Genomic DNA, 57671 nt, shown 5'->3' on the forward strand with positions numbered 1-57671 from the left:
CGTCGAGCTCGAGACCAACCAGGGTCCGATCGGCATGACGCTCGATCGCGCAGCTTCCCCATGCACGGTCAACACCATCGAGTACCTGACCTCCGAGGGATACTTCAACGACACGGTCTGCCACCGTCTGACCACTGCCGACGGGCTGAAGGTGCTGCAGTGTGGCGACCCGGATGGCACAGGTGCGGGTGGCCCTGGCTTCCAGTTCGCCAACGAGCTTCCCACTGACGAGGCACTCGACGGCATCGACACCGAAGGTCTCGACCTACCAGCCGATATGGATGAGGCAACCAAGAACCAAACCCTGCAGATGATGCTGCAAAACGAGCCTAAGCGCTATGACCGTGGCACGATCGCCATGGCTAACGCTGGCGCGGACACCAACGGCTCCCAGTTCTTCCTTAACTACGGCGACTCGGTCCTGCCGCCGCTGTACACCTACTTCGGCACGATTGACGACGAGGGCCTTGCCACCCTGGACAAGATCGCCGAAAAGGGCGTTGAAGGCGGCGGGACTGACGGCGCACCGGCCGAGGAAGTGCGTATCACCGCAGCAAGCGTGAAGTAGCACTCACATACATATCGCTATTGCACGCAACCCTCGCAGGCGATAGCATCCTGCAGAGATTCCGTTTCAAACCTTTTCAGTGAGGACCCTCATGAAGACCCGCACCAGCCTTATCGCCGCCGCTACCGTCACCGCAGTCGCCTTCACCGGTGCAGGTGTTGCTCAGGCTGCGCCGACTGTCGTCGGCGATAACACCACGAACACCACCAACAATGGTGGATCGTCCTCCAACGAAGAGGGCTCCTCCTCCCGCGATATGAGCCCCTCTGAGATCCAGGATTGGCTCGCCGTTGTCACCGCGATCATTGGCATCCTGAGCCAGGTGGCTACGGTTGCCATGAAGTTCATGCGCTAAAACACGGCACTGCGAAAAGCGTCTCCGGTTTCTCGCCGGAGACGCTCTTCTGTTTCGTGGTCATTTCTCTCGCGCTGGGTCATGCAGGCCTATGAGTTCAAACGCAATCCATTCAATGTCTGCATACGAATCCGTCGTGACAAACGATGCACGCTGAGTGCTTAAGTCCAGCAGCAGCATCGAGGAGAATCCCCGCGTTGCACCGTTATGCCAGTACAGTTCGGTGCCTTTAATGTTCGCCCACGTAAATCGCGTACTGCGACGCTCAAGGATATGCATGGCGTACTTCGCCATGTCCGAGGTGGTCGAACGCAGGCCGCCGGATGGAGCTGTGCCGTCCATCTCCCAAGCTTGCACAGGTAGACCGAGTGCGGAGACTCCCCTGGGTCTATCCGGTCCGACTGTTCCAGGCAAAGCGACGTAAGTCTCCGTCATCCCCAACGGGTCGAGCACCCACATTTTGATCAACGTCGGGTAGGTCGTGGTGGAAACTCTGGCCAGTAGAAACCCGAGCAAGTCGTGGCCAAGATTAGAGTATTCCTCCACGCCACGCTCTCGCAGTGTCGCTGACAGTGCCTGCTCGATGACATCCTCGGATGTGACTCCTACATCAGGATTCAAGCCGAGAAGTGCTCGTGCAATGTTTCGCGGTCGTTGCTTGCCGGTTCGTGGCAAGCCCGAGGTGTGGTTCGCCAATTCAGCCAGCGTCACATCTGCTAATGCGTTACCTCGCACACGCTGCCCAAGCACATCTCCGACCGTTGTATCGGTGTCAACCAACCCCTTGGTAATGGCTTGCTCGAGCAGCTCGGCATTGAACGTCTTGGTTATCGAGGCAATTTCGAACTCGGTGTGCTCATCCGCCCCGAGCCCAGCAAAGTTGGCCTTTCCGTCTTCAACAACGCAAGCCGCAACATTACGAAGCGGATACGTATCCGCACTCGCTCGCATTGCCAATGAGGAAAGCAGTCGCACAAGAGACGCATCCCCTGTCAACTTTTGTGCAAGGGTGACCCGTTTGAACCGCATCGCAACCTTCCTATCAACGCAACGTTGAACAGGTCTCGAACGAGCTTAGGTTACGCAGTCACTCTGTAGACGTCGAACACACCTTCAATGTTGCGAATCTGGTTCATGATCGAGCCGAGTTGTTTGATGTCTGACACCTCAATGGTCAGTCGGATCGTCGCCACTCGGTCCTCCCCTGCTTGAGACGACATCGCGAGGATTGGGAGTTTCGCCTCGGAGAGCACCCCGGTGGTCTCGGTAAGCAGACCATTGCGGTCGAGTGCTTCCAGCTGAATCGTCGCGCGTGACGCACTCTTGGTGCCACCGGGGGCGGACCATGACACTTCGACGAGACGCTCTGGCTCGTCGTTAAGTTTGGTCGCGTTCGTGCAGTCAGTCCGGTGCACGGAAACTCCCCCACCACGGGTGACAAACCCGAAGATGGCATCGCCGGGGACGGGTTGGCAGCATTTCGCCAACTTCGCCATCACATCCGGGCTGCCCTCAACCAGGATCGCAGGGCCGTCGCCGGTTGTTTGCGGGCGAACAAGTGCAGAAACAGGGGTACGCGCTGTGAGGGCGTCTACGGCGTCATCGTCGCCGCCGAACATGTCCATGAGCAAGTGCGCGACGTGCGCTGCAGACACTGTTCCCGCGCCGATAGCCGTATACAGCGCATCAACGTCCTGGTAGTGCAAACGCGTTGCTACCTGGCGCATCGACTCGTTGGTGAACAGCCTGTGCAACGGCAGCCCGCCACGCTGCACCTCAGCAGCCAGGGCATCGCGACCCGCGTCGAGCTGCTCCTCGCGACGTTCCTTGGCAAACCACTGTCGAATCTTCGCCTTCGCGCGCGGGGAGACAACAAAGTCCTGCCAATCGCGCGTCGGCCCAGCGTTTTGGTCCTTGGAGGTAAAGATCTCTACCCTGTCGCCGGACTTCAGCTCGGTTTCTAGGGTGACCAACTTGCCGTTAACCTTCGCACCAATGCAGCGGTGGCCAACTTCAGTGTGCACGGCGTAGGCGAAATCGACCGGAGTAGAGCCTGCCGGCAAATCCACTACATCGCCCTTCGGAGTGAACGCGAAAATCTGCTGGCTTGTCAGGTCGTAACGCAACGAGTCCAAAAACTCATTCGGGTCCGCGGCTTCCTTCTGCCAGTCAAGCAACTGACGCATCCACGCCATCTGGTCGACCTCGGCCTGATCGCCCTTGTGGGAGCCCTTCGTCTCTTTGTAACGCCAGTGGGCAGCCACACCGTATTCGGCGTTGTAGTGCATCTCGTGTGTACGCACCTGCACTTCAAGGGGGCGACCGGTCGTCGTCATCACCGTCGTATGCAGCGACTGGTAGACACCGAAACGCGGGTTGGAAATGTAGTCCTTGAACCTGCCCGGCATCGGCGAATACAGCGAGTGGACCACACCAACAGCGGCGTAGCAGTCATACACCGTATCCACCAGAACACGGATACCGACCAGATCGAAGATCTCCGCGAAGTCGTGACCGCGCACAGCCATCTTCTGATAGATCGACCAGTAGTGCTTCGGACGGCCCATGACCTCAGCCTGGATGCCATTCGTGCTCAGCTCGCGCTGCAGATCGGTAGTGATCTCGCGCAGGGCACGGTCGCGTGACGGAGCGTGATCCGCCACAAGACGTACGATTTCCTCGTACTTCTTCGGCTGCAAAATAGCGAACGCGAGATCTTCTAGCTCCCACTTCACCGTTGCCATACCCAAGCGGTGCGCCAACGGTGCAATGACGTCGAGCGTCTCCTGCGCCTTCTTCGCCTGCTTCTCCGGCGGCAAGAAACGCATTGTGCGCATGTTGTGCAAGCGGTCCGCGACCTTAATCACCAGTACGCGAGGATCCTCGGACATAGCAACGATCATTTTGCGGATCGTTTCCGCTTCTGCGGCGGCGCCGAGCGCGACCTTGTCCAGTTTGGTCACGCCATTGACAAGTTTGGCCACTTCCGGGCCAAAATCGCGGGTGAGCTCATCAAGTGAGTAGTCGGTGTCCTCTACCGTGTCATGGAGCAGAGCCGCCACCAGCGTGGTGGTATCCATACCAATCTCGGCACAAATCGTTGCGACGGCGAGCGGGTGGGTGATGTAGGGATCACCTGACTTGCGGAATACACCCTCGTGCAACCGTTCTGCCGTTTCGTATGCAAATCCGAGCTGCTCTACGTCAGCCTTCGGGTGATACTTGTGGTGAATCGACAACAGCGGATCGAGCACCGGGTTCGTTCGCGGACGCCCACCTCCCGTAAGAGAGCGGGCCAACCTGGCGGAGACACTGCGCACGGTCGGGCCCGACCGCTTGACTGGTTTATCTGTCATGTCAGGACTCCTCCACTGTCAGCAGGTACTAAGTCTGTGATACTACCCGGCTAGTTTTCTTCTTTCCCCAAAACCACAAGCGGAGCGCCGTCGAGTCGCTCGCGCCCTCCAAGTCCCGGGACTTCCAAGACGACGACGTAGCCGGCAACTCGCCCGCCGGCGCGCTCAATCAAGTCGCGCGCCGCGATCAACGTCCCGCCGGTAGCCAGGACGTCGTCGACAAGCACAATGCTCTTGCCAGAGATATCCACCCCATTCGCGGGGATCTCCAGCGCAGCGGAGCTGTACTCCGTGGTGTACTCCTGGGTAATCACCGGTGGCGGCAACTTGCCCTTCTTGCGAATCGCAAGGATGCCGGTGCCCATCTCGTACGCCACAGCGGAGCCGAGCAAAAACCCTCGGGCATCAAGACCGCCGACGAGATCGGCGCCGAGCTCCTTGCTCGCCTCGGCCATCTCTGCAATGACCACGTTGAGCGCGGCTGGGTCGGCAAGCACCGGAGTCAGGTCCTCGAACAGCACTCCCGGCTCCGGAAAATCCGGAACGCGGCGAATCTTGTCCTGCAGTGCCTCAAGAGCGGAAGCGTAAGGCTGACCGCCATGCGGGCTGATCGACGGGGTGGGCGACATGATTTCGGATCGTCTCCTGGTCAGGTTTATCGGGTTTTTAGGGTCGGGAATTAAGTTTGGTCAGTTGGACCATCTGTCCATGTTCCAGCCAATGCCGGAAAGTCCTGTATACGGCACCACGTTGCGCACTGCATTATCGACGACAAAGGTTCGGGGTTGTGCGGCCAGCGGAATCGATGGCAGCGTCTTCCACAGATGCCCCTCCTGGGCACGCAACGCCCCCAGATCCTGGGAGCGATTGTTGGCCGCTGGGTACTCGCTCATCGGGTCAACGACTCGCAAGATAGCGTCGGCTTCGCCGTCATGCACGGATTCGTTGCGCCACTCGTCGTACTCCACGTGAGGCAGGTCAGCGAGCGTCTTCCCCTCGCCTGTGACGTCGATGATCGTAATTCCTGCTGGCTCGCAGGTGCGGCGCATCGATTCCACCATCGCGGCCCAACGGTCGTCCGGATACACGTAACCGATACGCAACGTGGAACCCCGAAGTGCGGAAGCTTCCTGGATATTCACGTCCAAAAGCGGAGCAGCGATATCTGCCATACGCTGAGCCAACGGGTCGGTGTGCTGAATGACATGCAACGGTGCAACTGGCACTTCAACCCCGGCCTTCTCACTTGAAGCGGCGGCAACAGCGCGAGGATCGATGCAACGTGCAAGTGCCTTCCGGTTCTCCGGATCCGCCCAAAAACCAACCTCCGGCAGGGTCAACATCTCGGTGAGCTCACCGATGGCCGTTTTCACATCCAATCGATTGCCTTCTGCGTCCTCGTCGTACCACTGTGGTTGCAACTGCCGCAGGTCGCCGATCTTCATCGCCTTGGATGCTGCTAGCTCCGCAGAATCTACGGAACCAGGCCACACCACCATTGCTGCTGTCTGCGGAGCGTCCCCGTAGTAATGCTCATTAGCGACGAGCCGAACCTGGCCCTTCTCTCCTACCTCCGCAACCTTGAACGGGCCAAACGAGACTTGGAGTTCAGGATCGAACTCTTTGAGGTCAAACCCGTGGCGCCACACCTGCGCGATTGGTTTGAGTCGCTCCAGATCATCCGAGAGTAGATCAGCGACGAGGTCCTCGACAGATCGATTGGTCTTTGCAGCAACAGCATGTGCGGGAAGGACCGTGCCTGGTTCAAAAAGACCACGCCAGCGTGCACCACGGCCTTCCTTGAAGGTCACAGTGAACTCTTTCGATCCGGGTGTGCATGACAGCGAATCCGTGTCGCCGAACAAAGGCATATTCGAACCGAACGTCGCCGGGTATTGTCCGGCAGCAAACGTCAAAAGATAGTCAGCGCAGGTGACGGGAGTGCCGTCCGAAAACACTGCCGCTTCCGACAAGGTGTAAATCACCTTGCGCTGATCCCCCGGCAGCACCTGGGTTTTTACAAGGTCAGTGTTGGGGATCAACTGTCCGCTTGGACCAGGAACATACACCCCGGGGTACAGGCGACCGGACAACGATTGCGCTAAGTCTGTCGATCCTTCGAGGGATCCAGCGTTTGTGGTGCGCAGATTGCTTGTTACCTGGTAACCGAAAAGTTTCGTGGACTCATCATCGTCGTTGTCTGAAGATGCGCACCCGGAAAGCACCAGCGCCGTTGCGGCCAACACAGCCGCAACCTTGCTGCCAATCACCATTTTCGGTCTCATGAGTCCACGCACCACTAGGTTTCAGCCGCTTTCTTACGCGTTCGGACGCCAGGTGCTTGTCGAAGATGCACCGGTGTCTTCCACAGGTCGAATCGGAGTAGCCACGTGGCGCTTCTTCTCTTCGACCGGTTCCTCTTCAACTTCTTCGACCTGGCCACGGCTACGGAATGCCTCAACCGCAGCATTGTGGTCCTTGTGCTCCTGACGGCGGTTTACCAGGCTGACCAACATCGGGGTGGCCAAGAACAACGAGGAGATCACGCCTTGAATGACGCCAATGAGCTGGATGAGCGCAAGGTCCTTCAAAGTACCCACACCCAGCATCCATACCGCGACAATCATCAGAGCGATGATCGGCAGCGCAGAAATAACCGAGGTGGAAATCGAACGCATTACGGTCTGGTTGACCGCGAGGTTGGCCTCTTCCGCATAGGTGGATCGTCGAGAATCAAGCACTCCCGACGTGTTCTCCTTGACCTTGTCAAACACAATCACCGTGTCGTAAAGCGAGAACGTCAACACAGTCAGGAAACCGATGATCATCGCTGGGGTGATCTCAAGGGCGAACAATGCGTAGATACCCATGATGAGGATGGCATCAACCAACAGCGCCCCCATGGCAGCCAGCGCCATCGCGCGCTGCAAACGCACCGCGACATACACGGACGCTGCCAAAAGGAACACGACCATAGCCAGGAGCATGCGGTTCGTAATCGTGGAACCCCACGACTCCGACACGGTGGAGTCACCGATAGCGTCAGCGCTCGGCTCACCGTTGTGATCCTGTGGGTGGTAAGTATCGAAAATAGCCTGACGCGCGGCATCGATCTGCTCCTGCGAAAGGTGGGCAGAGTTGATCTCCAGCGTGCGGGCGTCGCCAGCGCCAACGATCTGGGTGAGCTCAGGTGTCACACCGGTGGCCTCGACGAAGGTTTCCTCGACCTCGGTCGCGACCAAATCGCCGGCAGGCATCGTCAGCTTGGTGCCGCCCTCAAAGTCGATACCCATGTTGAAGCCACGAATGAACATCGCCAGGATCGCGACCACAATGAGTCCGAGGGTGATGCTGTACCAGGTCTTGCGGTGCCCAACGAAGTCGAGGCCGCCGGAGCCGTCATACAGCGATTCACGGTCGCGACGTGCAAAGCCGCGCTTCGTCGTGGGGGTTTCGGTCGTAGCTACAGTGCTCGACATGATTAGGCCTCCTCATTCGCGGCGGATGCTTCCACGGAAGCTTGTTGCTTGACGACGACGCCGTCGCCCTCCTCAAGATCACCTGCAGCGCGGCGCTCTTCTGCGGTGCGGAATGCGGCACCCATGCCGTTGACAGACGGCTTCGACCAGAAATTGCTGCGAGATGCGAGCACGAGAAGCGGCGCAGTGACCAGGAAGGTGACCAACAGGTCGAAGATGGTTGTCAGACCCATGGTGAAGGCGAAGCCCTTGACATCGCCAACTGCCAGGAAGTAGATGATGACCGCACCAATCAGGGTCACCATGTTGCCTGTGATGACCGTCTCCTTGGCCCGTTCCCAACCGGACGCGGTCGCCGAACGGAATGTCTTGCCGTGGCGTACCTGGTCCTTGATGCGCTCATAAATCACGATGAACGAGTCTGCGGTCGTACCGATACCGATGACCAGACCAGCGATGCCCGACAGGTCGAGCGAGTATCCAATCCAGCGACCGAGCAACACGAGCATGCCGTAGACAAGCAAACCTGCTGCTGCCAGGGTGACCAACGAGATGAAGCCGAAGAGGCGGTAGTAGGCGAAAACGAAGATCGCCACCATGGCAAGACCCACCAGCCCCGCATACAGGCCAGCCTTCAAGGAGGCCTGACCGAGTGAAGGGGGAACCGTCATCGCAGTTCCGCCTGGCTCACCGTTTTCACCGGCGAACGACAGCGGCAGCGCGCCGTATCGCAGGTTGTTCGCGAGACCCTCAGCTTCCTCCTGAGTGAACTGACCCGTGATCGAGGTTGCGGAACCGACTGGGGTTGCGCCCTGGATAACTGGCGCGGAGATCACCTGGGAGTCAAGTGTGATTGCAATCTGCTTCTGCAGCATCTCACTGGTGAGTTTCGCCCAGGTAGCGGAACCGTTGACATCACCAGCCTGGTTGAAGGCGAAGCTGATCTCCATCTGTCCCGACTGCGGGTTGTATCCGCCGGTAATCGCGCGGCTGGTATCAATCTGCTCGCCGGTCAGGCGGGGCCCTTCCGGATCTGTTACACCGCTCAGCAGGGGGACCTCGTCAAGCAACATCGCCTGACCGGTCGACGGGTCACAAGCGACTAGCGGAAGATCTTGCTTATCCGAGCCAGCGAGCGGGTCGGTTGCCTGGCCGAAGCAGCGTGCGGACATCAACGTCAACGCAGCGTACTGCTGAGTCGGGTCAGTCGACTGGCGGGTCTTCCGCAGCATTTCGGTTGTTTCCTGGCGGCGCTCAGCGGCCTCAACCGGACCGTTCGGTTCCGGCAGTGGTTCAGCGGAAATCTGTGGGACGTTCTTCGGCTCTGCTGGCGCTTCTTCCTCGCTTGGCGCGACGTCCTTGCCAACCTCTGGGTTGTTTGCATCGCCTGACTCAGCAGCTTTGGCCTGCTCCTCGGCTTGTTTCTCAGCCTGCTCCTTGCGAGCCGCGAACTGTTTCAGCAGTGACTGGCCCTCTTCGGGCGTGAAGATGCCGTACTTTACCCACTCGTTCGCCATATCCAAGATGGCTTTATCTGCTTCAGCTGGGTTTGCAGCCGGAGGGTCAAGCACAGGTCGGAAGAACAGCTGGGAGGTCTGTCCGATGTTACGGATCTCCGAGGTATCGTCACCGGCTGCTTCGATCACGATGGTGTTGCCATCGACGACGACCGATGCGCCCGAGACGCCCATGCCGTTGACACGGTTCTCCAGAATCCGACGAGCATCCTGGAGCTGTTCTGACGTAGGCTCTTCACCCTGCGGCACCAGTGTCACACGAGTACCGCCCTGCAAGTCAATACCTAGCTTCGGGGTAGCACTCTTCGTGCCGGTAAAAAATACAAGGGCGTAGACGCCGATGACGATGAGAGCGAATAGGGCAAGCGCCTTCGCGGGCCACTGCCGCTTCGACTTCGCCTCGCCGGATCGCCGAGTGCGTGTAGACACTGAGCAGACTCCTCTTTGTTCAGGCTCGGGTTTTCCGCCTTACACCGGCGCACACGCCGATCCAGCAGCATCTTTCAAGGTGCGGTGGACACAAACAATCGCGCGAGCCGGTGATGGCACAACGCAAATATGCTACGCCATCAGGCCAGAAAAACTTAGTTGGGTACCTCATTTGTGTCGACAGGTGCCACAGGCTCAATCTTGCGCATCACACCAGCCGTATCCATCGTCACGGCTACACCCGGGACAAGCTCCACAAGCATGGTCTCGCCATTGTGCTCCACGACCGTGGCGTGGAAGCCTGCAACGTTGACAATCTGATCGCCAGGCTGAATCGACTGACGCAGTTGTTCAATCTGAGCCTGACGCTTCTTCTGGCCACGCATCATGAGGATGGAAGGCAGCAAGAACAAGGCCAGAATGACAATGAGCAAAATTGGTTCCATGAGAAACCATCATTGCACAACACAATCGTGGGCTTAGTAGAGCGGCATCTGCCCAGGCGCTTCGGGAGGTGCCTGCAAACCCAAGTGCTCCCACGCGGCGGCAGTAGCAACCCTGCCCCGGCCTGTTCGCGACATCAGTCCCGCGCGCACCAGATAAGGCTCACAGACCTCTTCGATGGTGCCGGATTCCTCGCCAACCGCGATCGCAAGGGTCCCTACACCTACCGGTCCACCGCCATGTCCCCTAATCAGGGCGCCAAGCACAGCACGGTCGAGGCGATCTAGCCCTAGCTCGTCGACATCGAACACTTCGAGCGCACTTCGTGCGGCATCCAGGTTTACCCTGCCATCGCCATGCACCTCAGCCCAGTCGCGCACACGACGCAGGAGGCGATTCGCAATTCGCGGGGTTCCACGCGAACGCGAGGCGATCTCAACCGCAGCATCAGTATCAATCTGCACCCCAAGGATATTCGCTGCACGACTGACAACCTTGGTGAGGTCGTCGACATCGTAAAACTCCATTTGAGCTGTAAACCCAAAGCGGTCACGCAACGGGCCGGTGAGCATACCTGCCCTCGTGGTTGCCCCGACGAGGGTAAACGGAGGAATCTCTAGCGGAATCGATGTCGCGCCCGGGCCCTTGCCAACAATGACGTCGATACGGAAATCCTCCATGGCCATATAGAGCATTTCCTCAGCCGGCCGTGCGATGCGGTGAATCTCGTCGATGAAGAGCACATCGCCCTCCATCAAGTTAGACAACATCGCCGCCAAGTCGCCTGCCCGTTCAAGAGCAGGCCCTGAGGTCATGCGCAACGACGTGCCTAATTCCTGTGCGACGATCATTGCCATTGTGGTCTTGCCCAGTCCAGGCGGACCAGACAGCAAGATATGATCCGGCGTCACACCACGATTTCGGGCGCCCGTAAGCACAAGACTGAGTTGTTCTCGTACCTTGGGTTGGCCGATGAATTCCTGAATGGACTTCGGACGCAACGAACGCTCAATATCGTGTTCGTCGGCCTGCACGTTGGCGTCGACAGGCGACGGTGCTTTCGCTGAAAAACCTTCAGGGAGCTGGAACTCGGTCTTTTCCACATCAGACATTGCGCATTAGCCTACTTCTTGCCCAAATGCGTCAGCGCTTGACGCAACAACGCAGAAGCGTCGAGATCCGGCTGGTCTGTTGTCAGCTGATCTACGACCGACTGTGCCGTACGCTCTGGGAATCCGAGTCCGACCAGCGCTTCCACAACCTGTTCCGAGGCATAGGTGGTGGCTGGTTTTACTCCTGTACCAGCCGCCGCACCGCTTGGTGACTGCGCCGGCAACATCGCTTCGACTTTGTCCTTGAGCTCGAGGATCATGCGCTCGGCCATTTTCTTGCCCACGCCGGGGATCGTTTGAACCTTCTTCGCGTCACCGTTTGCAATATGCGTCGAAAGCTCGCCAGGCTCAAAAACAGACAACGCGGCAATAGCCAACTTCGGACCCAAGCCAGTCACGGTCTGCAACTTATGGAACATCTCGCGCGATTCATTGTCGCCAAAGCCATACAAGGTGACGCCGTCATCTTTGACCACCATCGAGGTCATCACTCGATGCGTTTCACCACGCACAAGACCGCCAAGCGTTTGCGGTGTAGCAAGAAACCTATAGCCCACCCCAGAACACTCAATGACCGCATGGTCGAGACCAATAGCGAGCACCTCACCGTTGAGAGAATCAATCATTGCACTGCCGCCTTCGTATTGGAGTATTGAAGTTGTTGGAGATGTTGCGTTCGAGCGATAAGTGGCGCGCGCCAGCAGTGACAGACTGCAATGGCCAGCGCATCAGCAGCATCTGCTGGTTTCGGCGCCTCACTCAAACCAAGAATGCGCGTGACCATAGTGGTCATTTGCTTCTTGTCCGCACGTCCATTGCCAGATATTGCTTTCTTTACCTCTGAAGGGGTGTACATGTGCACCGGGATGTCACGCTCCGCAGCGGCTAAGACCATGACACCGACAGCGTGCGCTGTGTGCATCACCGTGGAGACGTTGCCACGTTCAAAGATACGTTCCATAGCAACAACATCGGGCTGGTAATCATCCATCCACTCGCCCACCGCCCGAGAGATTCTGAGCAGGCGCTCCGCAAGCTCCGCTGTTGAGGGAGTTCGCACGACGCCAACTGCTACGGGAATGATCTGGCGGCCACGACCTGCCTGCACAACAGACAAGCCACAACGCGTCAGACCGGGATCAATTCCCATCACCCGTAGTCCTTCGAGGTTCACGCAACCACTCCTTCGCTCATGACACATATGTTCTACCACAACGTGCGAAAAAGGCGCGCCTCTCAAAGAGGGCGCGCCGGTTCACGACGAAGTGTTACGCGTCGAGCTGCGCTGCAACCTCGTCAGAGATCGTCATATTGGTGTAGACATTCTGGACGTCGTCGGAATCTTCCAACGCGTCGATCAGGCGCATCATCTTCTGTGCGCCCTCGAGATCCAGATCGACCTGAACGTCGGCACGGAATTCCTGGCCAGCATCTTCAATCTCGATGCTTTCACCGATCAGCGCCTCACGCACTGCAGGCAGGTCAGTCGGCTTGCAGGTAATTTCGAACTCCTCACCGAGGTCGTTGACTTCCTCAGCGCCAGCGTCGAGCACTGCCATCAGCACGTCATCTTCGGAGAGGTCACCCTTCTTGATCGTGACCACACCGGTGCGCTCAAACATGTAACCGACAGAGCCGGACTCGCCCAGGTTGCCACCGTTCTTGGTCATGGCGGTACGTACCTCGGTTGCGGCACGGTTGCGGTTGTCGGTCAAGCACTCAATCAACACAGCAACACCGTTGTTGCCGTAGCCCTCGTACATGACAGTTTCCCAGTCGGATCCGCCGGCTTCCTCGCCGGAGCCACGCTTGCGAGCGCGCTCGATATTGTCGTTGGGGACCGAGGCCTTCTTCGCCTTGCGGATCATGTCATCGAGGGTCGGGTTAGCAGCGGGGTCACCGCCGCCAGTGCGGGCGGCGACCTCGATATCCTTGATCATCTTCGCCCAGAGCTTGGAACGCTTTGCATCGTTCGCCGCTTTTTTGTGCTTGGTCGTTGCCCACTTTGAGTGGCCTGCCATCGAGCACCCCTTCATTCCTCTGTTGACGGTTAACAGAGCGCAAGTATACGCCAGCTGCACAAATACGCTGTTACTGGCCGTCGGTGGCAAACTGCGGCACTACCGCAGTACCGCCAAGACGGAAAAACCGCACCATAGGTCGCAACTGCAGCACCAACGTATCCGCAACCGCATCGTTATAGAACCGCCGGGCGAGTTCTACTCGGGTATGTGCATCACGGAGTTCAGCCGGTACGTCGCCACTGCTTTGCGACGACTCCCTGACCACCTGCATCAGATCCCCCTCAGCGCCAAGACGCAGCCGAAGATCCTTCGAGCTGAACCGAAGCGCCTCCGTTTCGTGAGCCTGCTTCGCGAGCTCCGGAAACAGCGCCGCAACTACAGCGCAGCGGCGGTCAAGAGCAGCCTGCAGCGCATCACGGGACCTATCCAAACGAATATGCAATCGGTGAAGTCGCTGCGCAGTGTGAAACGCCCAGGCAGCCACGATGACAACGCAGATCAGCGCGACGACGAGAAGCACGACACCAAATGTCACCGCTCAATCCTCACCTTCTCGTTGTAGGAAACAGCCTCATACACAGCGCAAACACGGTTCGCCACCACTGACCAGTCGAATTCCCTGGCCCGACGTGCGCCTCGGTTAATCAAGTCATTGCGGTAAGTGGCGTCGTCGATAAGCAGCTGCAACTGCTGCGCCAAAGCATCGGGATCCCCCGGCGGAAAGAAGGCCGCAGCGTCAGAGCCAACGGCGGCAAAAGCAGGGATATCGCTGGCTACCACGGCACACCCCGCCGCCATTGCTTCGACCAGAATGATGCCAAACGACTCGCCGCCGAGGTTCGGGGCAACAAAAATGTCGGCGCGGCCGAGAATCTCGACCTTTTCATCCTCCATAACCTTCCCAGCGAAACGCACCCCGTCCATTTCGCGTGCAGCACCTCCGCCCATCACCGTCACCTGAGGAAGGCGCGGAAGACGCTCCAGGGCAGCCAAGAACACATCGAGGCCTTTACGTGGCTCGTCGAGTCGCCCAAGGAACACAACCTCCACGTCTGAAGAGTCATTGCGCACACCACGAGCCCGCGCGAAGCGTCGCGTGTCAACTCCGTTCGGAATGATCACAGGGTCAGTGCCAATCTGCTCTGCCTGCCACTGCCATGCCAACTCGCTCACTGCGATTCCGGCACGAATCTTCTCCAAGTTCGCTCGCAACGCAGGCAGTGCTACTTTCAGCGCGTAGGAGCTCTCCGCAGAGGTGTGATAGGTAGCCACGATCGGACCCGCGGCTATTCGGTTCGCAACCATGGCGTAGCCCGGCGAATTTGGCTCGTGGATATGCAGCACGTCGAAATCGCCGAGTTCGATGAATCGCTTGGTCGTCCTCACTACTCGCGGGCCAAACGACAAGCGCGCAACAGAACCGTTGTAAGGAATCGGAACCGCTGGCCCGCCCCGAGTTACCCACTCAGGCAACGGCGTATCGGCAGATGCAGGGCCAAGGACTTCACTGTGATGTCCCATTTCCCGCAACCGCTCCGCCAAGTCAAGGACATGCGCTTGAACCCCACCAGGTTCATCAAAAGAATAGGAGCAGACTAGCCCAACCCGCATCGGCTAGGTCTCCCTTGAGATGTCTGAACGGTTGTCGAGCGCCCAGCGCCTCCCGCGAACCGGGACATCGACAGGCCACAACGGCTGCAGCATGTGCCAATCCTGCGGGTGGTGGGCAATCGCGACAGCGAACTCGTCTGCAATTGCCTGCACCGTTCGCTCAAGCGTGGTTACTTTCAGCGCAGGTGCAACGCTCATCCCCCAGCGAGGATCCGTCTGCGAACCTGCAAACCACGTATGCACTGTGTGAAGGCTCGCGCCTGTCTCCAATGCCAACTTTGCTGGCCCTACAGGAAAAGTCGTATCCTCGCCGAAAAATGTCACTGGCACGCCTCGACGCCCAAGGTCGCGCTCGCCCATCAAACACACGATGCCCCCGCCTTGGAGGACCTCTTTGAGCCTTGCATAGGGAGGAGTTTTCTCCCCGGTGAGGGCAAGTACTTCGAAACCCAGGCTTTCGCGATACTCCACGAACGCATCAAACAGCTTCTCAGGCCTGAGCCGCTCAGCAACCGTTGTAAACGTTCCATAGTGCTTTGCAAGCCACATTCCCGCCATATCCCAATTCCCGGAATGCGGCAGAGTCAGTACGACCCCGTTGCCAGCATCGATCGACTCCTGCAAATACTCCCTACCAACCAGACCTGCAGTGAGTCGCTCATCCAAGTTTGGATCATCCGCAATGCGAGGCAGTTGGAAAGCTTCGAGCCAATACCTTGCGTAGGAACGCACGCTGTCACGCACCAGCTCCTTGGTGACGTTTTCTGCACCGACGACGCGTGTGAGATTGCGGCGCAGCATGTCCATTCCGGCGCCGTCGTTTGATACCCAATCCGCACCAGCAGCAGCTAACGGACGCGTGAGGCACTCCGGAAGCGCCCCGACGATCTTCCACCCGGCGATGTAACCCGCCGAAGACACACGCTTTCCAATGCCGCTCATCTACGCCCCTGCTGGTGGCGCCATCTTCGCGTTCGCCTGATCGTCTCGCGCGGCGAAGACCAGCCGCTGCACCACGGTAAACAACGACCCTGCTAACAGAATCCAAATTGACACCACGACAGCGTTGGGCACCCCAAACCCCTCGAGCGCTAGCCCGCCCAAAGCAAGGATCAAACGCTCTGGCCGTTCAATGAGGCCGCCGACGACGCTGATGCCGCCGGCTTCAGCGCGCGCCTTGATGTAGCTGATCGCCTGCGAGAGGACCAACACAGCTAGGCAGGCTGCAACATGGGCCGCAGACAAGTCCGCAACGTAGACCATCCACATAGCGATCGACCCAAACAGGGCGCCGTCCGTGAGACGGTCACAACTGGCGTCTAGTGTTGCGCCGAAAGCCGTCCCACCACCACGTAATCGCGCCATGGTGCCGTCCACCATGTCACACGCTGCAAAAATCGTGCTCAACACCGCTGCCCACACGAGATGATCCGTCGGAATGAGAACCATCATCGCCAGCATCGTGGCAATCGTGCCGGCAAGGGTGATCATGTTCGGCGTGACGCCGGCTTTCAACAAGCCCTTCGCCACCGGTTCCACGACAACAGCTGCCGGTTTACGCCCATGCACACTAAGCATCGTGGCTTCTCCCCTCGCCCTGTTCAACCTCGCGCCACCCCTGCGCCAGCAGCTCGCGAGTCTCCCGCAGGAGCTGCGGCAGAACCTTGGTTCCGGAAAGCACAGTCATAAAATTCGAGTCACCGGACCAGCGCGGAACCACATGCAGATGCAGGTGATCTCCAACCGACCCCCCGGACGCCTTGCCCAGGTTCAAGCCGACGTTAATTGCCTCTGGGCTCGACACGTGCTTCAGCGTCTTTACCGCATGCTTGGCAAATGCCATCAGTTCGGTTGTTTCTTCGTCGTCAAGCGCTTCAAGCTCCGCGACCTTCCGATACGGCACAACCATGAGATGTCCCGCGTTGTACGGATACAGGTTCAACACCGCGTACACACGCGTGCCACGGGCAATAATCAATCCGTCTTCGTCGCTGAGTTTCGGTATCTCTAGAAACGGGTCATTGCTTTTCGACGATCTCGGCGCCGACGCAATGTAACTCGACCGGTAGGGCGCCCACAGACGTACAAGACGGTCAGGAGCCCCTACACCGGTATCGATGTAGGGGTCCTCGCCATGATTACTGCCGCTGGGCTGCAACGTTTGCCTCACTCGGCTGATCGTTACGTTTCGCCGCGATCCAGTCCGCGATAATCTCCACTGCCTCATCGACATTCACGCCGTTGATCTGCGTGCCATCAAGGAAGCGGAAGCTCACAGCGTTGGCATCAACGTCACGCTCACCCGCAAGCAGCATGAACGGAATCTTGTTCGTGGTGTGCGTACGGATCTTCTTCTGCATGCGGTCGTCCGAGTGGTCAACCTCTGCACGAATACCGCGCTCGCGCAGCTTTGCGACGACCCCATCAAGGTGGTCGGCAAACGCATCAGCAACCGGAATACCCACAACCTGGTGCGGCGCCAGCCATGCCGGGAACGCACCCGCGTAGTGCTCGAGCAGCACGCCGAAGAAACGCTCGATCGAGCCAAAGAGTGCACGGTGGATCATCACCGGACGCTTCTTCGAACCGTCAGAGGCGGTGTAGGTCAGGTCAAAGCGCTCAGGAAGGTTGAAGTCCAACTGGACGGTCGACATCTGCCAGGTGCGACCGATGGCGTCGCGTGCCTGCACCGAAATCTTCGGGCCATAGAAAGCGGCGCCGGCAGGGTCCGGAACCAGCTCAAGGCCAGACTTCTTCGCCACCGACTCGAGAATGCTCGTGGAACGCTCCCAGATGTCGTCGTCGCCAATGTATTTCTTCGGGTCCTTCGTGGACAGTTCGAGGTAGAAGTCATCCAGACCGTAGTCCTGCAGCAGCGAGATGATGAACTCCAGAACGCTGGTGAGCTCTTCTTCCAGCTGCTCCTCAGTGCAGTAGATGTGAGCATCATCCTGGGTAAAGCCACGAGCACGAGTCAGACCGTGCACCACACCAGACTTTTCGTAGCGGTACACCGTGCCGAACTCGAACAAACGCAGCGGAAGTTCGCGGTAGGAACGACCACGAGAGTCGAAGATCAGGTTGTGCATCGGGCAGTTCATCGGCTTGGCGTAGTAGTCCACCGGCTGCTTAGTCACGTTGCCGTCAGCGTCAACCTCACCGTCGAGCTTCATCGGCGGGAACATGCCGTCCGCGTACCAATCCAGGTGACCAGACTTCTTGAAAAGGTCACCCTTGGTCACGTGCGGGGTGTTGACGAAGGAGTAGCCGGCTGCCACGTGACGCTCACGCGAGTGCTGCTCCATGGTCATACGCACGATGCCACCGTCCGGGTGGAATACCGGAAGACCAGAACCGACCTCGTCTGGGAAGGAGAACAAATCCAGCTCATTGCCAAGACGGCGGTGATCGCGCTTCTCAGCCTCCTCGAGCATGGTCATGTACTCGTCGAGCTTTTCCTTCGACTCCCACGCAGTGCCGTAGACACGCTGCAGACCAGCATTGTCCTGGTCGCCTCGCCAGTAGGCAGCGGACGAACGGGTCAGTGCGAATGCCGGGATGTACTTCGTCGTTGGCACGTGCGGGCCACGGCACAGGTCATGCCACTCCACCTCGCCCGTGCGGGGATTGACGTTGTCGTAGTGGGTCAGCTCGCCTGCACCGATTTCAGTAGCTTCGTCAGAATCTGGGTCGACGTTGCCCTTGTCGTTGATCAGTTCGAGCTTGTACGGCTCATCCTTGAGATCCTCGGCTGCTTCCTCCACGGATGCGTAGACACCGCGGACAAACTTCTGGCCTTGCTTGATGATCTTCTTCATACGCCGTTCAAGCGTTTTCAGATCTTCAGGCGTAAACGGCTCGGCGACATCAAAGTCGTAGTAAAAGCCATCTTCAATCGCAGGGCCAATGCCCAGCTTGGTTCCCGGGAACTCCGTCTGAACAGCCTGTGCAAGTACGTGCGCACAGGAGTGGCGGATAACCGAGCGACCAAGCTCAGTGTTTGCCGGGACAGGAGTGAACGTGGCGGTTTGCTCCGGCACGTGGGAAAGATCTTTGAGTTCGCCCTCTGCATCCAAGACGCAAACGACGGCGTCGTCGCCCTTGTTCGGCAAGTTCAACTCCCGCATCGCTGCACCCACGGCGGTGCCTGCGGGGACCTCGAACGTTGCAAACTCGACTACTGCTTCGTTTGACATAGGTGTCGTGCGCTCCTTTGCGCGTCATTGGGCTGCGTCATACCTGGACGCAACCCCATCGTGCTGTTCACTGTCCCGACGGCGCAGACGCACGCCGGTCGATAGGGATTCTACCCCCCGAGTGCCGGAAAGTACGGCTTCGCCCCAGTACGTATCACCGGAGTTACCACTACCCGGCTCCACAGTGCCCGGTGGCACCCAGTACACCGCGGAACCAATGTGAGTCGTCCATTCGTTAAGGCGATCCATCTCCAGCAGGCGGCGAAGCACCGGAGTGAACTGGATATCCGGGTCCTTCTGGAAAGTCAGAAAGACCAAGCCTGCATTTGAGAGACCTTTCGAGTTCGGGTCCGGCGGAAGGTTGTAGTTGTACGGTCTGCGTAAGAAACGCTGCTCCGGATGGTCCTTCGGCGGCATTGCTCGCGCCATGTGCGAGTTCCTGTCAATGACGGGCAGACCGTATTCATCAATTGCATCGAGATCTGGTTTGTCGAATTCGCTGTCGCCAGTGAGCGGGGCACCGTCGCTCAACCTGCGGCCGACAGACTCCTCGCGTGAAGCCCGGTCGAGCCGCTCCCAATCGTCGAGATCCATCGCGATCCGGCGCACTACCAGTGAGGAAGAGCCATCCTCGTGAAACACCTGCTCCGCGAATTCATCGTCCGAATGTGGGTTGACGGTTCCATCGACTTGACCGAAGAGGTTGCGCGGGGTTTGGCCTTTCGGAATATTGCCGTAGGCGTTCATGAACCCTTGCTGCACCCACGCAGTTTTTACGTAGTCCATCCCTGCGCGGGTCATGTGGCGCATTACCCATGCACACACCATCGGGTCATCCGAGCAGATCTGGAGAACGATATCGGTTTGTCCCCACTCTGGAACGAGTTTCTCCCGTGGCATCGACTCAATGTCGTGCAGCCACGCCGGCTTACTTTCGGGGGCGGCGACGTCAAAGATTCGCTCGCCTAGCCCGCATGTGATTGTAAGGTTTGCCGGCTTGTCTACCATTTCTGGCTCAAGGCTTGACAAAGGGTTGCGGCCGGAGACGAGCTCTCGCGCATCTTCCGTCCACAACCGCATAAGACGGCGAAGACCATCAACCTTCACGCCGTCCTTGAGGTTGAACCCAACGAGGTTGAGATTCGCTTGTGTAGTCGTTTGGATGCCTGCCTGATGAGCGCCATCGAATGCGATAGTTGATTCGGTAAGTGCCCGTGATGCAGTTTCGCGATCATCCTCACCGCTACACGCAACGAGCGCCATGCTTGATGACGCAACCCCCGCCACCCCAGCCGCACCGGCCAGAAACACCCGGCGGGAAACTCCGCCACGCTGTGGCTCAACCATTGAATTCGCTCCTCCTAGTGCTTGTGCTCAGCGGTTTCGCTGTGCTCGGCGTGTTCGCCATGCGCTGCATCGTCGCCGTGCTTGTGCTGGCTGTGGTCCATGACCTGGCCATCCTCGCCGTAGTCCTCATCGCCCGGCAGCATGGTACGGACGGCTACTTCCGGAATATCAATGGTGGTGCCACCCTCAGTCAGCAGCGTGACATCAACGGTGTCTCCAGCAGGAATCTCGTCCGGGTAGCCCATCACCATGAAGTGGTCACCGCCCGGCTTCAGCTCGTAAGTGCCACCGGCCGGAATGACGATGCCGCCCTCCTTCTCCTGCATGACGCCATCCACTACCTCGTGGATTTCGTACATGGCTTCACCCAGCGAGGTAGTGAAGCCAATCACGTGGATGTCTTCATCCGTGTCATTCTTCAAGGTGCCAAAGATCGCGGTCATATCACTGCCATTTTCTGCGTCCTTGGCAGCCTTTGCACGCACAGTGCCATCGACGAGTTCAACGTCCGAGGTGGCGGCAGCATCCGTGGCAGTCTCACTTGCCGACGTTGCAGCGGACGAGGTAGCTGTGTCGGTTGCCGCCTCATTAGAGTCGCTAGAGCAGGCGGTCAGCGCCGGGGTCAAAGCGAAAGCAGCGACAACTGCCGTGGCCATCAAACGATTCTTCATCATGTTTCCTTACTGCGCGCCTTTGCGCACGTCATCAGTTATGGTCTTGCTCTTCTTCGAACGATTCGTCACGGCCAACACCGCGATGACCGCAAGCACGATGGTGCCAAGAGCAAGCAGCCAGAGAGCAGAAACGCTTGAGTTTTCATTCGTTTCTGCAGCGTTAGTAGCGGTCGAATCCTGTTGCGATTGCGAGCCAGCGCCATCTGGCTGATAGCTAAACGAGGTCATGCCCTTAGTTGCGTGTCCGTCGGACGAGACGATTTGGAAGCCAACTTTGTAGTCTCCGGCCTCCGGCTGCAGATCTGGCGGAAGGTCGAGTGTGACGTTTCGGCCCTCAATTACCGGTTCGCCGGTGAACAGCACATCCGTGCTTCCATTCTCCGTACGTGAGATGGCGACGGTATTGAAACCTTCCTTGGGCTCGCCAGAAAACTCCAGCTCGATCCGCCCAGGAAAGTCCTGCACCACAGACTTGTTTTCGGGGTTGGATCCGATAACAACGTCATGCGCAACCGCGGGAGCCGAGGTAACCAGAGCAGTTGCCAACGCCGCGGCAGCAATACCGCCCACTCGTGCAACTTGCCTGCAATGTGCAGGTTTGGGCATTTCGTCTCCTTGTTCAAACTATTGAGTGCGTAATTTTCGCACTCGAAATGAGTAGTCGCCTAAAACGGCCGAATAGTTCCCACACTGGCACAAAACCGGGTTAAGCGACAAAACCCCCAATATTGGCAGCTAGGAATCGCAGGCCCCAGCCTGACTGCCTGAAGAAAAAGAAAAACCGTCAGTTTCCTGACGGTTTGCGTTGTGGTCCTAGCTGGGATCGAACCAGCGACCTTTCCGGTGTGAACGGAACGCTCTTCCACTGAGCCATAGGACCGAACGAGTTGCTAGATTACACGGATGGAGCGCCACGGACGAATCCGCAGGCCACAACCACTTTCCCCCCAAGAGAGCCTTCCCCTGCCTAGTTTGACACCTTGAATCGCGTGCGGCTCCCGAGAATTACATCGCTGAAACCTCATTAACCAACCCGCACCAAGTGCCGTGAACTGCCGATTTGGATACAAGCGGTGAATGAGGATAAGGTTTGTTCTCGCAATCAGCGCGGTAAGCGCGGAGAGCATGCGGATGTAGCGCAGTTGGTAGCGCATCACCTTGCCAAGGTGAGGGTCGCGAGTTCGAGTCTCGTCATCCGCTCCAGTTCCATCAAGGAACGTGGGCGCGATTAGCTCAGCGGTAGAGCACTACCTCGACACGGTAGGGGTCACTGGTTCGATCCCAGTATCGCGCACAGAGGGTCTCCCCCTCGTCAACTGAATACAAGATGCGGATGTAGCGCAGTTGGTAGCGCATCACCTTGCCAAGGTGAGGGTCGCGAGTTCGAGTCTCGTCATCCGCTCCAAGTACTTCGGAGTTCCCGAATACTTTGGAGGTAACTCCACGGTGGATTGGTCGAGTGGTTAGGCAACGGTCTGCAAAACCGTGTACACGGGTTCGATTCCCGTATCCACCTCCAAGCTGTCACCAGCCAAGCGCGATTAGCTCAGCGGTAGAGCACTACCTCGACACGGTAGGGGTCACTGGTTCGATCCCAGTATCGCGCACAGAGGGTCTCCCCCTCGTCAACTGAATACAAGATGCGGATGTAGCGCAGTTGGTAGCGCATCACCTTGCCAAGGTGAGGGTCGCGAGTTCGAGTCTCGTCATCCGCTCCAAAAAAGACTGTCTATCGTTTCGGTAGGCAGTTCTTCTTTTATCCCCTTTTCTATAGGCGCTGCAATTGCCAAGCCCCGAAACGTACCGCGCAAATGCTCCAGTGCACAAGAAGCAGAATCAACAGCGCAAAGGATAATTGGGACCACCCCTGGTACCAAGCGCCTAAGCACAGCGTTCCCACCGGGAATGTGGCACCCCACCACCCCGGACCGTAGGGCGAAATTGCCACTACCGCCTGGTAGAAGCAATACATTGCAAACAAGGAACACGGCACTCCGATCACGAACATGACAATGCCGTAGAGGTGGGCGTCGAAAAGCACTGTTGAAGCGGCAGTCGATTGCCCGACGACGCCTAGTGGGATCCAGGCTGTACCAGCGGCCGCGCCACTTGGGTGGTAACGGTGGCGCATGAATGACCAAAAGCAATAGGCAAACAGCGGAATTGCCGTTGTCAACGTGAGCCAGAAACACACCACACCGACATAGTGGTAGAGCGCTCCATGCTCATCGGATAGCTGCCCTCCAGACGTTGCGGCCACCATTGGCGTGACCAACGCAAGGCCCCAGGGAAACGCAGGTTTTCCATAGAGGCTCGGTCGCTTCCAAAACGCCCAAAGCTGCCACAAACACACTAGTGCGGAAAGCGGTGCACCGATCCACCAACTGGCCAACTGGAATCCATCGTTACCGGTCAGCGCGGTCCACGCTGAGCCGCAAGACAGTAGCCCCATCGTGTACATGCCCCACGCCGCCATATTTTGGTGGCGAGGAGGCTCATGTCGAGCGCCCACCGTAAAAACCGCAAGCAACACAGCGGCACACAGGGCGAACGCGATCTGGCAGAGACGAAAGCCATGCAAACCAGACAAGGTGGAGGCAATTGAAGTGCCCATCAAGGCACCGGCCCACGCCGGACCGTACTTTGGCAACTGCATGATAACCACGCTATGCCTGTTCCCAACCTATTAGCGAATCTGTGTGTGCAGCTCCCCCGATTGTTGCCTCTGCTGTTCTCGCTCACTGCAATGGTCATGAGACTTCAATAGGCATCGCTTCACCAAAATCCGGAGCGGCTATCCTACCGGCGTGCAGAAACTTTCTGGTGGCCTCCTCGCCGCGCTGGCTTTGTTTACCGCCTCTGGCCCCCTGGGCATCGACATGTACCTCCCGGGCATGCCAGAGCTTGCGACGAGTTTGTCGACGTCACACTCATTTGCCCAGATGACCATTACCGGGTTCATGCTCGGTATGGCCCTTGGCAATCTCTTGTTTGGGGCGATTTCCGACGGGACCGGACGAAAGCCTGTCATTATTGTGGCTTCCGCCGTTGCCCTTGTTGCCTCGGTGGCTTGCGCGCTAGCTGATTCCATCGCATTCCTCATTTGCGCCCGCTTCTTCCAAGGCCTCGCAGGTGGATGCGCGATCGTCGTTGCTCGTGCTGTCGTCCCCGACATTGCTCACGGAAAACAAGCCGCGCGCGGACTTTCAGCGCTCATGGCGATCTCCGGGTTTATGCCCGCAATCGCCCCGGTGCTTGGTGGCCTCATCATTCCCGCATTCACCTGGCGCGGCGTTTTTTGGACAATCGCTGCAGTCAATCTTGCGCAGCTCGTTGTCGCTTTGTGGCTCGTTCCCGAGACGCTGCCCTCCCACAAGCGGACAAGTGGCACCTTGCGCCAGATGTTTCCGCGGATGGGGCGCTGTCTACAACGTCCCGCGTTCACTGGATACATGGTGGCTGCAGGTTTGGGCTTTGGCACGCTCTTTTCCTACATCGCGGCTTCTCCCCTAGTCCTCCAATTGCAGCTCGGTCTGAGCCCAACCACATTCTCTCTCGTCTTCGGGAGCATCGCGTTGCTCATTCCACTGAGCAACACGCTCAACATGCGGCTGCTCAAGCGGCACCAGCCGCGCGCGCTCCTTACCGTCGCACTCGGAGTTGATCTCACAGTGGGTGCGATACTCCTCGCATTTTCCATTTTGGGTCCAAGCACCGCAATGATTCCTTTTATCGCAATCCTCTCCGCGATGGCGGGATTCATCATGGCGAATGCTTCCGCTCTCGCTATCGAGGAAGTGCGAGACATCGGTACCGGAGCCGGAACCGGTGTCATGGGGTTCTTCCAATTCATTATCGGTGGACTCGTTCCACCACTTGTTGCGCTCGGCCCAAACCCAGCCGCTGCGATGGCGCTCGGCGTGCTCACCTGCGCTGGTTTGGCGCTTACGGGAGCACGCATCAGCTCACGCTTTCACCGAAGCTGATCAGCTTCAACCCACCACGTTCCAAAACCACGAGGCCAGAAACAAAACCGCTTTACAATTAACGACGATGCTTACCCCCAACACCTCAGACCAGCTTCCCGACTCGATCGACACGCAGGTATTGATTGGGCCGGTTCTTCCACCTGGGGAGTGCGAGACACGCTTGATTGGTATTGCTTCGCTCACCGGGGTTGCCGCAATCGAGGGAGCATCTGCCGGCTTGGGAAATGCGACCGATTTCGCATTGCTCAACGCCCTTCGCGTGTGGTCTGATGCAGTGCTCGTTGGTGCGGAAACGGTACGAAAGGAAGACTACTTCGGTGCGCGAGTCTCGCCAGAGAAACAGCAACAACGGAAGGAAAACGGGCAGTCTGTCGCGCCTCCGATTGTGGTGTTAAGCCGCAGCCTCGGTTTTGATACGTCCTCGCAGCTCTTCTCCAATAGTCTCGCAGCGCCGATATTCGCCGTCCCCCAGGATATGCTCGATACCCCTGAGGTTGCTGCTCGCGCACATGACATCACCGAGGCTGGTGGCAGCATCCTCCCGCTCGTAGATGACTCCATGCGAACAGCAATTGAAGCGCTGCACATGCACGGTATGTCCCGCATCGTTTGCGAGGGAGGTCCACAGCTCAACACCCAGATGCTGAATGAAGACGCGGTAGACGTATTTCATTACACCATCAGCCCTCACGCAGTGCTGCAGCCTTCTGAAGTGAGGTTGTTCGGGCACAGTGACGACGATCGCAACATCCCCTTTGTTCTCGAGTCGGTTAAAGCAACAAGCGATTCCCTGCTGTTTTGCCGTTACCGAAGGGTGCGGGACCGAAAAGGCTAATCGAGCCGGTACGGTATCACCCGTGATGTTGCAAACTCGCCTCCATGATTTTTGGGTCGCCCCAGCGCCCGTCGCGACGCGTTCCCACGCGGAGGTACCAACCTCCACGCTTCGAGGCGCAGGTGCTTTGGCTTGGCCACTGGCAGTCATCTTGATCGTGCACAGGCTTTTTGTCCTCGCACGCACCGGATCGGTGACCGACGACTTCACTACGGTCTGGTCGGCGGCACGCCGCTTCGTCGACCGAGTACCTGTGTACAACGAGATTTACGAGCACGTTGACCCGCACTACCTCTATAACCCGGGTGCTACGCTGCTACTTTCTCCTCTTGGGATGCTTCCAAGTATGGAAAGCGCGAGGCCATTTTTCATCCTGTTCAACGCGCTTTGCATTATTGCTGCAGTCACATGGCTTACGCGGCTAGCGGGCTTCCGCATGTCTCACCCGGTGCTTCCAATCGCATTAGCCCTTGCATTTATGACGGAAGCCGTGACAAATACCTTGGTGTTTTCGAACATCAACGGCGTACTGCTTCTCGCCCTGACTGCGTTTATCGCGTTGTTTCTCGCTAGGCGTGATGTCGGTGCGGGTATCGTGCTCGGGCTGGCGGTCGTCGTCAAGCCAATGTTCGCTCCGCTTCTCGTACTGCCACTGATGAAAATGCGGTGGAAGGTAGTTGCTTGCGGTGTCGCCGTACCTGTATTCCTCAACGTCATTGCCTGGCCGCTGACTCCAGGTGCTCGCGACTACATCGACGTTGTTGTGCCGTATCTAGGCATCACACGCGACTATGCCAACTCTTCGCTCGCAGGTTTTGCCGTCTATTTCGGTATGCCTGCCTGGGCGCACACCATCCTCTTTGTCGTCGCTGCATCTGCTGTTGCGGCGGCGATCATTGGTTTAGCCCGCTGGCGTTATAGCGACGAATGGCTTTGGCTGACCTTGAGCACCGGCGTCCTGCTCGCAGGCGTATGCCTACTGTCCTCACTCGGACAGGCGTACTACTCGATGATGCTCTTCCCCGCCCTGTTTACTGTGTTTCACCGCGCCAGCCCCCTGCACACTTGGCCAACGTGGCTGGGCGCCGTTTTATGTCTCGCGCCACTGAGTTGGGTTACGCCTGACGCGATACTGCTTGGACGGTGGCTGAACACTTTTCTTCCCACATTTGGATGGGCCGTGTTTATTGTCGCGGTGGCATCGTGGGTATGGTCTACTCAAATCACATCGGCGCCACAAAAGGAGAGGACGCGACAATGAGCGAATCCAAACCAAATTACAAGGACTTCACCGAAGCACAGTGGCGAGAAAAACTTAGCCCTGAAGAGTTTCGGGTCCTGCGGGAGGCCGGCACCGAGGCACCCGGTGTGGGCGAATACACCAACACCACCACTGAAGGTGTCTACCGCTGTAGAGCATGTGGTGAGGAACTGTTTCGGTCCTCAGAAAAGTTCGACGCACACTGCGGGTGGCCAGCATTCTTTTCCCCACTGGCGGGCGATCGGATTATTGAGCGCGAAGACCGCTCTCACGGAATGATCCGTACGGAAGTACTCTGCGCGAACTGTGGCTCTCATCTCGGCCACGTGTTTGCCGGCGAGGGTTTTGACACCCCCACCGACCTGCGTTACTGCATCAACTCCATTAGCCTGACGCTGGAAGAGGCCTAGGGCCTCATCCGGCCTACGGCAGGATGTTGATGATCTCCGCGATGTCGCTGACGCGACGTCCGGTCTGGAACGGAACCTCCTCGCGCACGTGCAGGCGGGCCTCGGTGTAACGCATCGTCTTCATCAGGGCCTCAATGCGCTCGAGCGTTGGCGCCTCAAATGCCAGCATCCACTCGTAGTCGCCGAGCGTAAACGCCTCGACGGTGTTCGCGCGCACGTCCGCAAAGTCGCGGGCGGCTTGGCCGTGTTCAGAAAGGATTCGGCGACGCTTCTGGGGGTCCATGATGTACCAGTCATACGAGCGAACGAAGGGGTAGACCGTGATCCAGTCACCCGGTTCCTCCCCCATAATGAAACTCGGCAGGTGGGACTTGTTGAACTCTGCAGGACGGTGCAAACCGTTGCCAAGCCAGCTCACCTCAACGAGCTGACCGAACGCAGTCTCACGTCGGAAATCAGCCAGTGCCTTTTGTAGGTCGGAAAACTCTTCTGCGTGCCACCAGATCATGAAGTCTGCATCAGCACGAATGCCGGTGTTGTCGTAGATGCCACGAACAACAACGACGCCCTCTTCTTCAAGCTTGCGGAAGAAAGCCTGCGCTTCTTCGATGATACGAGTACGTTCCGTCCCAAGAGCACCGGGAATTGCACGGAACACTGCAAACTGCAGATAACGCTGCGTGGCGTTGAGTTTCGCAAAGTCAAGCTTGGCCATGATGACGCTCCTTCCCTGCCGATACGGCAGATCAAACTAAAGTCGTAATGAGTCTACGCTGTCGCACATTGCGTCTCGACGATATGTCGGCGCGCCTCCCCCACCACACGCAACGGGTCGATACCTTTATGCGTGTGATGAATCCGGACACCACCCCCCAGACCTCCACACATAGTGCGGATACGCTCGGGGAAGGCGCAAACGAGAACTGGCCGGCGGATTTTTCTAAGGCCGTCGAGTCAATGCATGCAGCCCAGCTTCGTCCTGAGATTTCCCTCGGGACTATCCGACCGCCGCAGCGACCAGCACCGTTTAGCCATGCTGTGGGGCTCGAAGTAGTCCACCCGAACGAGGACGGTGACAACATCCCGGTCGATTCAGAAGGCGATGCTTTCGGCCGACTAATCCTCCTACACTCCCCTGCCGCCGAGGAGGCCTGGGAGGGCACCATGCGGCTGGTGGCCTATATCCAAGCGGACATGGATGATGCTGTGGCGTCAGACCCGTTGCTACCTGACGTCGCTTGGCAGTGGCTCAATGAATCGCTCGCGGAGACCAGTGCTGGGTTCACCAATCTTGGCGGCACGGTTACGTCGACCGCATCAGTACGCTTCGGTGAGATCGGCGGACCTCCCCGCGCATACCAGTTGGAGATGCGCGCCTCCTGGACTGCTGAGGGGATCGACTTGAAGAGCCACGTCGAGGCTTTTTCCAAGGTTTTGGCCCATGTTGCCGGGCTTCCACCAGAGGGTGTGACACAGCTCAACGCACGCTAGGGCATACTTACGCAACATGACATCCCAGGTGCAGTACCACCTCGTAGAAACTCCCGAGCAATTCTCTCGCGCAGCGGCGGCATTGGCAGAAGGTCGAGGCGCTTACGCCATCGATACCGAGCGCGCAGCGTCATTTCGTTATGACGACCGAGCGTTTCTCGTGCAGATTTATCGACGAGATACCGATACGTACCTGTTCGCCCCGGAAGGCAACCGAGACGCGCTTCATGATGCCCTCGCTCCCGTCATCAACGGTGAGGACTGGATTATCCATGCAGCCGTCGATGATCTTAAGTCGCTCGCAATGCTCGGTCTCTACCCAGGCACAATCTTTGACACAGAACTCGCATCCCGCTTCGCAGGGTTTAATAGGCCAAATTTGGCGGCGATGGTGCAGCACTTCGTAGGAGTAGAACTTAAGAAAGGTCACGGCCACGAAGACTGGTCCACCACACCTCTGCCACCGACGTGGCAAGAATACGCAGCGCTAGATGTGGCACACCTCCACGATCTCGCAGAGGCTCTCGCCGAGCAATTGGACAACGAAGGCAAGCTTTCGTTCGCCGAGCAGGAGTTTGAGCGGATTGTCAACGAGCTCGGACCGGACAACGCACCCTTTAATGAGACATGGCGTGACATGAAGGGAGTGTCAGGGCTACGCTCCGCCAGGAGCCTGCAGCTCGCTAAAACGCTGTGGACCGCCCGCGACGAACATTGCCGAAAAGAAGACATCTCTCCCGGTCACATGCTCTCGAGCGAATCAATCGTCACCATCGCTCGTACTGTGCCATCCTCCCCATGGGAACTACGAAACTGCCTGCGCTACCGATCGCTCAATACAACGAAAGCCAAATTCTGGTTTAGTCTCGTCGAACAGGCGCTCGCTGAGGACCCCGAACAATGGCCAACCCCCGCGCAGCCTGCACCGACTGACCCTCCCGCAAAAATTGTGTGGGAACACGACTACCCACGTTCCTGGCACGCATTGCAGTCGGCGCGAAAGTACGTCTCTGAAGTGGCGGCGCAACAAAACATCCGTCCAGATATGCTGCTCTCTTCTGCAGTGCTGCGACAAGTTATGTGGACCGCCCCAGACTCCGACGCCGTATGGAGCACTGACGCTGCTGCTATGCAACTGAAGCGTGCTGGGGCACGCCCATGGCAGATCGCCCTTACGGCACCGCTGCTCGCACGGGCCCAAGCTGAAGCGAAAGCAGCAGGAATCCCGCAGGGCAAAACCCCGTCATCTGGGCGAGCTGCAGCACGTCGCCGTCGCAGGAAGCGCGCTCAATAGCGCCTTACTCGCTGTCAGCGAGTCGCTGTGCCCACTCTCTAATCTGCAGGGCGGCAGACTCCGCATCGAGTCCATACTCCTCGAGGATTTCGTCGCGGGACCCGTGCAGGGGGAACACATCCGGAAACGCGAGTTGGCGTAGCGGTGTGTCCACCTCTGCTGCCGAAAACGCCTCAGCGATAGCAGATCCGACGCCGCCTCGAATGATGCCGTCTTCATAGACCACAACCATGTCAGCTTCGACAGCCAGGTCACACAGCGCGGCGTTGACGGGAATGATCCAACGGGGATCGACAACAGTCACGCGGATACCGTCGTCGACAAGCGCATCTGCAATCTCGAGCGCGGCCTGACCAAATGCGCCGACGGCAACGAGTAGCACGTCGATTTCTGAATCGCTGCTATCACCTGTGGGTTCGGCGAGGATATCTACACCGCCGACGTTTCGCAGTGCCGGGATCGTCGGGCCGGCAGAGCCCTTCGGGAACCGTACGATCGTCGGGGCGTCGTCGACAAGAAGGGCCTCCCTGAACTCTTCGCGCAACGACTGAGTGTCTCGAGGTGCGGCGATACGGACACCCGGGACGATCGATGCGATCGCCATATCCCAAACACCGTTATGGCTTGCGCCGTCGGAGCCAGTTACGCCTGCACGGTCCAGCACTAACGTAACCGGCTGGTGGAGCAAACCTGCATCCATAAGCAACTGGTCAAAAGCACGATTGAGGAAGGTCGAGTAAATCGCCACAACCGGGTGCAATCCACCGAGTGCCATACCAGCGGCAGACGTCACTGCGTGCTGTTCCGCAATCCCCACATCGAAGAACCTGTCTGGGAACTGCTCACCAAATGGCTGCAGACCGGTTGGCCCCGCCATTGCCGCAGTGATCGCAACGATGTCATCGAGTTCGTGGCCTGCGCGAAGCAGCTCTTCGGTGAAAGCTGCGGTCCAACCTGGCTTAGAGGTGGCCAGTGCTTTTCCTGTTACAGGGTCGATCACGCCGGTAGAGTGCATCTGGTCGGCTACGTCATTGACTGCCGGGGCGAAACCGTGGCCTTTCTCAGTGACAACATGCACGATCAACGGCCCCTCGTAGCGCTTGGCATACTTAAAGGCGTTGAGCAGTGCCTTGAGATCATGCCCCTCGACTGGACCGACATATTTCATACCAAGGTCCGGGAACATTTCGGTTGGAAGAACCTGATACTTCACGCCTTCCTTGAGCGCATGCAATGCATCAAAGGTCTTCTCTCCGACCCACCCCATAGATTTGAGGGTCTTTTTCCCAGACTCCATGACCTCGTCGTAGCCAGGCTGGATCCGAATAGCGGCTAGCTGGTCACGGAGCTTGGTCAGGTTATTGGCCAGTCCGCCAATCGTCGGAGAGTACGAACGGCCGTTGTCGTTAACCACGATGACAACGTTGCGGTTTCCGGCCGCGATGTTGTTGAGTGCTTCCCAACACATGCCACCTGTGAGCGCTCCGTCACCGACAACTGCGATGACGTGATCGTCCGAATTACCGGTGAGTTCCTTCGCTTTGGCAAGACCGTCCGCATAGGACAGCGAGGCACTGGCATGGGAAGATTCGGTCCAGTCGTGTTCTGATTCAGATCGCGACGTGTACCCAGAAAGACCGCCCTTCTTGCGCAAGGAATCAAACTGGTTCGCACGTCCAGTCAAAATCTTGTGCACATACGACTGATGCGATGTGTCAAAGATGATCGGGTCGTTCGGGGAATCGAAAACGTAATGCAGCGCCAGTGTCAGCTCAACAACGCCGAGGTTCGGTCCGAGGTGTCCTCCGGTTGCTGACACTTTCTGGATGAGCAGCTGCCGGATCTCGTCCGCGAGCGCGTTGAGCTGGCTCGGCGCGAGCTTCTGCACGTCTGCCGGTGTCTCAATATGCTCGAGCAGTCCCACTATCCTGTCGCTCTCCTTCAGGTTTTTCGCCGCGATGCGGTCCGCATCTGCAGTGTTCCCGTATGGTTTCCGCACGTTGCGTAGTGCGGAATCGGTTCTGGTCAGCTTACACTCCGAAATTGGTTGACCCTATTCCTCCGCACCACCATTGTGGTCAGGCACAAGTGATGCCATGACCTCAAAATGGTGAGTATTGGGAAAAGCATCGATAAGAGCGATGTGCTCGACTCTAAATCCGTGCGCGCCAAAGCCTGCGAGGTCGCGCGCAAAGGTTGCTGGATCACAACCGATGTGAATGATGCGTTCTGGAGCCGCTTGCGCAATCTTGTCGACGACATCACGCCCTGCCCCTGACCGGGGCGGATCTAAGACAACAAGTCCCGGAGCCGGAAGCTCGCTGATTCCAACTTCCACCTTCGCATTGTGGCGATGCACATCAAACTCGTCTTCCACTGGCTGTGGGTTCGCCGTCGCCGAAGCGGAGTAATCAACACTGTCGATCCTGCCGCCGCCGATTGCCTCATTGATCGCAGGCACAAATGCACCGACGCCTCCGTACAGATCCCATCCGTTACGGTGCGTGTAGTTGTCGCTTCCCCATTCTTTAATGAGGTCGCTATAGGTTTGCGCCGCGTTGAGGTGCGCTTGCCAAAATGCTGTAGGGGGAAAGGAAAACTCGTGACCGTCTACCACCTCGGTGACCAACCCCGGGCCTTCAAGCACCTTGTGAATACGCTCAACGCGTCGGCCACGCTGCGCCGACTGTGTTTCCACAACGTGACGTTTCCCGCGGAAATCCACGACCGCCACAATCTCACTGCCGGGCGTGTATCGAGCCGCGTCGTCGCCAATGATGCCGTCGAGCACTTGCGGCGCGACCTGACTACACACGACACCACCGACAACGTCTGTCGATTTCAGTGCACGCATTCCGGCTCGTCCTTGCGGGTCAACGCCCATGCGGACACGGGTGCGCCAACCAGTTCTGGGTTCAAGCTCCACAACCCGCAATTGCTTCTCGACGACATCCGCCTCGACAACACCACTCTTGCTCGCAAGCGCACCGAGTTGGCCAAGAAGAACGTCGCGTTTGAGCGATACCTGTACCGCCGGGTCAATGTGCGCGAAGTCGCAGCACCCCGCACCTGCTGCTGCCGCAGGACAAGCCGATCTGACCCGGTGAGGCGATGGATCCACTACTTTGACAAGCTCTGCACGTGCCCAGCGTTTTTTCACACGGGTCAGTCGCGCTTCAACCGTGTCGCCGGGAATTGCGCCCGCGATGAAAACGACGCGCCCGTCTGGGGCGTCGGCGATGCCTTCTCCCCCGTGCGCCATTGCCCTCACAGACAACTTCAGCACGAGGCCGGCAGGAATCTCGTCAGTCACAGCTACTCGGACTTACCGCGTCCGGCTTGGCGCTGAGCGTGCTGCGCCTCACGGAATTCGCGGAGCTGCTTTTGGCCTTCGACATTTTGAGCGATGATCTTCTGCAACGCGTCGCTCAGCACGTTCGGGTTACCCTCCGCGGGGGCTTCCTGAGCGCCCTGAGCCTGCTGAGCACGCGCCTCCACAGCCTCTTGCACCTGCTTTGCCAGCTGCTCAGGAAGCACAACGGGGAGAGAGTTTCCAGCAAGAATCGGGTCGTCGCCACGGTAAACAAACGAGCGCGCGACCGTTTCACGACCAAGTTGCGCAAGCTGGTCTTCCGAACCGGACGGAGCAGCAAGTGTCACGCGGTAGAGCCAGCGCGGCCCCTCCACACCGATGATTCGAATGACGCCGTTAGTGCCGGTTCCTACGATCTCTTGACCCCAGGGCCCCTGCTCAATTTCGACGGGCATACCCTCAGAACGCATACCTTCGATGATCTCGTCGGAAGATTCCTCCCACAAACCACCGGTTCGCGGAGCAGCAAACGCCACCGGGGTCAGGCGGCCGAAGCGGGTGACGATGTGAACCATCTTGGGGCCCTGCTCGCCCATCTCCACCTGGACCTGGGATTCCTTCGGCAGTGGAATCCGGATGGATCCGAGGTTCAGCGTGGCCTGGGAGAAGTCCGAAAAGTCAAAGTCATCAATGTTGACGTTATCGCCATCGAACGGACCCGTGGAGCCATTGATCGGGTCATAATCTGTAAGGACCTGCACGCCTTCTGCCACACGAAGCTCCGGCGCCTCTACCTGCGCATCTGCCGTAGCAGATGCCGACTGGGTATCAGCAACCGATTCGGGCGCCTCAGCCTCGGACGCTGCCGGTGCCGCGGTTGACTCCTCTACAACCTTCTGCGGTTCCGGGGTTGTTTCGGCTTTCTTCTTCCTCCTGAACGGCCAGATTGCCATTGCAGGTACCTCCTCTAAATTCTCAGTACGTTTTCGTCGCTAAAGACTGTAGCCCCCAGAGCGACACAGAGTTAGTTCGTGCCAGTCGATCCGTAGCCGCCAGCGCCTCGGACCGTCTCATCGAGCTCGTCTACTTCTTGAAAGCTTGCCAGTTCCACACGTTGCACGACGAGTTGTGCGATACGCATTCCACGTGTGATGACAATCGGCTCAGACCGGTCGGTGTTAATGAGGCACACCTTGAGCTCGCCCCGGTACCCTGCATCGATGGTTCCGGGAGTATTTACAATGCTCAAGCCCTGCTTTGCTGCGAGCCCGGAACGCGGGTGAATCAATCCCACTGTGCCTACAGGAAGCGCAATCGCAATTCCTGTGCCAATAAGCGCTCGCTCACCTGGCTGGAGCGTCACATCCTCTGCGGAGTAAAGGTCAGCTCCGGCATCTTCCGGGTGAGCCCGGTGAGGCAAGGGCAAATCAGGGTCAAGTCGCTTAACTGCGATTGGGCCGATGGTGTCGTCGATACGCGCGATTGATTGTTGCTCTTCCACGCTGCCAACCATACGGCAGCTGGGTTCCTCCGATATCAATGCCTAAGGTATGAGGGGTGACTACGAACCCAGTGAATCCTTCCGACACTTCCGCTCCGGATGCACCGAAAGTGCTGTATACCGAGCGCCAATGGGTGCCTTGGTACTGGTGGGCTGCAGTTGCAGGCCTGACGCTGCTCCTCGCAGGCGAGCTCGCACTGAACCGCAACATGTGGTGGTTTGTTGGCGGCTTTGTTGTTGCAGGCGCGTTAGCGGTCTGGTTTTTAGTATGGCTGTCGCGCTACACCCTAACCGTTGAGCAGGACCCTGACGGGACCCGCTGGTTGCTCGCCGGGGATGCGAACTTGCCCAGTACGGTCGTGGACCGCGCGACGGTTGTGCCGGCTTCCGCCCGCCAGAATGCTTTGGGTAGGCAACTCGATCCGGCAGCGTTCCTCATCACGCGGTCGTGGGTGCCCGAGCATGTTCTTCTCGTGCTCGATGACCCAGAGGATCCGACGCCGTATTGGCTCATTTCAGCAAAAGACCCGGAAGCCGTGCTTGATGCATTCGTTCCGGGCCTTAAGGACCGCTCCTAATCCCCGCGAGGAGCGGATAACGGCTTGCGCCGCCTGGTACTAATTACTCGCAGTCGAGGCAGATCTTGGAGCCGTCGTCCTCGACATAGGCGAGGCGCTTGTTCTTTTGCACCAAGAAGCAGGACGCGCAGGTGAATTCGTCTTCCTGGCGTGGCTTGACCTCAACATTGAGTTCCTCACCCGAGAGGTCCTGCGTCGGGGGCTCGACAGGCTCAACGATTTCCCCATCATCGTCCATGCTGCTGCCTGCAACCTCTGCTGCCTTCAGGCCTTCGAGGGAGTCGGTTTCGATGTCGTCGTCCATGCGGCGGCGCGGCGCATCGTAATCGGTGGCCATGCTTGATGTTCCTCCAGCTCAACGTCGTGCTTGATCGCGCCTCTACACGCGACATTTGAGCGGAATACTAAAGCACGTCCATGATTCTGTCATCTTTGCTGGTAGAAACTCATTTTTTCGACATCATCCGCACAAGGGTGCAAGTTTGTACACTGCGCACATGACCTCACCTCAACCACACAACGAGTCGCACGTGTCGCGCTCAGTTTCCCCTTCATCCCGGTTCGGCTTTGGAGTTGACGTTGGAGGCTCCTCCCTGAAGGCTGCGGTTGTCGACCTTCACAGTGGCGAATTTCACGGTGAAAGACTTGAGGTGCCTACGCCACAACCGGCGACCCCTGACGCTATTGCAGAGGCGATCGCGCAGTTAACGCGTCAAGCAGCATGGTCAGGCCCGGTTGGGATTGCGCTTCCGAGCGTGATTGTCCGCAACATTGCTCGCACTGCGGCGAATATTGACCCGACTTGGGTGGGCACGGATGTGGTTGAGCTCTTCTCTACCGTGCTGGGGCACCACGATGTCACTGTGCTCAACGATGCCGACGCAGCCGGGCTTGCGGAGGTGTCTTTCGGATGCCCCGAAGCACAGCGCGGCTCTGCCTTGTTTCTGACGTTTGGCACGGGTATCGGCTCAGCGCTTCTAGCTAACGGTCAGCTCTTTGCCAATAGCGAGCTCGGGCATCTGCTTATCGACGACACGGAGGCCGAACACCTTGCGTCATCCGCCGTGCGCACGAGGGAAGGCCTTTCTTACGACGATTGGGCCAAGCGCGTGGAAACTGTTCTTTGCGAATACGAACGACTCCTCAACCCGGATGTCATCATCGTTGGCGGCGGTGTTTCGGAAAACAGTGACCAGTGGGTTCCACTGCTGAACGTCAACACTCCAGTAGTTGTGGCCAAGTTACTGAATCGAGCAGGCATCGTGGGCGCTGCCAAGGCCGGTGCCGGTCATGTCGCTGGCTCACCTCATAGGTAAATCCTGTAGGGTGTTGACATTCTGCATATTCGGGCTACGCGCCCATACGTGCAGTAGGCACATAAAAATGGAACGTTCACCTGCTTGCTAGGATGGGCGTTCTGAAAATTTTTATGTGCTTGCGTACCCTGGTTTTCCAGTGGTAGCAAACACTTCACCAACTGCACTTCACAACGATGAAGTGCACATCGCAGTGGTTGTGGGCCGAACCTCTTGCTAGGTCCCGGCCCCGAGATAGTCTGATGAGTCGAAAGGGCGTACGTGGTAGCCAGCGAAGCTTCAAGCAACAACACCGTTCATGGCGAGCCTGTGGATCCGTCAAACGGTGGCGAGAGCAACGGTTCCGGTACCGACTCGAAGCCTGCCAAGAAGACGGTGAAGAAAGCAGCCAAAAAAGCAGTGAAGAAAACCGCGAAAAAGACTGCTAAAAAGACTGCGAAGAAAACCGCGAAAAAGACTGCCAAGAAGACGGTAAAGAAGTCCGCGAAGAAAACTGTCCGTAAGTCTGCGGCGAAGCGCACCACAAAGGCTGCTCAAACCGCTGCAGCGAAGGCGGACGAAGCCGAGACCGAGGATCTCGAGGCAACAAGCGCGGACGACGAGTCCTTGGATCCGACCGATGCCGAAGATTACGACCCGGACATGGGCGACGATGAGGACGACGCGTTCGACGAAGATCTCGACGGTGCCATGGACGACGCCGACGAGACCGAAGACGAAGATGACGAGGAAGAAGAGGACGACGGTTCTTCTGTCTGGGACATTGAAGAATCCGCTGCCCTGCGCCAAGCACGCAAGGATGCTCAGCTGACCGCATCCGCGGACTCTGTTCGTGCCTACCTCAAGCAAATCGGCAAGGTTGCACTTCTCGATGCAGAGCAAGAGGTCTCTCTTGCGAAGCGCATCGAGGCAGGACTCTACGCACAGCACCGTCTCGACGAGATGGCACGTGCTGCCGCAGAAGGCGACAAGGATGCAAAGCTCACGCCTGCGGTAAAGCGTGATCTCCGCGCGGTCGCTCGTGATGGCCGTAAGGCAAAGAACCATCTGCTCGAGGCGAACTTGCGTCTCGTCGTGTCGCTGGCCAAGCGTTACACCGGCCGCGGGATGGCATTCCTGGATCTGATTCAGGAAGGAAACCTTGGCCTCATCCGTGCCGTTGAGAAGTTCGACTATTCCAAGGGCTACAAGTTCTCCACCTATGCCACGTGGTGGATCCGCCAGGCAATTACGCGTGCTATGGCAGACCAGGCCCGCACCATTCGTATTCCGGTGCACATGGTCGAGGTCATCAACAAGCTTGGCCGCATTCAGCGTGAGCTGCTGCAGGACCTCGGTCGCGAGCCAACGCCGCTCGAACTGGCAAAGGAAATGGATATCACCGAGGAGAAGGTCCTCGAGATCCAGCAGTACGCTCGTGAGCCGATTTCGCTCGACCAGACGATTGGTGACGAGGGCGATAGCCAGCTCGGCGACTTCATCGAAGACTCCGAGGCAGTCGTTGCCGTGGATGCCGTGTCCTTCACGCTTCTACAGGATCAGCTGCAAGACGTTCTGCACACGCTCACCGAACGTGAGGCTGGCGTCGTTCGCCTGCGCTTCGGCTTGAGCGATGGCATGCCGCGCACCTTAGATGAGATTGGTCAGGTCTACGGCGTCACGCGTGAACGTATCCGCCAGATCGAGTCGAAGACGATGTCGAAGTTGCGTCACCCGTCGCGCTCCCAGGTGTTGCGCGACTACCTGGACTAAATTTTCACGCGACAAAGCTCAGCGCCCCGGCCAGATCATGTATCTGCCGGGGCGCTGAGCTTGCGCTTTACTCGGTGCTACTCGTTTACGGCGAGTATCACCGCGGTCTTTAGTTCGAGGACCCTTCCATTTCATTTATCTTTTCATTGAAGCCATCTTCGATGCACTTCTGGTATGCAGCGTTGTCCGATTGGTACTGTTCACAATCGCCGATGATGTCCTTGGCAAAGTACACACCCCAGAAGATGATCACCGCAGTTGCGATCATTGCGAAAGCGCCTAGGACCAGGCCGGTCACCGCCATGCCTTTGCGGGAACCCGGCCCCACGATGTTCTTCGATTTACGGATACCAACGATGCCGAGGATCACCGCGATGACACCAAGAATGATGGCACCGAACAACGTGAACATGGCAGGGATCGAGAGAATGCCGAAAATCAGGGCTGCCATTGCAACGCCATTAGGTTTCTGCTCCCCTACCGGCGCTGTGCCGTAGGGCGCGCCGTAAGCGGAGGGGCTCTGGGCCGTGTCATAGCCCGCTGGTGCCTCATAGCCGGCGTAGTTGTTCGCTGTGTCGTAGCCTTCCGGCTGCGGCTGGTTATAGGGCGAGACTCCCTCAGGGTGGCCGTTCGGGTCGTTCGGGTAACCGTTGGGGTTGTAGCGGTCAGTCATTCGTTTCTCCTCGTTTTACGTAATGTGCCCGCCCACTGTACCGACTTCGGTGTCACCAGTCACGAAGGTAGGCGATGCGTTCTCGGAGCTGTTCCGCGCTACACAGTGCAGTCGGTGGACCTCCGCAGGCCTTTCGTACCTCGGTGTGGATCGCACCGTGTGGGCGACCAGTTTTGCTGGCGACGATGGATACGCGCGCGTTGAGTTCGCTGCGTAGCTGAGGGAGTTCGTCAGCTGCAGTTGCACTTTGGGGAGTCTCCTCCACCGGCTGTGTTACCTTCTGCGGCTCCCCGAGTAGCTCTGCTCGTTCACGAGCGCGTCGTTCCTCTGCCCGGCGCGCTTTTTCTTCAGCATCGCGTGCGTCGAGTTGGTCGGCCTGGCGTTTGGCCAGCAGGGTGCGTACTTGCTCGGCGTCGAGGAGGCCGGGCAGTCCGAGGAAGTCTTGTTCCTCTGCAGAGCCGGCGACTGTTGGGGTGCCGTAGGTGGATCCGTCGAAAATCAGCGAGTCGAGCTCCGCCGATGCTCCGATGGTTTCGTATCCGGAGGTTTCGTCGGGTTCGTTTTGGGTGCGGTTGGCCTGTTCGAGCAGTTCGTCGGACCAGCCGGATTCGCGGTGAGGTTTGCCTAGGACGTGGTCGCGAGAAACTTCCATTTCCTCAGCCAGGCGCAGCAGCACTGGGACGGAGGGCAGGAAGACGGAGGCCGATTCGCCGGGCATGCGGGAACGGACGAAGCGTCCGATGGCCTGGGCGAAGAACAATGGTGTGGATGCTGAGGTTGCGTAGACGCCGACGGATAGGCGTGGCACGTCGACGCCTTCGGACACCATGCGGACAGCGACCATCCATTCGTCGCGAGATGCTGAGAATTCGTCGATTCGATCGGAGGCGCCTGGTTCGTCGGAAAGAACGAGCGTGACTGGGGTGTTGGAAAGTTTTTCCAGGATCTTCGCGTATGCGCGGGCGGTGGTTTTGTTGGTGGCGATGACTAGTCCGCCAGCGTCTGGCATGTTTGCGCGGACTTTCATCAGGCGGGTGTGTGCAGCATTAAGGACGGCTGCGACCCAGTCACCTTTCGGGTCCAGTGCGGTCTTCCATGCACGTGCGGTTTGTTCGGCGTTCAGTGGTTCGCCGAGGCGAGCTGAGTACTCCTCCCCTGCTGAGTCTTTCCATTGTGCTTCGCCCGAGTATGCAAGGAACACCACGGGTCGGACGACGCCATCGGCCAGTGCGTGGGAATAGCCGTAGGTGTAGTCCGATTCTGAGACGAGGTGGCCGGCGCCGTCTTCGACGTAGCGCACGAAAGGAATCTGCGAGTCGTCGGAGCGAAACGGTGTACCGGTCAGAGCGAGTCGGTGTTCGACGTCGTTGTATGCCTCGTAGACACCATCACCCCAGCTCTTGGAGTCACCTGCGTGGTGGATCTCGTCGAGAATCACCAGCGTGCGTCGTGCTGAAGCGACAGCATGGTGTTTGAAGGGGTGCATACCTACTTGCGCATACGTGACGACGATGCCGTCGTAGGCGGCGTTGACTGCCGAAGAGTTGGTGAAGTTTGGGTCCAACGACATTCCGAACCGCTTGGCGGCGTCCGACCACTGGTGCTTGAGGTGCTCGGTTGGTACGACGACGATAATGCGCTGGACGGTGCGGTCAGCGAGCAGGGTCGAGGCAAGCGTGAGCGCGAAGGTGGTCTTACCTGCGCCGGGCGTTGCCACAGCCATGAAGTCGCGTGGCTTGGTACTCAGAAACGAATCGAGGGCCTCCTGCTGCCATTTGCGCAGCGAAGGCCCAGAAGACGCGGCTGTCACTTGCGGCGCAGCCCCTTATAGATCCGCTCGCAGTCCGGGCACACCGGAGAGCCGGGCTTTGCTTGTTTTTTCACCGGGAAGGTTTCGCCACACAGGGCGACGACCATTTTGCCGGAAATCGCAGAGTCGACAATTTGGTCTTTTTTGACGTAGTGGAAAAACTTCGGGGTTCCGTCGTCGGTTGTCGACGAGGTATCTTCCCGCAAATCCGGGCGTTCAAGTGTCTTCGTCGTCGTGTTCACGCGCTCTATCATGCCCCAAATTGAGCGAGAGGTTAAGCCGGAGGGCTAACCTCGACGCATATGAGCACCAATGAGAACGTTTCCCCCGATTCGGATCCGCGGGACCGAGCCCGTGACGGGTTGTTCTCTAGTTTGAGCCAGGACGATCAGACGGTTGACGCTCAAGCCGAGGATGTCGTCGACTCCTCTGTGCCTCACTCGCGTCGGCGTCGTCGCATGGCCCGCGCTTTGATCACAGACGCGGTGACGAGTCCTGAACAAAACCGGCAGTCTCGTGAGAAGCAGTACGCCATTTTGCAGGGGCTTCGCCTACCGTTCATCCTCGCCGCGATCTGGGCTGCGTGGATGAGCTGGTGGGTGCTGGCGGCAATATTGTTCGTCGTCTCCGTACCGCTGCCGTGGATTGCGGTGGTGTTGGGCAACGCACAGGGCGAGAAGCGGGATGCACGCTCAAAAAACGTGTACAAGCCTGCGGTAGTGCGTGAGGAGATTCGGTTGGAGAATTCTCGTCGTGTGGCGCTCGAGAGTTCGTCGTCAAGCACGGCAAACGTGCCCGATATCATCGATCACGACGACGGTGGGGATGATGCAACAGGAGACAACGATGAGTGATTCAGTAACGGTAAGCCCGGAGACAGCGAAAACTCTTGCCCAAGCATTGGCAAAGGCCGGTTTTACGTCCGCAGGGATTGCTGAGCACCTTGGGCCAGCCGCGACGCAGGCGATGTTTCGCGGTGAGCCTGGAGTAGTGCGCCACGCGTGCCAGGATGGGTCCCGTTTGTCGCGGTTGATCCGGTTTTTTATCTTGCGCGAGCCATGCACCGCAGCGGAACTCAGTGATGTGCTGTCGCAAGAGCTTGTGCAGCTGCTTATCGACGACTGCGTGGTCGCCCCTGCAACCGACAATGCCGAACTTCACATCGCACTCGATGTGCGCCCGCATGTGATCGCAGATGAGGAGCGCTTTGTCTTTTCCGATCTCGATGCGTCGATGACCGACATCGTCCCAGGACACGATCATGTTCTCGGCGTTGGCGCCGCTTCCTTATCACTGCTTTCGGCTGCGCCTCAGACACCGGTGTCGTCTGTTTTGGATTTGGGAACGGGTTCGGGGGTGCAGGCACTTGCACAGGCCCACGTTGCTAAGAGAGTTGTCGCGACAGATGTTCACGGTCGAGCGCTGGACTTAGCTCGAGCGACGTTTGCTGCCAACGGTGTAGACAATGTGGAACTGAGGCAAGGAAGTTGGTTTGAACCTGTTGCGGGCGAACGGTTCGACCGCATTGTGGCCAACCCCCCATTTGTTGTCGGACTACCCGAGGTGGGCCATGTCTACCGCGATTCAGGCTTGGATCTTGATGCGGCCTCCGAGCTCGTTGTCTCCGGCGCAGTGGAACATCTTGCCGAAGGCGGCCGTGCTTTCATCCTGGGTTCCTGGGTGCACAGCAAGGATGCGTCCTGGCAGTCTCGAGTGGCGTCGTGGTTGCCCAGCACAGGAGTGAACGCCTGGGTGCTGCAGCGCGATGTTGTGGATCCAGGGATGTACATCTCCACGTGGCTTCGCGACGAATCCATCGACCCCCGCTCTACTGAAGGCATCGAACGCACCGAACGGTGGCTGGAGCACTTTGCGCAAAATAACGTCACTGGAATCGGATTCGGGTGGATTGTCTTGGAAGATATCGGCGATGCCGCAACTGAGGTCACCGCTGAGGAACTATCCCAGCATTTCACTGACCGCTTAGCACCGGAGGTTGAAGAATACTTCCTGCGTAGCGATTGGCTGCGTGGAAAATCCTTCGCCGAAGTTCTTGATGCCCAATACATGCTGCGCCCAGGGGTCGCGCTTGAGGAGGTCAGTTTGGCCGACACCGAAACCGGTATCGGCTTCGCACCCGAGGTCATCCGTGTGACTCGCACGGACGGGCCACGGTTTACCCATACCGTGGATGCTGGGGTGCTCTCCGTTATTCGTGGGCTGCACCCGCAAGGCCTTGCGCTTCGCGACGTCACTGGGCTCTACGCTGCTGCCAACGGTATTAACGACGAGGCTGCACTACATGAACTTGAGCAATCCAGCTCGGCAGCCATAGTTGATCTTGTCCGTCATGGCGTTGTCCTACCCGCAGAGATCGCCGCTATCTGATCAGAAACAGAGGAATATCCTGTGAAAGCCGTCCTGACCCGCGTTTCCGAGGCTTCCGTCACCGTCGACGGCGACGTTGTCGGCGCTATCAATTGCGCTGAGACAGGCGGAATCCTCGCCCTTGTCGGCGTTGGCCGCGAAGACGACGAAGAAGCCTGGCAAAAGATGGCCCGCAAAATTGCAGAACTGCGCATTCTCGACGGGGAAAAGTCCGTTGAAGACGTCAATGCTCCGGTGCTTTTAGTCAGCCAGTTCACGCTTTTAGGCCGCACTGCCAAGGGTCGCCGCCCATCGTGGGGAGACGCTGCCCCTGGCGAAGTTGCGGAGCCAATCATCGCAAAGATCGCGTCGGCACTGCGTGAACGCGGAATTCATGTCGAAGAAGGGCGATTCGGCGCCAACATGCAAGTCCAGAGTGTCAACGAAGGGCCGTTCACCGTGTTGGTAGAAACGTAACGCTCAGTGAATATAAATGGTGCCCGCGGGAACACCTCTTCACCTCGGATCGTTGGTCTATCAGATTGCACCGATGCAACATGAAGTGTTTCACCCCAGTCCGAGGAGGCGTTGTCACATGACCCAGCCGGATCGTGCCACAGAAAAAGAAGAGAACGTCGACCGCGGTAGCCGACGTAATCAGACCAACGACAACCCATCCGCAGACCTTGTACGCGTTTATCTCAACGGCATCGGCAAAACCGCCCTACTCAACGCTGAAGAAGAGGTCGAGCTTGCCCAACAGATCGAAGTTGGCCTCTACGCTCAGCATCTTCTCGACGATCCGGAGGTGAAACTCACCCGGGCAAAAAAGCGCGACCTGACAATCCTCGCTAAGCAAGGCCGCAAGGCGCGCGCGCACCTCCTCGAGGCGAACCTGCGCCTGGTCGTATCGCTTGCGAAGCGCTACACCGGCCGCGGAATGCCACTGTTGGACCTCATCCAAGAAGGCAACCTCGGCCTTATTCGTGCGATGGAAAAGTTTGACTACGCCAAGGGCTTTAAGTTTTCCACCTACGCCACCTGGTGGATCCGCCAAGCAATCACGCGAGGTATGGCTGACCAGTCCCGCACAATCCGCCTCCCTGTGCACCTTGTCGAACAGGTCAACAAGCTCTCACGTATTCGTCGCGAAATGTATCAATCTCTCGGCCGTGAGCCGACGAACGAGGAACTGTCCGAAGAGTCCGGCATCGAAGAGTCCAAGATCGAAATGCTGCTGCGCCAATCCCGCGACCCCGTCAGCTTGGATATGCCGGTCGGTGCAGATGAAGAGGCGCCTTTGGGTGACTTCATCGAGGACGCGGAAGCCACCGACGCCGAAGACGCCGTCGTGACTACGCTGCGCCATGACGACATTCAAGACATCATTAACGGCCTTGAGCAGCGCGAACAGGATGTCATCCGCATGCGCTATGGACTGACTGACGGTGTGCCGCGCACCTTGGACCAGATTGGCCGACAGTACGGACTATCCCGGGAACGCGTACGTCAGATCGAACGCGAAGTCATGGCGAAGCTTCGTGTGGGCGAACGTGCAGACCGTCTTCGCGATTACGCAATGTAGCCATTAGGAAAAACAACAACTACGCCCAGTGATGGGACTTAGGTCACTATCGCTGGGCTACAGTATTTGTCGAACGTTCGTTATAGCAGCAACAGCTGCTGCCTCGTCGAGTGGAAGGAACCAACAACCGTGCGTGACCTCGTCGACACCACAGAAATGTACTTGCGAACGGTCTACGAGCTGGAAGAAGAGGGCATCACTCCCCTTCGCGCTCGCATCGCTGAACGGCTTGAGCAGTCTGGCCCCACCGTGTCGCAAACTGTGGCACGCATGGAGCGCGACGGACTTATCGTTGTTGAGCAAGACCGTTCCCTCTCCCTCACTGAGGAAGGGCGCGCACTCGCAACCGCGGTGATGCGCAAACACCGTCTCGCGGAACGTCTTCTGACCGACGTGCTGCGCCTTGATATTGAGAAAGTGCACGACGAGGCATGTCGCTGGGAACACGTCATGAGCGAAGAGGTCGAACGTCGCCTTGTCGCAGTGTTGGATAACCCCACCCACTCCCCATTTGGTAACCCGATCCCCGCACTGGAAGAGCTGGGAGCACCACAGGGGGTGCCCGAGACACGCGGAACTCGAGCGACCGATCTTCGAATCCAGGAACCGACCAGAGCGCGTGTTGTGCAGATTTCGGAAATTCTTCAGGTCCCGTTGACAGACGGTGTCTCCCTTGCAGGCATCGGTCACTTCGTCGGCCAAGAAGTGACGTTGACTCCATTTGAAGACGGCGCGCTGGAAGTCAAGACCGCCAACGGAGAAACTGTTGTACTTCCATCTGAGCTAGCACACGCGCTGCGCGTCGAACCGCTCAACTAACGCTTCGAGGAGAAACCCCATGAAACTTGTAGTCACAGGCGGCGCAGGATACGTCGGAAGTGTGTGCGCGCAAGCACTGCTTGAAGCAGGCCACGACGTCACCGTTATCGACGATTTCAGCACTGGAAACCGCTACGCTGTCCCTGAGCAGGCTGTGCTCGTTGAGGGAAACATTGTCGATGTTATCGACGACGTACTGGCTGACGGTGACGTCGATGGCGTACTGCATTTCGCTGCACGCTCGCTTGTCGGCGAGTCGATGGAGGATCCCGCCAAGTACTGGCATGGCAATGTCGGAGTATCACTCGCGTTGCTCGACGCAATGCGCAAGCACGACGTGAAATCCCTGGTGTTTTCCTCGACCGCTGCCACCTACGGTGAACCAGACACCGTGCCGATTACCGAAGATGCGCCAACACGTCCAACGAATCCCTACGGCGCCTCCAAGCTAGCGATTGACCACGCAATCACGTCCTACGCCAATGCGTACGGCCTCGGCGCAACGAGTCTGCGCTACTTCAACGTCGCCGGCGCACACAACGGTGTTGGTGAAAACCACATCACTGAAACCCACCTCATCCCCATTGTGTTGCAGGTTGCCATGGGCTACCGCGACAAGATCATGATGTACGGCGATGACTGGCCAACAAACGACGGTACTTGCGTGCGCGACTACATTCACATCCGCGACCTCGCCGACGCCCACATGCTCGCTTTGGAAAACAACACGCCTGGCCAACACAAGATCTATAACCTTGGTTCCGGTGCTGGCTATTCGGTGCGAGAAGTTGTGGAGATGTGTCGCGAAGTCACCGGCCATCCCATCCCAGCTGAGGTAGCTCCTCGCCGTGCAGGCGATCCGGCTGTGCTCATCGCGTCGTCCGAAAAGATCAAAAGTGAGCTTGGTTGGAACCCCACCCGCACAGATCTACGCCGAATCGTCGAGGACGCATGGGCGTTCACCCGCGAACTGGGAAGCCGTTCGCACTCGGCGCGTTAACCTCCGAATTCGAGCCACGTGTCTCTGCATGCTCGACTGCTCACTTCAAGAATCTCTTCTGCCTTGCCCGCCAGCATCACTTGCAGCAGCAGATTCGACAGCGCATGACCTGGAACTTCCTCGTCTGCGCACCGCAACGCAGTGCCCGCCCATGCGTACAAGCGTTGGGAAAGGGCAACCATCGCCCAAAGACACAACGCGTTGGCCCGAATGGCTCCGGTGAAGTTCCTCGCGATACACAACATCACCGCGGATGCCCCGAACGGGTATGCAAGCGCGTCGACGATTAAGCAGTCGCGCAACCGGCTTCTGCTCAGCATCGCGGCGATAAGTTCGACTTCGTCATCCGACTGAAACACATCGCTCAGTTCAACGTATCCATCCCCGTCAATGATCGAATCCGCTGGCGTTGAGACGAAGAGCTCGCAGGCCCGCTCGACGTCCCGGCGCGCAAGAGCAGGTGCCACTGAGACCAGATCCATTAGGTCAAGGCCTCGTCGATACGCAGCGGGCGCGACCTCGTCGCAACGCACAGCATCGCTGAGCAATAGCGGGTCGAAGTGCTCGAACGTATCCGCGCGATCGAGCTCCGGCAGCAAGCCGTTATCGATGTACGGCCGCATCGCCGGCGACGCGATCACCGAAGCGACCGTACCCGAAGCGAATGTGTCCTCCCACCCCCAGATCTGTGCGTTCTCCGTCTCGTTGGAGAACGCGAGGCGGTACGGGGTGCCATCAGCGACTTCCGAAACTAACCAGCACGCGTCGACCAGTGGCACAATCCCCTGATAACTGTCTCGCAACTCCTTAACGGCCTGTTTGACCATCTCCGAATCAGGGACTCGGCTAATGATCACGCCAAACGTCGCCACACGTTGCGTTATTGGCAGTTGCTCAAGCATGTTGCGAAGCTGCTCTGTGCTGCCCAAATCAGAGCATAAGTACGGCCCAACATCCAAGATGTCAGGTTCCCCCGGACGCGCTTGCAAGGTGATCAGCGAAACAGTTTCAGTTGGAAAGTAACCGAGAGTTCCAGGAAGTGATGCAATCAAGTGCGCGGGCGATTGCAATGTGTAGGTGTCGTGGTGCGCCGCGCCAGCACCATCCGATGAATGAGTTCCTTGTGGTTGAGTGTCTGTCATAAATATCAGACGCACTGAAGCAGTGTTCGGTTCCATCCAAAAACATAACGGGGAATGTTTTGCTCGCTTCCTTCGTTGTGGTGGGGGAATCAGCGATACCATTTCAGGAGATCTACAACCGTGACTTACGATCAGCAGATGTACGAGCTTGAGTACCCCTCGCCCACCGTGGACAGCACCTCCCAATCGGGCCCGGCGCTGATTATTGCCATGCACGGCTACGCCGACGCAGGTCACGCAGTTGAGTCTGCAGCCGACCATCTTAAGGCCGCGCTAGAGACCCATACGGTGGCGACGTTTAGCAACGACGAGCTCATCGACTACCGCTCACGACGCCCAACGGTGACACTCGCCCATGCTGAAATCGCAGACGTTGCAGACCTGCAACTCGATATGCGGGTCCTGCGCGACAGCAAGGGCAAGTCTTTCTTGCTCCTGTCCGGGCCTGAACCGGATCTTCGCTGGGAAGCGTTTAGCAATGCAGTCGCCGACCTCGTCGAGCGTTTCAACGTGGATAAAACGATCTGCCTCTACGCTGCCCCTATGGGCGCGCCACACACTCGCCCCCTTGTGGTATCAGCACACGGCAACGACACCGACCTCGTCGGCTCGATGTACACCTTCGACGGTATGGTGAGCGTTCCTGGCTCCGCCGCAATTCTCATTGAGCGCGAACTCCACAAGCGTGGGCGAAATGTCGCAGGCTACACAGCGCACGTCCCGCACTATGTCGCTGCTTCTCCGTACCCGCACGCAACTTTCCAGCTCTTGCAGTCGGTAGAGGATTCCACCACGTTGACCTTCCCGCTTGGTTCGTTGGAAGGCGACATGAAGCGGGTCTCCCAGCAACTTGCAGAACAAACGACGAACTCCGCTGAGATCACCCATGTGGTCCAAGCATTGGAGGAACACTATGACCAGGAGATGGAGGAATACCGTCGCCACCACCCGCAAGCCATGATGCCCGGTGAGGCACAGATGCCGTCTGGTGAGGAAATCAGCGAGGCTTTTGAGAACTACCTCACCGCCATAGAGGACCGTGACCGCAACCGTGGTCAACAGCGCAGTCTGCCTCACGATGAGGACACTGATCGGCGCTTGCGTGACTACTACTTCATCGACCCCGACGCTGAAGAAGGTGACGGCGACAGTGACGACGACAGCGAAGGTGACACCGGCGCAACATCCTAAATGCTGATGGGATGTCGGGGCGGTCAGCTACGGTGGTGAGCGTGACGCTCACTGATATGCTCTCCGACATTGCCGAAGCACCTGAGTCCCTCTTCGAGGACGTGGTGTGGGACTCGTTTACCTCGTGGACCGAGTCCCGCGGTATCAGCCTCTACCCTGCTCAAGAGGAAGCTTCGCTAGCGTTGCTCGCTGGCGACAACGTTATCTTGGCTACCCCAACTGGATCCGGGAAGTCCATGGTGGCCAACGCGGCGCATTTCATTGCCCTCGCCCGTGGACAACGATCGTTTTATACGGCGCCGATTAAGGCACTGGTAAGCGAGAAGTTTTTCGCGCTGTGCGAGATTTTCGGCGCTGAAAACGTCGGCATGATGACCGGTGACGCAACGGTGAACTCCAATGCGCCAATCATTGCAGCCACAGCGGAGATCGTCGCAAATATCGCGCTACGAGAGGGCGAGCATGCACGGATCGACCAGGTCGTCATGGACGAGTTCCATTACTATTCCGAGCCGGAGCGCGGATGGGCCTGGCAGGTTCCGCTCCTCGAGTTGCCAAAGGCACAGTTTCTGCTGATGTCGGCGACACTAGGCGATACTGCGTGGCTCGAGGAGGACCTGACGAAACGCACCGGGCGCACCACCACTTATGTGGGCGGCGCTGAGCGTCCCGTTCCGCTGGATTTCCACTATGTGTTCACGCCGGTGCACGAGACGATTGAGGAGCTGCTCGCCGACGGCAAGGCACCGATCTACGTTGTGCATTTCTCTCAGCGCGAAGCCACCGAACGAGCGCAGGCGCTGACCAGCATGAAAATCATTACGGATGAGGAAAAGCAGCGGATCGCTGAAGAGATTGGCAATTTCCGCTTTACCACCACGTTTGGCAAGACGCTGTCCAAACTTGTGCGTCGTGGCATCGGAATCCACCACGCAGGCATGTTGCCGAAGTACCGTCGCCTTGTCGAACGGCTTTCCCAAACCGGCTTACTGAAGGTCATCTGCGGTACAGACACGCTCGGTGTGGGGATTAACGTGCCGATTCGTACAGTGCTCATCACTGGGTTGGCCAAATACGACGGAACTCGCCAGCGCATCTTGAAGTCGCGTGAATTCCACCAAATCGCAGGCCGCGCAGGTCGCGCAGGCTACGACACCGAAGGCACTGTAGTGGTGGAAGCACCCGAACACGAGATAGAAAACGTAAAGCTGCGCCGCAAGGCGGGTGATGATCCGAAGAAACTCAAGAAGATACGGAAGAAATCTGCCCGCGACGGTGAAGTTTCCTGGTCTGAGAACACTTTTGAACGTCTGAAGGTCGCTGAACCCGAAGAGCTGACAAGCCAGTTCAAGGTGAGCAACTCGATGCTGCTCAACGTGGTGGCACGCCCTGGTGACGGCTACGAGCACATGCGCAAGTTACTGCGCGACAACCACGACAACCGTGCGAAGCAGAACAGGGACATCCTCACCGCAGTGGAGCTATTCCGTGGGCTGATTAACGCTGGAGTGGTGGAACGTACTCCGGACTCTCCCGCGTTTCGCCCATACACGCTGACGCAGGAGCTCGACCGCGACTTTGCGCTAAATCAACCTCTCGCTCCGTTCGCACTGGCGTTTCTTACCCTGCTGGATCCGGAATCGGATACATACACCCTTGATGTCATCTCAGCATTTGAAGCGATCCTCGACGACCCGAGGCAACTCCTCCAAGCGCAAGAGAAAGCCGCTCGTGGAGAAGAAATTGCTGCGCTAAAGGCTGAAGGTGTTGACTACACCGAGCGCATGGCGATTATTGAGGATGTCACCTATCCGAAGCCATTGGCCGACGAGTTGGACGAAGCGTTCGATACCTTCACCCAAGGCAACCCATGGGCGAAGGAGTTCGAGCCGTCGCCGAAGTCTGTGGTGCGGGACATGATCGAGCACGCAATGACGTTCTCCGATCTCATTTCCACATATGGGCTGGCGCGCTCCGAGGGTGTGGTGCTTCGCTACCTCACCGATGCTTGGCGCACGCTCTCCTACTCCATCCCCGATGCCTACATGAACGACGAGCTCGAGGACATCGTCGTATGGCTCGGCGAGATGATTCGTCAGGTGGACTCGTCGCTCATCGACGAATGGGCGCACATGACCGGAGAAGACGAACCTGTCAGCCAGGAAACCATCGACCGAGAGCTGGCGTTTGGTGTACAAGACCCATCCGCACTGACCGCCAACCGTCGTGCGTTCACAATCATGGTCCGCAACTACTTCTTCCGAATGGTCGAACTGTTCGCTTATGAGAAAGAAGATGAGTTGGCCGAGATGCTCGACTACCTAGAAACAGACGAGCGGGTGGATTGGCCGGGGGCGATGGACGACTACTTCGACGAGTACGACGATGTCGATCTTGGCCCAGACGCACGCGGTCCTGAATTCTTCCACATCGGTGATCAATCCGGCAGATCCTGGCAGGTCACCCAGATTATTAACGACCCCGAAGGCGACAACGCGTTCCAGATTCACGGTGTGGTGGATCTCGACGCATCCGATGAAGCGGGTGAGGTTCGGGTCTCCTCGTTGGAGGTTCGGGGGCAGTAGAAGTGCTCGCATGAAACGGAAAATTCTAATTTGCCCCAAAACACATCCACCCCGGCTAGATTGTGTGGGGCAAACTTTGGTTCTAGCGTGACAAGGAGCACAACGTGACGCGCACAATTGTTGTCGGCGCCGGCATGACCGGTCTGTCAACCGCATGGCATCTGCAGGAATATGGCCATGAGGTGGAAGTTCTCGAACGCATCGATGTTGCGGCCGGTTCTTCCTGGGGCAACGCCGGCTGGTTGGCACCGGGCAAGACGATCCCGCTGTCCAACTCGAGCCTGTGGGCATACGGCCCGACCGCACTGTTTGATAAGCACGCTGCTTTGGATGTGCCGGTGCGTTTCGACCCGAAACTGTGGCGCTTCTGCGCCAACTTCATGGCACACGCGACGGGACGCGCATGGGACAAGACCATGGCTCGCCTCACTAAGGCAGATATTGCTTCCCTCGCTGCTTTCGACGAGCTCGAAGCAGGTGGTGTGAAGGCCTCCACACATGAGGGTCCGTTCATCATCGGTTTCGAAAACGAGAGCAAAGCCGCCGGCTTCCTCAAGGAAGTCGAAGGCGCTCAGCGTCACGGCCAAGATATTCCTTTCGAGCAGATCACGCTTGACGACGCCCGCACTGACGCCCCGATGCTGACCGAGAAGGTCGGCGCAACCTACCGCATGGGCGGTCAGCGCTTCATCGAGCCGGGTCCGTACTGCCGGGCCATTGCAGATTCGATTATCGAGCGCGGTGGCAAGATCACGACGGGTGTTGAGGTCGTAGAGGTCACCTCCACCCGCAAGCCAGCCGTGAAGCTTTCCACCGGGGAGTGGCTGCAGGCCGACAACGTTGTTTTGGCAACCGGTGCGTGGCTTCCGTCCTTGGCTAAACAGCTTGGTGTGAACACGATGATTCAGGCTGGTCGCGGCTACTCCTTCTCGGTTGAGACAGCTGAGCCTGCTACCTGCCCGGTGTATCTGCCGGATCCAAAGATCGCCTGCACCCCGTACCAGGGTCGCTTCCGCATCGCAGGCACGATGGAGTTCCGCGGCCCGGATGAGCCGTTCCAGCCAGGCCGTATTGCCTCGATGATTCACTCGACGAAGCCGTTCTTCCGTGGCATCGACTGGGAAGATCGCCAGGACGAGTGGGTCGGTTCCCGCCCGGTCACTCCGGACGGTCTCCCACTGGTTGGCGCGACGAAGGTGCCAAACGTGTACACCAACGGTGGTCACGGCATGTGGGGCATCATCCTGGGCCCGCTGTCCGGCAAGATGCTGGCAAAGCAGATTGTGACCGGCGAGATCGACGAGACGATCAAGCCATTCGACCCGCTGCGCGGCCCGTTCGGTGGCCTGTAACGCACCAACGTTTCAAACCCCGTCACTGCACTATGCATGTGGCGGGGTTATTTTTATCCCCCGTTTTCCCCACCCGTCAACGCTGTGCGCTGCAGGTTTCCTCGCACGACTCGTGCGACGGCATCTAATTGCATTGAAAATCGCAGTTGTGCCTTATCTTAATTCCTGTCACATTGGTCAGTTATGAGTGATAAGGAACACAAATGCCACAACTGAGCACCAACCAGATCGCGCCGTCGAATAGCGATGACCTCGAGGCAGTAATCGAGGCAGCTGTTGCTCGCGCCTACCACTGGATGGAAGCTACCGCCGAAGCAGACGCCGACGACGCCTCCACCCAGCAGCTCGCTGAGTTGCTTCGCGACGAAAACGGTGTCCGCTTCACCATGGACTTCGTTGACCGCGTCATGCGCCCGGAAAGCAACCATGTCGCAGCACACGCACTGCGGGCGATCACGCGCGGTGTCGACGCCCGATTCCTCGGCCAGATCAACTCCCTACTCGTCGGAATTGGTGCTTTCGTCGGCCCATTCCTGCCAAACGTAGTTGTTCCTGCGGCACGTGCCCGTCTCCGCCAGCTCGTTGGCCACCTGGTTCTCGATGCCGAAAGTGACGCACTGAACAAGCTGCTCGACAACGCGCAGCAGCGCGGCGAGCAGCTCAACTTGAACCTTCTCGGCGAGGCTGTCCTCGGCGAGAAAGAAGCCACGGATCGTGCAGAGCGCACGCTCAACCTGATCAAAAACCCACGTGTGACCTACGTGTCGGTCAAGGCTTCGTCGATGGTGTCGCAGCTCAACCACTGGGATTACGACGAATGCGTTCGATTGGTCAAGGACCGCATCCGCCCGCTGTACCGCGCTGCGCGCGACCGTAGCCCTCAGGTGTTCATCAACATGGACATGGAGGAGTACCACGACCTGCATCTCACGCTGGACGTGTTCACGCAGCTGCTCAGCGAAGAGGAGTTCAAGGACTACCAGGGCGGCATTGTGCTTCAGGCGTACTTGCCGGACACGCTTGGTGCTCTCGAGTACCTGGCCGACTTCGCCCAGAAGCGTGTGACCGACGGTGGCTCCAAGATCAAGATCCGTCTGGTCAAGGGTGCGAACCTGTCCATGGAACGCCACCACGCTGAAGTCAAGGGTTGGGAGCAGGCTCCGTACCTGACCAAGGATGAGGTGGACGCAAACTACTACCGCCTGCTGGATTTCATCCTGCGCCCTGAGTTTGCAGATGCGGTTTCTATCGGTATCGCCTCGCACAACCTGTTCACGTCTGCGTTGGCATACGAGCTGGCACAGCGCCGCGGTGTCACCGCGATGATCGACTCTGAGATGCTGCAGGGCATGTCCCCTGCGCAGCAGGAAATCGTGCGCGAGGTGTACGGCGACCAGATCCTCTACACCCCGGTTGTCGGCCGCGATGACTTCGACGTGGCGGTGAGCTACCTGGTGCGTCGTCTCGAAGAGAACGCTGCCCCGCAGAACTTCCTGCATGCCCTGTTCGCTCCGAAGACTGAGGACCGCGATCCGATTAAGGAGCAAGAGAACGTCTTCCGCTGGGCTGTCGGCAACCGTTGGGACGTGCACAATGGCCCGAACCGCACGCAAGACCGTAATACGGAAACTGAGCGCCACGTCGCACATGCTTCCGCAACGACCGGCCGCTTCTTCAACGAGCCGGATACGGATCCTGCCCTTGAGGCCAACCGTGCTTGGGCGATCAAGCACCTGAGCACTCCGCCATCGATCGACACCGGTGAGGAGATCACCGATCCGGTTGCTATCCGCGACAACATCGCGCGCGCACTCGAGGCGCAGAAGGCGTGGGGCGCGCTGTCCGCGAACGAGCGTGCAGAAGTGCTCGAGGCAATTGGTGACGAGATCGCGCGCCGCCGTGGCGAGTTCGTCTCCGTTGCTGCGCACGAGGCTGGCAAGACTGTCGACCAGTCTGACCCGGAGATCTCCGAGGCTATCGACTTCTGCGATTACTACGCAGATAGCGCCCGTCACCTCGACGACATTGAGGCAGAGTTCGAACCGAACAAGCTCACGGTGGTTGTTCCGCCGTGGAACTTCCCGGTCGCTATTCCGACCGGTGGTGTCATGGCGGCGTTGGCGGCAGGCTCTGCTGTGATTCTGAAGCCGGCACCGCAGGTAACGCAGTGTGCCAAGCTGATCGCGGATTGTATCCAGGCAGTCTTCGCAGAGAAGGGCATCGACCCGGATACGGTGCAGTACGTTCGCGCTGACGAAGGTGAGGCGGGCAAGGCACTGCTTACCGACGACGCCGTGGATGCCATCATCCTCACCGGCGCATCTGAGACCGCCCAGCTGTTTAAGTCGTGGAACCCGCAACTTAACGTCATGGCTGAGACCTCGGGCAAGAACGCCATCATCATCACGCCGTCCGCCGACCCGGATCTGGCGATCAACGACCTGTACCTGTCGGCGTTCGGCCACTCGGGCCAGAAATGCTCCGCTGCGTCGTTGGCAATTCTCGTCGGCTCCGCGGCCGAGTCTGAGCGTATTCGTGGCCAGCTCCTTGACGCTGCTTCCACTCTCGTGGTCGGCCCAGGCACCGAGCTCTCCACCACGATGAACGGCTTGATTGAAGCTCCGGGCGAGAAGCTGCAGCGCGGTTTGACCAAGCTCGAACCGGGCGAGAAGTGGTTGCTCCAGCCGAAGAAGCTCGATGATGAAGGCAAGTTCTGGAGCCCTGGTATCCGCGACAACGTTAAGCCTGGCTCCTGGTACCACCAGAACGAGTGCTTCGGACCGGTCCTGGGCATCATGCACGCCAAGGACCTCGATGAGGCTATTGAGTGGCAGAACTCCACCGGCTACGGCTTGACTGCGGGTATTCACACCCTTGACGGCGACGAGATCAATACCTGGCTCGACCGTGTGGAAGCTGGCAACGTCTACGTCAATCGCGGTATCACCGGTGCAATCGTGCAGCGTCAGCCGTTCGGTGGCTGGAAGAAGTCCTCGGTCGGCCCAGGCGCGAAGGCTGGTGGCCCGAACTATGTGGCACAGATGGGCACGTGGCGTGACCGTGATGGTGTGGCTCCGTCGCCGGGCGTGAGCATCTCCGCCGATATCCAGGAGCTGCTGGAGGCGTTCCGCTCGAACGTCGATGCAGAGGATTACGGCTGGCTCTCCCGTGCTGCTGAGTATGACCAGCGCGCATGGGACCGCGAGTTCGGTCGTGGTCACGACCACTCCGGTCTTCGCTCGGAGGCGAACATCTTCCGTTACCGCAACACGCTCGAGCCGGTCGTGATCTACGTCGGAGAGAACTACCGCTTGCGCGATGTCTACCGCCAGCTGCTCGCAGCAGCGATCACCGGCTCCGAGATCCGCGTCGTTGCTCCTGCGGAAATCGCCCCGGATCTGGAGGCTGCTGCGATCACGGTCGATGCGAACCGTGTGGAAGGCACCCCGTCGCGCATCCGCGTTATCGGTGATGCCCCAGCAGATATTTACGGCGACATCACCACCGCTGTTTTTGATGGCCCAGCGCTGATCGACGGTCGACGTGAGTTGCTCCCGTACCTATTGGAGCAGGCCATCTCCGCAACCCTGCACCGGTTCGGCGTCATCCACGACCCGGCCGGCATCAGGAACTAGTCCCCCACTAACCGACACACCCCTGGGAGAACCCGATGACTACGAAACCACCACCATCGGAAGCATCAACTCGTCCTAAAGCTGGCGTCATTCCTGACGAAGATGCCGGCTTGCAGAAAGGGCTGTCCACCCGTCAGATCAACATGATCGCAATTGGCTCGGCGATCGGTACCGGTCTGTTCCTTGGCGCAGGTTCGCGCCTTGAAGCCGCCGGACCGTCGCTAGCCCTGATGTACCTGCTCTGCGGTTTCATCGGATACCTCATCCTGCGGAGTCTGGGTGAGCTCATTGTCCACCGTCCAACCTCGGGTTCGTTCGTGTCCTACACTCGCGAATTCTTTGGCGAGAAGGCCGCATACGTCTCGGGCTGGTTGTACTGGTTCAACTGGGCAGCGACCGCCGTTGCTGACGCGACAGCGCTTGCGATCTACATCCGCTGGTTCGGCCAGTTCTACGGTTGGATTAACGACATTCCGCAGTGGGTCATCGCACTTGCGATCATCGCTCTTGTGACGGGGATGAATCTCGTCTCGGTGAAGTTCTTTGGCGAGATGGAGTTCTGGTTCTCCCTGATCAAGGTGGCGTTCCTGCTCACGTTCCTCGCGGTCGGCATCTTCATGGTCATCTTCGGCAATCCGAGTGGTGATCTGACTGGCCTGA

53 protein-coding genes and 7 tRNA genes (2 of these 60 cut by a window edge) are annotated in these 57671 nt (G+C 58.4%); 28 read left to right on the forward strand and 32 right to left on the reverse strand.

Going from position 1 to position 57671, the window contains the following annotated elements:
* A protein-coding gene (locus HMPREF2690_RS04540) for a peptidylprolyl isomerase (RefSeq protein ID WP_070820283.1) crosses the window boundary here: on the forward strand, positions 1-568 show its 3' portion. Its footprint begins 383 nt before the window's first position; 568 of the gene's 951 nt are visible here — the last part of the coding sequence; the start codon falls outside the window, past its left edge; its stop codon occupies positions 566-568.
* Between the two features lie 91 nt (positions 569-659).
* On the forward strand, positions 660-923 hold the full coding sequence (locus HMPREF2690_RS04545) for a hypothetical protein (protein WP_070451343.1): 264 nt from the start codon (positions 660-662) through the stop codon (positions 921-923).
* A 60-nt stretch (positions 924-983) separates the two neighbouring features.
* Here HMPREF2690_RS04545 and HMPREF2690_RS04550 read toward each other — a convergent pair whose 3' ends face one another.
* The 21 genes from HMPREF2690_RS04550 to HMPREF2690_RS04650 form a co-directional block, all read right to left on the reverse strand.
* The gene (locus tag HMPREF2690_RS04550) at positions 984-1874 is read right to left on the reverse strand and encodes a serine hydrolase domain-containing protein (protein ID WP_168167283.1); all 891 of its coding nucleotides are present in this window, start codon (positions 1872-1874) and stop codon (positions 984-986) included.
* A 128-nt stretch (positions 1875-2002) separates the two neighbouring features.
* Positions 2003-4279, reverse strand: a complete 2277-nt coding sequence (locus HMPREF2690_RS04555; RefSeq protein ID WP_083279516.1) for a RelA/SpoT family protein — start codon at positions 4277-4279, stop codon at positions 2003-2005.
* Positions 4280-4329: 50 nt separating this feature from the next.
* Positions 4330-4908: an adenine phosphoribosyltransferase gene (locus HMPREF2690_RS04560; protein WP_070423077.1), complete on the reverse strand. Its 579-nt coding sequence runs from the start codon at positions 4906-4908 to the stop codon at positions 4330-4332.
* A 60-nt stretch (positions 4909-4968) separates the two neighbouring features.
* The gene (locus HMPREF2690_RS04565) at positions 4969-6564 is read right to left on the reverse strand and encodes an ABC transporter substrate-binding protein (RefSeq protein ID WP_246819506.1); all 1596 of its coding nucleotides are present in this window, start codon (positions 6562-6564) and stop codon (positions 4969-4971) included.
* Positions 6565-6597: 33 nt separating this feature from the next.
* Complete coding sequence (gene secF / locus HMPREF2690_RS04570) at positions 6598-7761, reverse strand: protein translocase subunit SecF (protein ID WP_371325716.1); 1164 nt, start codon at positions 7759-7761, stop codon at positions 6598-6600.
* Entirely contained in the window at positions 7761-9704 is a 1944-nt protein-coding gene (gene secD / locus HMPREF2690_RS04575) for a protein translocase subunit SecD (protein WP_070484854.1), read from the reverse strand. The genes secF and secD overlap by 1 nt, the downstream gene beginning before the upstream one ends.
* A 155-nt stretch (positions 9705-9859) precedes the next feature.
* Positions 9860-10150 (reverse strand): preprotein translocase subunit YajC, encoded by a 291-nt coding sequence (yajC, locus tag HMPREF2690_RS04580; RefSeq protein ID WP_070820286.1) that lies wholly within the window; start codon positions 10148-10150, stop codon positions 9860-9862.
* Positions 10151-10183: 33 nt separating this feature from the next.
* Entirely contained in the window at positions 10184-11260 is a 1077-nt protein-coding gene (gene ruvB, locus HMPREF2690_RS04585; protein WP_070423072.1) for a Holliday junction branch migration DNA helicase RuvB, read from the reverse strand.
* Between the two features lie 11 nt (positions 11261-11271).
* Positions 11272-11886, reverse strand: coding sequence for a Holliday junction branch migration protein RuvA (ruvA, locus tag HMPREF2690_RS04590; protein WP_070820287.1), 615 nt, complete (start codon positions 11884-11886; stop codon positions 11272-11274).
* Positions 11883-12434, reverse strand: coding sequence for a crossover junction endodeoxyribonuclease RuvC (ruvC, locus tag HMPREF2690_RS04595; RefSeq protein WP_070820288.1), 552 nt, complete (start codon positions 12432-12434; stop codon positions 11883-11885). The genes ruvA and ruvC overlap by 4 nt, the downstream gene beginning before the upstream one ends.
* A 94-nt stretch (positions 12435-12528) precedes the next feature.
* Positions 12529-13281, reverse strand: a complete 753-nt coding sequence (locus tag HMPREF2690_RS04600; protein ID WP_070423069.1) for a YebC/PmpR family DNA-binding transcriptional regulator — start codon at positions 13279-13281, stop codon at positions 12529-12531.
* A gap of 70 nt (positions 13282-13351) precedes the next feature.
* Positions 13352-13819: a LemA family protein gene (locus tag HMPREF2690_RS04605; RefSeq protein WP_246819507.1), complete on the reverse strand. Its 468-nt coding sequence runs from the start codon at positions 13817-13819 to the stop codon at positions 13352-13354.
* The gene (locus tag HMPREF2690_RS04610) at positions 13816-14895 is read right to left on the reverse strand and encodes a glycosyltransferase family 4 protein (RefSeq protein WP_070820289.1); all 1080 of its coding nucleotides are present in this window, start codon (positions 14893-14895) and stop codon (positions 13816-13818) included. The genes HMPREF2690_RS04605 and HMPREF2690_RS04610 overlap by 4 nt, the downstream gene beginning before the upstream one ends.
* A 3-nt stretch (positions 14896-14898) precedes the next feature.
* A complete protein-coding gene (locus HMPREF2690_RS04615) occupies positions 14899-15837 on the reverse strand; it encodes a phosphatidylinositol mannoside acyltransferase (protein ID WP_070820290.1) in 939 nt (312 codons plus the stop codon).
* Positions 15838-16473, reverse strand: coding sequence for a phosphatidylinositol phosphate synthase (gene pgsA, locus HMPREF2690_RS04620; protein WP_070570439.1), 636 nt, complete (start codon positions 16471-16473; stop codon positions 15838-15840). It lies immediately after the preceding gene.
* Complete coding sequence (locus tag HMPREF2690_RS04625; protein ID WP_083320310.1) at positions 16466-17122, reverse strand: ATP adenylyltransferase; 657 nt, start codon at positions 17120-17122, stop codon at positions 16466-16468. The genes pgsA and HMPREF2690_RS04625 overlap by 8 nt, the downstream gene beginning before the upstream one ends.
* Complete coding sequence (gene thrS / locus HMPREF2690_RS04630; protein ID WP_070451320.1) at positions 17034-19091, reverse strand: threonine--tRNA ligase; 2058 nt, start codon at positions 19089-19091, stop codon at positions 17034-17036. Before thrS ends, HMPREF2690_RS04625 begins: the two co-directional genes overlap by 89 nt.
* Before the next feature lie 24 nt (positions 19092-19115).
* Positions 19116-20438, reverse strand: coding sequence for a Dyp-type peroxidase (locus tag HMPREF2690_RS04635; RefSeq protein ID WP_070820291.1), 1323 nt, complete (start codon positions 20436-20438; stop codon positions 19116-19118).
* 14 nt (positions 20439-20452) lie between these two features.
* Positions 20453-21109 carry a copper chaperone PCu(A)C gene (locus HMPREF2690_RS04640; RefSeq protein WP_070820292.1) on the reverse strand — a complete coding sequence of 219 codons (657 nt, stop codon included), beginning with the start codon at positions 21107-21109 and terminating at the stop codon, positions 20453-20455.
* A 9-nt stretch (positions 21110-21118) separates the two neighbouring features.
* Entirely contained in the window at positions 21119-21718 is a 600-nt protein-coding gene (locus HMPREF2690_RS04645; RefSeq protein WP_070820293.1) for a copper resistance CopC family protein, read from the reverse strand.
* Between the two features lie 202 nt (positions 21719-21920).
* Positions 21921-21992: transfer RNA gene (locus tag HMPREF2690_RS04650), tRNA-Val, on the reverse strand.
* A 247-nt stretch (positions 21993-22239) separates the two neighbouring features.
* Here HMPREF2690_RS04650 and HMPREF2690_RS04655 point away from each other — a divergent pair.
* The 6 genes from HMPREF2690_RS04655 to HMPREF2690_RS04680 all read left to right on the forward strand — a co-directional run bounded on the left by HMPREF2690_RS04655 (position 22240) and on the right by HMPREF2690_RS04680 (position 22830).
* Positions 22240-22315, forward strand: a tRNA-Gly gene (locus HMPREF2690_RS04655).
* A 19-nt stretch (positions 22316-22334) separates the two neighbouring features.
* Positions 22335-22406: transfer RNA gene (locus HMPREF2690_RS04660), tRNA-Val, on the forward strand.
* Positions 22407-22441: 35 nt separating this feature from the next.
* Positions 22442-22517 (forward strand) — tRNA-Gly (locus HMPREF2690_RS04665).
* 40 nt (positions 22518-22557) lie between these two features.
* Positions 22558-22631: transfer RNA gene (locus tag HMPREF2690_RS04670), tRNA-Cys, on the forward strand.
* A gap of 16 nt (positions 22632-22647) precedes the next feature.
* Positions 22648-22719, forward strand: a tRNA-Val gene (locus HMPREF2690_RS04675).
* Between the two features lie 35 nt (positions 22720-22754).
* A tRNA-Gly gene (locus HMPREF2690_RS04680) sits at positions 22755-22830 on the forward strand.
* A 50-nt stretch (positions 22831-22880) separates the two neighbouring features.
* Here the strand turns inward: HMPREF2690_RS04680 and HMPREF2690_RS04685 are convergent.
* Positions 22881-23768, reverse strand: a complete 888-nt coding sequence (locus HMPREF2690_RS04685) for an SLAC1 family transporter (protein WP_070820409.1) — start codon at positions 23766-23768, stop codon at positions 22881-22883.
* 151 nt (positions 23769-23919) lie between these two features.
* Here HMPREF2690_RS04685 and HMPREF2690_RS04690 point away from each other — a divergent pair, with 151 nt between their 5' ends.
* The 4 genes from HMPREF2690_RS04690 to msrB all read left to right on the forward strand — a co-directional run bounded on the left by HMPREF2690_RS04690 (position 23920) and on the right by msrB (position 27607).
* Complete coding sequence (locus HMPREF2690_RS04690) at positions 23920-25098, forward strand: multidrug effflux MFS transporter (protein ID WP_070771382.1); 1179 nt, start codon at positions 23920-23922, stop codon at positions 25096-25098.
* A gap of 67 nt (positions 25099-25165) precedes the next feature.
* Positions 25166-25936, forward strand: a complete 771-nt coding sequence (locus tag HMPREF2690_RS04695; RefSeq protein ID WP_070614504.1) for a pyrimidine reductase family protein — start codon at positions 25166-25168, stop codon at positions 25934-25936.
* A gap of 25 nt (positions 25937-25961) precedes the next feature.
* Positions 25962-27197: a glycosyltransferase family 87 protein gene (locus HMPREF2690_RS04700; RefSeq protein ID WP_070820294.1), complete on the forward strand. Its 1236-nt coding sequence runs from the start codon at positions 25962-25964 to the stop codon at positions 27195-27197.
* On the forward strand, positions 27194-27607 hold the full coding sequence (gene msrB, locus HMPREF2690_RS04705; protein WP_070483781.1) for a peptide-methionine (R)-S-oxide reductase MsrB: 414 nt from the start codon (positions 27194-27196) through the stop codon (positions 27605-27607). Before HMPREF2690_RS04700 ends, msrB begins: the two co-directional genes overlap by 4 nt.
* Before the next feature lie 13 nt (positions 27608-27620).
* Here msrB and hemQ read toward each other — a convergent pair whose 3' ends face one another.
* The gene (gene hemQ / locus HMPREF2690_RS04710; protein WP_180950015.1) at positions 27621-28325 is read right to left on the reverse strand and encodes a hydrogen peroxide-dependent heme synthase; all 705 of its coding nucleotides are present in this window, start codon (positions 28323-28325) and stop codon (positions 27621-27623) included.
* 134 nt (positions 28326-28459) lie between these two features.
* On the opposite strand from hemQ, the gene HMPREF2690_RS04715 reads away from it, so the two are divergent.
* Positions 28460-29098: a DUF3000 domain-containing protein gene (locus HMPREF2690_RS04715; RefSeq protein ID WP_371325696.1), complete on the forward strand. Its 639-nt coding sequence runs from the start codon at positions 28460-28462 to the stop codon at positions 29096-29098.
* Between the two features lie 16 nt (positions 29099-29114).
* Positions 29115-30392 (forward strand): HRDC domain-containing protein, encoded by a 1278-nt coding sequence (locus HMPREF2690_RS04720; protein ID WP_070820295.1) that lies wholly within the window; start codon positions 29115-29117, stop codon positions 30390-30392.
* 4 nt (positions 30393-30396) lie between these two features.
* Here the strand turns inward: HMPREF2690_RS04720 and dxs are convergent, their stop codons facing one another.
* The 4 genes from dxs to dut all read right to left on the reverse strand — a co-directional run bounded on the left by dxs (position 30397) and on the right by dut (position 35206).
* On the reverse strand, positions 30397-32316 hold the full coding sequence (gene dxs / locus HMPREF2690_RS04725) for a 1-deoxy-D-xylulose-5-phosphate synthase (protein WP_070820296.1): 1920 nt from the start codon (positions 32314-32316) through the stop codon (positions 30397-30399).
* Positions 32317-32445: 129 nt separating this feature from the next.
* Positions 32446-33705 (reverse strand): class I SAM-dependent RNA methyltransferase, encoded by a 1260-nt coding sequence (locus HMPREF2690_RS04730; protein WP_246819508.1) that lies wholly within the window; start codon positions 33703-33705, stop codon positions 32446-32448.
* A 2-nt stretch (positions 33706-33707) separates the two neighbouring features.
* Positions 33708-34658: a DUF3710 domain-containing protein gene (locus tag HMPREF2690_RS11675; protein ID WP_083320312.1), complete on the reverse strand. Its 951-nt coding sequence runs from the start codon at positions 34656-34658 to the stop codon at positions 33708-33710.
* 71 nt (positions 34659-34729) lie between these two features.
* The gene (dut, locus tag HMPREF2690_RS04740) at positions 34730-35206 is read right to left on the reverse strand and encodes a dUTP diphosphatase (RefSeq protein WP_246819509.1); all 477 of its coding nucleotides are present in this window, start codon (positions 35204-35206) and stop codon (positions 34730-34732) included.
* Positions 35207-35262: 56 nt separating this feature from the next.
* Between dut and HMPREF2690_RS04745 the strand changes: the two genes are divergently transcribed.
* Entirely contained in the window at positions 35263-35784 is a 522-nt protein-coding gene (locus tag HMPREF2690_RS04745; RefSeq protein WP_070483787.1) for a DUF3093 domain-containing protein, read from the forward strand.
* A gap of 43 nt (positions 35785-35827) precedes the next feature.
* On the opposite strand, the gene HMPREF2690_RS04750 is transcribed toward HMPREF2690_RS04745, so the two are convergent.
* A complete protein-coding gene (locus HMPREF2690_RS04750; protein ID WP_070422359.1) occupies positions 35828-36121 on the reverse strand; it encodes a DUF4193 domain-containing protein in 294 nt (97 codons plus the stop codon).
* Positions 36122-36281: 160 nt separating this feature from the next.
* On the opposite strand from HMPREF2690_RS04750, the gene ppgK reads away from it, so the two are divergent.
* Both ppgK and HMPREF2690_RS04760 read left to right on the forward strand, forming a co-directional pair.
* Positions 36282-37100, forward strand: a complete 819-nt coding sequence (gene ppgK, locus HMPREF2690_RS04755) for a polyphosphate--glucose phosphotransferase (protein ID WP_070820297.1) — start codon at positions 36282-36284, stop codon at positions 37098-37100.
* Positions 37101-37409: 309 nt separating this feature from the next.
* Entirely contained in the window at positions 37410-38852 is a 1443-nt protein-coding gene (locus HMPREF2690_RS04760) for an RNA polymerase sigma factor (protein ID WP_070422357.1), read from the forward strand.
* Between the two features lie 109 nt (positions 38853-38961).
* Here HMPREF2690_RS04760 and HMPREF2690_RS04765 read toward each other — a convergent pair whose 3' ends face one another.
* Genes HMPREF2690_RS04765 through HMPREF2690_RS04775 form a run of 3 tightly spaced genes read right to left on the reverse strand, consistent with a single transcriptional unit; the run spans position 38962 to position 41589 of the window.
* Positions 38962-39525 (reverse strand): DUF4190 domain-containing protein, encoded by a 564-nt coding sequence (locus HMPREF2690_RS04765; protein WP_070820298.1) that lies wholly within the window; start codon positions 39523-39525, stop codon positions 38962-38964.
* A gap of 52 nt (positions 39526-39577) precedes the next feature.
* Positions 39578-41335 (reverse strand): DEAD/DEAH box helicase, encoded by a 1758-nt coding sequence (locus HMPREF2690_RS04770; protein ID WP_070820299.1) that lies wholly within the window; start codon positions 41333-41335, stop codon positions 39578-39580.
* Positions 41332-41589: a DUF3039 domain-containing protein gene (locus HMPREF2690_RS04775; RefSeq protein ID WP_070422354.1), complete on the reverse strand. Its 258-nt coding sequence runs from the start codon at positions 41587-41589 to the stop codon at positions 41332-41334. The genes HMPREF2690_RS04770 and HMPREF2690_RS04775 overlap by 4 nt, the downstream gene beginning before the upstream one ends.
* 48 nt (positions 41590-41637) lie before the next feature.
* Here HMPREF2690_RS04775 and HMPREF2690_RS04780 point away from each other — a divergent pair, with 48 nt between their 5' ends.
* The 6 genes from HMPREF2690_RS04780 (at position 41638) to galE (ending at position 47106) form a co-directional block, all read left to right on the forward strand.
* On the forward strand, positions 41638-42189 hold the full coding sequence (locus HMPREF2690_RS04780; RefSeq protein WP_083308100.1) for a DUF3099 domain-containing protein: 552 nt from the start codon (positions 41638-41640) through the stop codon (positions 42187-42189).
* Positions 42182-43723 (forward strand): DUF7782 domain-containing protein, encoded by a 1542-nt coding sequence (locus HMPREF2690_RS04785; RefSeq protein ID WP_070614509.1) that lies wholly within the window; start codon positions 42182-42184, stop codon positions 43721-43723. Before HMPREF2690_RS04780 ends, HMPREF2690_RS04785 begins: the two co-directional genes overlap by 8 nt.
* Before the next feature lie 21 nt (positions 43724-43744).
* Positions 43745-44179 (forward strand): D-aminoacyl-tRNA deacylase, encoded by a 435-nt coding sequence (gene dtd / locus HMPREF2690_RS04790; protein ID WP_070422352.1) that lies wholly within the window; start codon positions 43745-43747, stop codon positions 44177-44179.
* Between the two features lie 118 nt (positions 44180-44297).
* Positions 44298-45287 carry a sigma-70 family RNA polymerase sigma factor gene (locus HMPREF2690_RS04795; protein ID WP_070422351.1) on the forward strand — a complete coding sequence of 330 codons (990 nt, stop codon included), beginning with the start codon at positions 44298-44300 and terminating at the stop codon, positions 45285-45287.
* A gap of 129 nt (positions 45288-45416) precedes the next feature.
* Positions 45417-46106, forward strand: coding sequence for a metal-dependent transcriptional regulator (locus tag HMPREF2690_RS04800; RefSeq protein ID WP_070422350.1), 690 nt, complete (start codon positions 45417-45419; stop codon positions 46104-46106).
* A gap of 19 nt (positions 46107-46125) precedes the next feature.
* Positions 46126-47106, forward strand: a complete 981-nt coding sequence (gene galE, locus HMPREF2690_RS04805) for a UDP-glucose 4-epimerase GalE (protein ID WP_070422349.1) — start codon at positions 46126-46128, stop codon at positions 47104-47106.
* On the opposite strand, the gene HMPREF2690_RS04810 is transcribed toward galE, so the two are convergent.
* Positions 47103-48350 carry a DUF4192 domain-containing protein gene (locus tag HMPREF2690_RS04810; RefSeq protein WP_083316782.1) on the reverse strand — a complete coding sequence of 416 codons (1248 nt, stop codon included), beginning with the start codon at positions 48348-48350 and terminating at the stop codon, positions 47103-47105. The two genes, galE and HMPREF2690_RS04810, sit on opposite strands and share 4 nt — an antisense overlap.
* 36 nt (positions 48351-48386) lie before the next feature.
* Here HMPREF2690_RS04810 and HMPREF2690_RS04815 point away from each other — a divergent pair, with 36 nt between their 5' ends.
* The 5 genes from HMPREF2690_RS04815 to HMPREF2690_RS04835 form a co-directional block, all read left to right on the forward strand.
* The gene (locus tag HMPREF2690_RS04815) at positions 48387-49439 is read left to right on the forward strand and encodes a PAC2 family protein (protein WP_070614511.1); all 1053 of its coding nucleotides are present in this window, start codon (positions 48387-48389) and stop codon (positions 49437-49439) included.
* 56 nt (positions 49440-49495) lie between these two features.
* On the forward strand, positions 49496-52024 hold the full coding sequence (locus HMPREF2690_RS04820; RefSeq protein ID WP_070422404.1) for a DEAD/DEAH box helicase: 2529 nt from the start codon (positions 49496-49498) through the stop codon (positions 52022-52024).
* A 104-nt stretch (positions 52025-52128) separates the two neighbouring features.
* Positions 52129-53376, forward strand: coding sequence for an NAD(P)/FAD-dependent oxidoreductase (locus tag HMPREF2690_RS04825; RefSeq protein ID WP_083320313.1), 1248 nt, complete (start codon positions 52129-52131; stop codon positions 53374-53376).
* A 203-nt stretch (positions 53377-53579) separates the two neighbouring features.
* Positions 53580-57011: a bifunctional proline dehydrogenase/L-glutamate gamma-semialdehyde dehydrogenase gene (locus HMPREF2690_RS04830; protein ID WP_070820300.1), complete on the forward strand. Its 3432-nt coding sequence runs from the start codon at positions 53580-53582 to the stop codon at positions 57009-57011.
* 35 nt (positions 57012-57046) lie between these two features.
* A protein-coding gene (locus HMPREF2690_RS04835) for an amino acid permease (RefSeq protein ID WP_083316765.1) crosses the window boundary here: on the forward strand, positions 57047-57671 show its 5' portion. 887 nt of this gene lie beyond the right edge of the window; only the first 625 of its 1512 coding nucleotides appear in the window; the start codon lies at positions 57047-57049; the stop codon falls past the right edge of the window.

This window comes from Corynebacterium sp. HMSC034E11, assembly GCF_001835905.1.
GTDB classification, from domain to species: Bacteria; Actinomycetota; Actinomycetes; order Mycobacteriales; family Mycobacteriaceae; genus Corynebacterium; species Corynebacterium coyleae.

Excerpts from the sequence above, each read along its gene's own strand:
- HMPREF2690_RS04545 (WP_070451343.1), top strand. The coding sequence starts at position 660 with ATGAAGACCCGCACCAGCCTTATCGCCGCCGCTACCGTCACCGCAGTC.
- HMPREF2690_RS04550 (WP_168167283.1), bottom strand. The coding sequence starts at position 1,874 with ATGCGAGCGAGTGCGGATACGTATCCGCTTCGTAATGTTGCGGCTTGC.
- HMPREF2690_RS04555 (WP_083279516.1), bottom strand. The coding sequence starts at position 4,279 with ATGACAGATAAACCAGTCAAGCGGTCGGGCCCGACCGTGCGCAGTGTC.
- HMPREF2690_RS04560 (WP_070423077.1), bottom strand. The coding sequence starts at position 4,908 with ATGTCGCCCACCCCGTCGATCAGCCCGCATGGCGGTCAGCCTTACGCT.
- HMPREF2690_RS04565 (WP_246819506.1), bottom strand. The coding sequence starts at position 6,564 with ATGAGACCGAAAATGGTGATTGGCAGCAAGGTTGCGGCTGTGTTGGCC.
- yajC (WP_070820286.1), bottom strand. The coding sequence starts at position 10,150 with ATGGAACCAATTTTGCTCATTGTCATTCTGGCCTTGTTCTTGCTGCCT.
- ruvB (WP_070423072.1), bottom strand. The coding sequence starts at position 11,260 with ATGTCTGATGTGGAAAAGACCGAGTTCCAGCTCCCTGAAGGTTTTTCA.
- ruvA (WP_070820287.1), bottom strand. The coding sequence starts at position 11,886 with ATGATTGATTCTCTCAACGGTGAGGTGCTCGCTATTGGTCTCGACCAT.
- HMPREF2690_RS04600 (WP_070423069.1), bottom strand. The coding sequence starts at position 13,281 with ATGGCAGGCCACTCAAAGTGGGCAACGACCAAGCACAAAAAAGCGGCG.
- HMPREF2690_RS04610 (WP_070820289.1), bottom strand. The coding sequence starts at position 14,895 with ATGCGGGTTGGGCTAGTCTGCTCCTATTCTTTTGATGAACCTGGTGGG.
- HMPREF2690_RS04615 (WP_070820290.1), bottom strand. The coding sequence starts at position 15,837 with ATGAGCGGCATTGGAAAGCGTGTGTCTTCGGCGGGTTACATCGCCGGG.
- pgsA (WP_070570439.1), bottom strand. The coding sequence starts at position 16,473 with ATGCTTAGTGTGCATGGGCGTAAACCGGCAGCTGTTGTCGTGGAACCG.
- HMPREF2690_RS04625 (WP_083320310.1), bottom strand. The coding sequence starts at position 17,122 with ATGAGGCAGTGGAGATTATCGCGGACTGGATCGCGGCGAAACGTAACG.
- thrS (WP_070451320.1), bottom strand. The coding sequence starts at position 19,091 with ATGTCAAACGAAGCAGTAGTCGAGTTTGCAACGTTCGAGGTCCCCGCA.
- HMPREF2690_RS04635 (WP_070820291.1), bottom strand. The coding sequence starts at position 20,438 with ATGGTTGAGCCACAGCGTGGCGGAGTTTCCCGCCGGGTGTTTCTGGCC.
- HMPREF2690_RS04640 (WP_070820292.1), bottom strand. The coding sequence starts at position 21,109 with ATGAAGAATCGTTTGATGGCCACGGCAGTTGTCGCTGCTTTCGCTTTG.
- HMPREF2690_RS04645 (WP_070820293.1), bottom strand. The coding sequence starts at position 21,718 with ATGCCCAAACCTGCACATTGCAGGCAAGTTGCACGAGTGGGCGGTATT.
- HMPREF2690_RS04685 (WP_070820409.1), bottom strand. The coding sequence starts at position 23,768 with ATGCAGTTGCCAAAGTACGGTCCGGCGTGGGCCGGTGCCTTGATGGGC.
- HMPREF2690_RS04695 (WP_070614504.1), top strand. The coding sequence starts at position 25,166 with ATGCTTACCCCCAACACCTCAGACCAGCTTCCCGACTCGATCGACACG.
- HMPREF2690_RS04700 (WP_070820294.1), top strand. The coding sequence starts at position 25,962 with ATGTTGCAAACTCGCCTCCATGATTTTTGGGTCGCCCCAGCGCCCGTC.
- msrB (WP_070483781.1), top strand. The coding sequence starts at position 27,194 with ATGAGCGAATCCAAACCAAATTACAAGGACTTCACCGAAGCACAGTGG.
- HMPREF2690_RS04715 (WP_371325696.1), top strand. The coding sequence starts at position 28,460 with ATGAATCCGGACACCACCCCCCAGACCTCCACACATAGTGCGGATACG.
- HMPREF2690_RS04720 (WP_070820295.1), top strand. The coding sequence starts at position 29,115 with ATGACATCCCAGGTGCAGTACCACCTCGTAGAAACTCCCGAGCAATTC.
- HMPREF2690_RS11675 (WP_083320312.1), bottom strand. The coding sequence starts at position 34,658 with ATGGCAATCTGGCCGTTCAGGAGGAAGAAGAAAGCCGAAACAACCCCG.
- HMPREF2690_RS04750 (WP_070422359.1), bottom strand. The coding sequence starts at position 36,121 with ATGGCCACCGATTACGATGCGCCGCGCCGCCGCATGGACGACGACATC.
- ppgK (WP_070820297.1), top strand. The coding sequence starts at position 36,282 with ATGACCTCACCTCAACCACACAACGAGTCGCACGTGTCGCGCTCAGTT.
- HMPREF2690_RS04765 (WP_070820298.1), bottom strand. The coding sequence starts at position 39,525 with ATGACTGACCGCTACAACCCCAACGGTTACCCGAACGACCCGAACGGC.
- HMPREF2690_RS04775 (WP_070422354.1), bottom strand. The coding sequence starts at position 41,589 with ATGATAGAGCGCGTGAACACGACGACGAAGACACTTGAACGCCCGGAT.
- HMPREF2690_RS04780 (WP_083308100.1), top strand. The coding sequence starts at position 41,638 with ATGAGCACCAATGAGAACGTTTCCCCCGATTCGGATCCGCGGGACCGA.
- HMPREF2690_RS04785 (WP_070614509.1), top strand. The coding sequence starts at position 42,182 with ATGAGTGATTCAGTAACGGTAAGCCCGGAGACAGCGAAAACTCTTGCC.
- HMPREF2690_RS04795 (WP_070422351.1), top strand. The coding sequence starts at position 44,298 with ATGACCCAGCCGGATCGTGCCACAGAAAAAGAAGAGAACGTCGACCGC.
- galE (WP_070422349.1), top strand. The coding sequence starts at position 46,126 with ATGAAACTTGTAGTCACAGGCGGCGCAGGATACGTCGGAAGTGTGTGC.
- HMPREF2690_RS04810 (WP_083316782.1), bottom strand. The coding sequence starts at position 48,350 with ATGGTATCGCTGATTCCCCCACCACAACGAAGGAAGCGAGCAAAACAT.
- HMPREF2690_RS04815 (WP_070614511.1), top strand. The coding sequence starts at position 48,387 with ATGTACGAGCTTGAGTACCCCTCGCCCACCGTGGACAGCACCTCCCAA.
- HMPREF2690_RS04820 (WP_070422404.1), top strand. The coding sequence starts at position 49,496 with ATGCTCTCCGACATTGCCGAAGCACCTGAGTCCCTCTTCGAGGACGTG.
- HMPREF2690_RS04830 (WP_070820300.1), top strand. The coding sequence starts at position 53,580 with ATGCCACAACTGAGCACCAACCAGATCGCGCCGTCGAATAGCGATGAC.